At 67.0% G+C, this 56530-nt stretch carries 50 protein-coding genes and 3 pseudogenes (1 of these 53 cut by a window edge); 28 read left to right on the top strand and 25 right to left on the bottom strand.

Annotation, left to right across the window (positions count from 1 at the left end; all coding sequences use genetic code 11):
- Both F622_RS0112605 and F622_RS0112600 read left to right on the top strand, forming a co-directional pair.
- A protein-coding gene (locus tag F622_RS0112605) for a 7-cyano-7-deazaguanine synthase (protein ID WP_018176310.1) crosses the window boundary here: on the top strand, positions 1-276 show its 3' end. It extends 366 nt beyond the left edge of the window; only the last 276 of its 642 coding nucleotides appear in the window; the start codon falls outside the window, past its left edge; its stop codon occupies positions 274-276.
- Positions 273-512, top strand: coding sequence for a hypothetical protein (locus F622_RS0112600; protein ID WP_018144741.1), 240 nt, complete (start codon positions 273-275; stop codon positions 510-512). Before F622_RS0112605 ends, F622_RS0112600 begins: the two co-directional genes overlap by 4 nt.
- On the opposite strand, the gene F622_RS0112595 is transcribed toward F622_RS0112600, so the two are convergent.
- Complete coding sequence (locus tag F622_RS0112595) at positions 505-1239, bottom strand: HAD family hydrolase (protein WP_018176309.1); 735 nt, start codon at positions 1237-1239, stop codon at positions 505-507. The two genes, F622_RS0112600 and F622_RS0112595, sit on opposite strands and share 8 nt — an antisense overlap.
- Before the next feature lie 41 nt (positions 1240-1280).
- Here F622_RS0112595 and F622_RS0112590 point away from each other — a divergent pair, with 41 nt between their 5' ends.
- The 3 genes from F622_RS0112590 to cysQ all read left to right on the top strand — a co-directional run bounded on the left by F622_RS0112590 (position 1281) and on the right by cysQ (position 3606).
- Positions 1281-1985 (top strand): hypothetical protein, encoded by a 705-nt coding sequence (locus F622_RS0112590; protein ID WP_019572082.1) that lies wholly within the window; start codon positions 1281-1283, stop codon positions 1983-1985.
- Positions 1986-2175: 190 nt separating this feature from the next.
- Entirely contained in the window at positions 2176-2721 is a 546-nt protein-coding gene (gene nudE / locus F622_RS0112585) for an ADP compounds hydrolase NudE (protein ID WP_018144738.1), read from the top strand.
- A gap of 51 nt (positions 2722-2772) precedes the next feature.
- Entirely contained in the window at positions 2773-3606 is an 834-nt protein-coding gene (gene cysQ, locus F622_RS0112580) for a 3'(2'),5'-bisphosphate nucleotidase CysQ (protein WP_019572081.1), read from the top strand.
- 15 nt (positions 3607-3621) lie between these two features.
- On the opposite strand, the gene F622_RS0112575 is transcribed toward cysQ, so the two are convergent.
- From F622_RS0112575 to purH, 3 genes are read right to left on the bottom strand one after another with little or no spacing between them, the layout of a single operon-like run.
- Positions 3622-6108 (bottom strand): glycogen/starch/alpha-glucan phosphorylase, encoded by a 2487-nt coding sequence (locus F622_RS0112575; protein ID WP_018176307.1) that lies wholly within the window; start codon positions 6106-6108, stop codon positions 3622-3624.
- Between the two features lie 43 nt (positions 6109-6151).
- The gene (purD, locus tag F622_RS0112570; RefSeq protein ID WP_018176306.1) at positions 6152-7441 is read right to left on the bottom strand and encodes a phosphoribosylamine--glycine ligase; all 1290 of its coding nucleotides are present in this window, start codon (positions 7439-7441) and stop codon (positions 6152-6154) included.
- A 13-nt stretch (positions 7442-7454) separates the two neighbouring features.
- Positions 7455-9020: a bifunctional phosphoribosylaminoimidazolecarboxamide formyltransferase/IMP cyclohydrolase gene (gene purH / locus F622_RS0112565; RefSeq protein WP_018176305.1), complete on the bottom strand. Its 1566-nt coding sequence runs from the start codon at positions 9018-9020 to the stop codon at positions 7455-7457.
- Positions 9021-9512: 492 nt separating this feature from the next.
- Here purH and F622_RS0112560 point away from each other — a divergent pair, with 492 nt between their 5' ends.
- Positions 9513-10331, top strand: coding sequence for a class I SAM-dependent methyltransferase (locus tag F622_RS0112560; RefSeq protein ID WP_018169217.1), 819 nt, complete (start codon positions 9513-9515; stop codon positions 10329-10331).
- On the top strand, positions 10328-11176 hold the full coding sequence (locus F622_RS0112555; RefSeq protein ID WP_018169216.1) for a methyltransferase domain-containing protein: 849 nt from the start codon (positions 10328-10330) through the stop codon (positions 11174-11176). The genes F622_RS0112560 and F622_RS0112555 overlap by 4 nt, the downstream gene beginning before the upstream one ends.
- Positions 11177-11205: 29 nt before the next feature.
- On the opposite strand, the gene F622_RS0112550 is transcribed toward F622_RS0112555, so the two are convergent.
- Positions 11206-11940, bottom strand: a complete 735-nt coding sequence (locus F622_RS0112550; protein WP_018176303.1) for an arginyltransferase — start codon at positions 11938-11940, stop codon at positions 11206-11208.
- A gap of 155 nt (positions 11941-12095) precedes the next feature.
- Between F622_RS0112550 and metH the strand changes: the two genes are divergently transcribed.
- The 5 genes from metH (at position 12096) to F622_RS0112525 (ending at position 19953) form a co-directional block, all read left to right on the top strand.
- On the top strand, positions 12096-15887 hold the full coding sequence (gene metH / locus F622_RS0112545; protein ID WP_018650601.1) for a methionine synthase: 3792 nt from the start codon (positions 12096-12098) through the stop codon (positions 15885-15887).
- 155 nt (positions 15888-16042) lie between these two features.
- Complete coding sequence (locus tag F622_RS0112540) at positions 16043-16435, top strand: PH domain-containing protein (RefSeq protein WP_018176301.1); 393 nt, start codon at positions 16043-16045, stop codon at positions 16433-16435.
- Positions 16432-16755, top strand: a complete 324-nt coding sequence (locus tag F622_RS0112535) for a hypothetical protein (protein ID WP_018176300.1) — start codon at positions 16432-16434, stop codon at positions 16753-16755. The genes F622_RS0112540 and F622_RS0112535 overlap by 4 nt, the downstream gene beginning before the upstream one ends.
- 57 nt (positions 16756-16812) lie before the next feature.
- On the top strand, positions 16813-18366 hold the full coding sequence (locus F622_RS0112530; protein WP_018650600.1) for a bifunctional GNAT family N-acetyltransferase/carbon-nitrogen hydrolase family protein: 1554 nt from the start codon (positions 16813-16815) through the stop codon (positions 18364-18366).
- Between the two features lie 213 nt (positions 18367-18579).
- A complete protein-coding gene (locus F622_RS0112525) occupies positions 18580-19953 on the top strand; it encodes a response regulator (RefSeq protein WP_018650599.1) in 1374 nt (457 codons plus the stop codon).
- Positions 19954-20004: 51 nt separating this feature from the next.
- Here F622_RS0112525 and F622_RS0112520 read toward each other — a convergent pair whose 3' ends face one another.
- On the bottom strand, positions 20005-20799 hold the full coding sequence (locus F622_RS0112520; RefSeq protein WP_018176297.1) for a dienelactone hydrolase family protein: 795 nt from the start codon (positions 20797-20799) through the stop codon (positions 20005-20007).
- A 194-nt stretch (positions 20800-20993) separates the two neighbouring features.
- Here F622_RS0112520 and F622_RS0112515 point away from each other — a divergent pair, with 194 nt between their 5' ends.
- From F622_RS0112515 to F622_RS0112500, 4 genes are read left to right on the top strand one after another with little or no spacing between them, the layout of a single operon-like run.
- Entirely contained in the window at positions 20994-21890 is an 897-nt protein-coding gene (locus tag F622_RS0112515) for an HDOD domain-containing protein (protein WP_019572080.1), read from the top strand.
- Between the two features lie 44 nt (positions 21891-21934).
- Positions 21935-22519, top strand: a complete 585-nt coding sequence (locus F622_RS0112510) for a Slp family lipoprotein (protein WP_051080597.1) — start codon at positions 21935-21937, stop codon at positions 22517-22519.
- A gap of 2 nt (positions 22520-22521) precedes the next feature.
- Positions 22522-23013, top strand: coding sequence for a Slp family lipoprotein (locus F622_RS0112505; RefSeq protein ID WP_019572078.1), 492 nt, complete (start codon positions 22522-22524; stop codon positions 23011-23013).
- 59 nt (positions 23014-23072) lie between these two features.
- A complete protein-coding gene (locus tag F622_RS0112500) occupies positions 23073-24071 on the top strand; it encodes a zinc-binding dehydrogenase (RefSeq protein ID WP_018169205.1) in 999 nt (332 codons plus the stop codon).
- A gap of 37 nt (positions 24072-24108) precedes the next feature.
- Here the strand turns inward: F622_RS0112500 and F622_RS0112495 are convergent, their stop codons facing one another.
- From F622_RS0112495 to F622_RS0112480, 4 genes are all read right to left on the bottom strand, one after another.
- Positions 24109-25323, bottom strand: a complete 1215-nt coding sequence (locus F622_RS0112495) for a TraB/GumN family protein (RefSeq protein ID WP_018144720.1) — start codon at positions 25321-25323, stop codon at positions 24109-24111.
- 84 nt (positions 25324-25407) lie between these two features.
- The gene (locus F622_RS0112490) at positions 25408-26529 is read right to left on the bottom strand and encodes a tetratricopeptide repeat protein (RefSeq protein ID WP_018169204.1); all 1122 of its coding nucleotides are present in this window, start codon (positions 26527-26529) and stop codon (positions 25408-25410) included.
- A complete protein-coding gene (locus F622_RS0112485) occupies positions 26526-27929 on the bottom strand; it encodes an adenylate/guanylate cyclase domain-containing protein (RefSeq protein ID WP_018176290.1) in 1404 nt (467 codons plus the stop codon). Before F622_RS0112485 ends, F622_RS0112490 begins: the two co-directional genes overlap by 4 nt.
- Positions 27926-28756, bottom strand: a complete 831-nt coding sequence (locus F622_RS0112480) for an inositol monophosphatase family protein (RefSeq protein ID WP_018176289.1) — start codon at positions 28754-28756, stop codon at positions 27926-27928. The genes F622_RS0112485 and F622_RS0112480 overlap by 4 nt, the downstream gene beginning before the upstream one ends.
- A 96-nt stretch (positions 28757-28852) precedes the next feature.
- On the opposite strand from F622_RS0112480, the gene F622_RS0112475 reads away from it, so the two are divergent.
- On the top strand, positions 28853-29209 hold the full coding sequence (locus F622_RS0112475) for a DUF3301 domain-containing protein (protein ID WP_026289493.1): 357 nt from the start codon (positions 28853-28855) through the stop codon (positions 29207-29209).
- A complete protein-coding gene (locus F622_RS0112470) occupies positions 29206-30144 on the top strand; it encodes a hydrogen peroxide-inducible genes activator (protein WP_018169200.1) in 939 nt (312 codons plus the stop codon). The genes F622_RS0112475 and F622_RS0112470 overlap by 4 nt, the downstream gene beginning before the upstream one ends.
- A gap of 46 nt (positions 30145-30190) precedes the next feature.
- Here the strand turns inward: F622_RS0112470 and F622_RS0112465 are convergent, their stop codons facing one another.
- A complete protein-coding gene (locus F622_RS0112465; protein ID WP_018176287.1) occupies positions 30191-31114 on the bottom strand; it encodes a GGDEF domain-containing protein in 924 nt (307 codons plus the stop codon).
- 265 nt (positions 31115-31379) lie between these two features.
- Between F622_RS0112465 and F622_RS0112460 the strand changes: the two genes are divergently transcribed.
- The gene (locus F622_RS0112460) at positions 31380-33293 is read left to right on the top strand and encodes an ABC-F family ATP-binding cassette domain-containing protein (protein WP_018176286.1); all 1914 of its coding nucleotides are present in this window, start codon (positions 31380-31382) and stop codon (positions 33291-33293) included.
- An 86-nt stretch (positions 33294-33379) separates the two neighbouring features.
- Positions 33380-33676 (top strand): hypothetical protein, encoded by a 297-nt coding sequence (locus tag F622_RS0112455; RefSeq protein WP_018144712.1) that lies wholly within the window; start codon positions 33380-33382, stop codon positions 33674-33676.
- Between the two features lie 133 nt (positions 33677-33809).
- Here F622_RS0112455 and fliL read toward each other — a convergent pair whose 3' ends face one another.
- Together fliL and F622_RS0112445 are read right to left on the bottom strand one after the other, a co-directional pair.
- Entirely contained in the window at positions 33810-34217 is a 408-nt protein-coding gene (gene fliL, locus F622_RS0112450) for a flagellar basal body-associated protein FliL (protein ID WP_018650591.1), read from the bottom strand.
- Complete coding sequence (locus F622_RS0112445; RefSeq protein WP_019572077.1) at positions 34214-35050, bottom strand: zinc-dependent peptidase; 837 nt, start codon at positions 35048-35050, stop codon at positions 34214-34216. Before F622_RS0112445 ends, fliL begins: the two co-directional genes overlap by 4 nt.
- Before the next feature lie 197 nt (positions 35051-35247).
- On the opposite strand from F622_RS0112445, the gene F622_RS0112440 reads away from it, so the two are divergent.
- On the top strand, positions 35248-36345 hold the full coding sequence (locus F622_RS0112440; protein WP_369773005.1) for an efflux RND transporter periplasmic adaptor subunit: 1098 nt from the start codon (positions 35248-35250) through the stop codon (positions 36343-36345).
- A 3-nt stretch (positions 36346-36348) separates the two neighbouring features.
- A complete protein-coding gene (locus F622_RS0112435) occupies positions 36349-39525 on the top strand; it encodes an efflux RND transporter permease subunit (RefSeq protein WP_019572076.1) in 3177 nt (1058 codons plus the stop codon).
- A gap of 41 nt (positions 39526-39566) precedes the next feature.
- Here F622_RS0112435 and F622_RS0112430 read toward each other — a convergent pair whose 3' ends face one another.
- Positions 39567-40211 carry an outer membrane protein gene (locus tag F622_RS0112430; protein WP_018169193.1) on the bottom strand — a complete coding sequence of 215 codons (645 nt, stop codon included), beginning with the start codon at positions 40209-40211 and terminating at the stop codon, positions 39567-39569.
- 250 nt (positions 40212-40461) lie between these two features.
- Between F622_RS0112430 and F622_RS0112425 the strand changes: the two genes are divergently transcribed.
- Positions 40462-40824: a hypothetical protein gene (locus tag F622_RS0112425; RefSeq protein ID WP_018169192.1), complete on the top strand. Its 363-nt coding sequence runs from the start codon at positions 40462-40464 to the stop codon at positions 40822-40824.
- Between the two features lie 94 nt (positions 40825-40918).
- Complete coding sequence (locus tag F622_RS0112420; RefSeq protein WP_018176281.1) at positions 40919-41335, top strand: ABZJ_00895 family protein; 417 nt, start codon at positions 40919-40921, stop codon at positions 41333-41335.
- A 12-nt stretch (positions 41336-41347) separates the two neighbouring features.
- On the opposite strand, the gene F622_RS0112415 is transcribed toward F622_RS0112420, so the two are convergent.
- From F622_RS0112415 to F622_RS0112380, 10 genes and pseudogenes are all read right to left on the bottom strand, one after another.
- A complete protein-coding gene (locus tag F622_RS0112415; RefSeq protein WP_018176280.1) occupies positions 41348-43033 on the bottom strand; it encodes an alpha/beta-hydrolase family protein in 1686 nt (561 codons plus the stop codon).
- A 251-nt stretch (positions 43034-43284) separates the two neighbouring features.
- Positions 43285-43686, bottom strand: coding sequence for a hypothetical protein (locus F622_RS0112410; RefSeq protein ID WP_018169189.1), 402 nt, complete (start codon positions 43684-43686; stop codon positions 43285-43287).
- A 49-nt stretch (positions 43687-43735) separates the two neighbouring features.
- Positions 43736-43897 (bottom strand): annotated as a pseudogene (locus F622_RS14325) (UDP-2,3-diacylglucosamine diphosphatase); the annotation flags it as partial.
- A 58-nt stretch (positions 43898-43955) separates the two neighbouring features.
- Positions 43956-44354 (bottom strand): hypothetical protein, encoded by a 399-nt coding sequence (locus F622_RS0112405; protein ID WP_019572075.1) that lies wholly within the window; start codon positions 44352-44354, stop codon positions 43956-43958.
- A gap of 126 nt (positions 44355-44480) precedes the next feature.
- Complete coding sequence (locus tag F622_RS0112400) at positions 44481-45002, bottom strand: TlpA disulfide reductase family protein (RefSeq protein WP_019572074.1); 522 nt, start codon at positions 45000-45002, stop codon at positions 44481-44483.
- Positions 45002-45616, bottom strand: coding sequence for a hypothetical protein (locus tag F622_RS0112395; protein WP_019572073.1), 615 nt, complete (start codon positions 45614-45616; stop codon positions 45002-45004). Before F622_RS0112395 ends, F622_RS0112400 begins: the two co-directional genes overlap by 1 nt.
- A 45-nt stretch (positions 45617-45661) precedes the next feature.
- The gene (locus tag F622_RS0112390; RefSeq protein ID WP_018144698.1) at positions 45662-46114 is read right to left on the bottom strand and encodes a DUF302 domain-containing protein; all 453 of its coding nucleotides are present in this window, start codon (positions 46112-46114) and stop codon (positions 45662-45664) included.
- Positions 46115-46148: 34 nt separating this feature from the next.
- Positions 46149-46464, bottom strand: a pseudogene (locus F622_RS14230) (hypothetical protein).
- Positions 46465-46488: 24 nt separating this feature from the next.
- Positions 46489-47577 carry a class I SAM-dependent methyltransferase gene (locus tag F622_RS0112385; protein ID WP_019572072.1) on the bottom strand — a complete coding sequence of 363 codons (1089 nt, stop codon included), beginning with the start codon at positions 47575-47577 and terminating at the stop codon, positions 46489-46491.
- Positions 47578-47717: 140 nt separating this feature from the next.
- The gene (locus F622_RS0112380) at positions 47718-48575 is read right to left on the bottom strand and encodes a helix-turn-helix domain-containing protein (RefSeq protein WP_018169183.1); all 858 of its coding nucleotides are present in this window, start codon (positions 48573-48575) and stop codon (positions 47718-47720) included.
- Positions 48576-48751: 176 nt separating this feature from the next.
- Between F622_RS0112380 and gshA the strand changes: the two genes are divergently transcribed.
- The 4 genes from gshA to F622_RS0112360 all read left to right on the top strand — a co-directional run bounded on the left by gshA (position 48752) and on the right by F622_RS0112360 (position 55830).
- Positions 48752-50338: a glutamate--cysteine ligase gene (gene gshA, locus F622_RS0112375; protein ID WP_018176275.1), complete on the top strand. Its 1587-nt coding sequence runs from the start codon at positions 48752-48754 to the stop codon at positions 50336-50338.
- A 149-nt stretch (positions 50339-50487) separates the two neighbouring features.
- A complete protein-coding gene (locus F622_RS0112370) occupies positions 50488-51504 on the top strand; it encodes a glutathione S-transferase family protein (protein ID WP_019572071.1) in 1017 nt (338 codons plus the stop codon).
- 76 nt (positions 51505-51580) lie between these two features.
- Positions 51581-52693: an efflux RND transporter periplasmic adaptor subunit gene (locus F622_RS0112365; protein WP_018169180.1), complete on the top strand. Its 1113-nt coding sequence runs from the start codon at positions 51581-51583 to the stop codon at positions 52691-52693.
- A complete protein-coding gene (locus tag F622_RS0112360) occupies positions 52690-55830 on the top strand; it encodes an efflux RND transporter permease subunit (RefSeq protein WP_019572070.1) in 3141 nt (1046 codons plus the stop codon). The genes F622_RS0112365 and F622_RS0112360 overlap by 4 nt, the downstream gene beginning before the upstream one ends.
- 248 nt (positions 55831-56078) lie before the next feature.
- On the opposite strand, the pseudogene F622_RS14320 reads toward F622_RS0112360, so the two are convergent.
- Positions 56079-56352, bottom strand: a pseudogene (locus F622_RS14320) (hypothetical protein).
- Positions 56353-56530 lie beyond the last annotated feature (178 nt).

Genomic DNA, 56530 nt, shown 5'->3' with positions numbered 1-56530 from the left:
GGTCCGGGTTCGCAACCGGGGTTTGTGCAGCAGGTCTCGGAGCTGGCCGCAGGTCTGGTGCCCGGCCTGCAGGTCGAGGCCCCGCTGATCGACCGGAGCAAAGCCGAGATCATTGCCGCCACCGACCCGCTGGGGATCGATTGGCGTCACACCTGGAGCTGCCTTCTGGCACAATCGCGCCAGTGCGGGCGTTGCCCGCAGTGTCAGGCCCGGCGTGCCGCGTTCGCCGCGGCCGGCATCCCCGACCCGACCGACTACCGCGAAGCCCCCCGATGACCGATCCCGCCATTCCCCGTCATGTCTCCGAGCGTCTGGAGATCGCCATCCTTACCGGTGAGACCCTGCAGCTGAACTGGGTCGAGCCCAATTCCAGCCAGGCCTGGTGGGGCAAGGTGACCCCGCGCGAGGTGCGCGAGGCGGACGGGTGCCATTGGCTCGACGGGGAATGCGAGGGCCGTACGGTGCAGATCCGACTGGACTTGATCCGCAACCTGCCGACACCGGTCAAGTAGCCGCCACGCCTCCCGGGTCGCTCAGGCCGGGCAACAGGTCCGCGAGCGATTCCAGCAGTTCGAAGTCCTCCGAGTGCATGGGCTCGCCGCGCTCGTCCGGGTAGCGCATCCCCCGCAGTTCGGCGATCCCTGCTCCGGCGGCGCTGGCCAGCGCCAGCAGGTTGTCGTCCACCAGCAGCGTCCGTTCCGGAGCGTACGGTGCGACCCGCTGCAGGCGTTCCCAGAAGCTGCCGTCTTCCTTGGCGCAATCGAGGTCGTGGGCGGAGACAATGGTATCCAGGCGGTCGCCAATGCGGGTGAGCCGGTGCTTGAAGGCGTAGACCTGCGGGTGGGCGTTGGTGACCAGCACCCGCCGCCGCCCGGCCCTTTGCAGGGCACCCAGGACTTGATCGGCATGCGGTTTCAGGGCGATGTGGTGGGCCAGTTCGCGTTTCAGGCCGAGGATGTCGAGACCGGTAAAGCGGGTCCAGTGATCCACGCAGTACCACTCCAGCTTGCCGCGCACCCGCTGCATCTCGTCCTCCAGGCGGCGGCGCGCGCATTCCGGGTCATCCGGTTGGCAGCGGATGTATTCCTGCGGGATCAGTTCACGCCAGAAGCGATTGTCGAAGTGCAGATCCAGTAGCGTCCCGTCCATGTCGAACAGCACAGTGTCGATGCGATCCCAGGCGATCGCCGCGCGGGCCGCGGGCGGGCGCGGATTTTTTTCGGGGTTTTGCAGGTCCACAGCTAACGGCTACACGAAAGAGGGTGACGACGATGGCCCCCATGGTACCCCAATCGCGGTTCCTTCCCGCGCCCCTGCTTCTTGCGCTGATGGCGCTGCCGTTGGCGGTGCAGGGGATGGACCCCGGCGACCCGGACTACGACCCGCTGGAGGACGACAGCCTGTGGGGCGAGACGGTCTCCCCGGACCAGACCCAGACCACCAGTCCGGAGCTGACCTTCCTGCTGGAGGAGCCGGACCGGACTCCGCATCACCACCAGAACCAGATCCGCATCACGCAGTCCTCGCTGGAGGACGGCTGGGCCGATCTGCGCCAGTGTCACAATGATGTGGCGGCCATTCGGCGCATGGTCATTGTGTACAATGAAGCCAGAATCGACGAGCTCCAGGTCGAGTCCACCCGCAATATCGAATCCGCGCGTGCCGAGGGCGATCGCGTGGACCTGCGCGGGGTGCAGCGGGACGCCGAGGTCTGCGTGACCGCGCGCATGAAGATCGTCGAGGACGAGGGGGACGGCGTCTATCGCCTGGAGAACGGCCCGTTCGTGCGCCGCTTCCTGGATGGCTACTTCCCGATGCGCGTCACCATGGCCGTGAGCTGGGGCGATCTTGACCTGCGTCTGGCGGAGACCGATCCGGCCGACCAGGACGGGTTCGAGGTGGTCACCTCCGATCACGGCTTCATGTTCGACACCTTGTTCGAGGGCGAACTGCGTACCCTGGTGCGGCTACGCAACAGCCATTAGGGAAACGCTGACGCATTTACCGCTCGCGCTTGACGTGTTTGCGTGCGAACAAGGTGCGGCGCTGCCGTGCAGTCCCTGTGCGGCAGGTGAGCCGCAGCGCCGTGCGCGCGAAAAGGCGGCGGAGCCCGTAGGGTGCCAACGCGAGCGTGTACATTAAGCAGCGTTTTCCTACATGTATCCCGGAGGGCGCATGAGCCGAGACAAGCCGGATGTCCAGGGGCGGCGTACGGTCGCCAGCAGCCGCCTGTTCGAGGTGGAGGAGCTGGATCTCGAATTCAGCAATGGCGCGCGCACCTGTTTCGAGCGTCTGGTCAGTCGCGGCCACGGGGCGGTGATCATCGCCCCGGTGCAGACCGACCGGACCGTCCTGTTGATCCGCGAGTACGCCGCCGGCACCCACCGCTACGAGCTGGGTCTGCCCAAGGGGCGGATGGAGGCGGGCGAGGACATCCTGACTGCCGCCAACCGCGAGATCATGGAGGAGGTCGGCCACGCCGGGCATCGCCTGACCCACCTGGGCGCGCTGACCGTGGCACCCGGCTACATGGCCCACCAGACCCATCTGGTGCTGGCCGAGGACCTGTACCCGCAGGCCGCGGAAGGCGACGAGCCGGAGGCGCTCGAGGTAGTCCCCTGGTCGCTGGACCGGCTGACCGAGCTGGTCGCCCGGGAAGACCTGACCGAGGCGCGCTCCATCGCCGCGCTGTACATGGTGCGCGATTACCTCGACGCCTGAGCGCAACCCTGCCAAGCTAGGCGGAACGTTTCGGGAAAACGGGAGTTCCCCATGCATGCTCCGCCGAAGGATTCGGCTCTTACTGCCCTGATGCACGAGGTGGCTGCGCTGGCCGACCAGGCCGGCCACGCGATCCTCGAACTCTACGAGACGCGCTTTGCGGTCACCGAAAAGGCCGATCATTCGCCGCTCACCGAGGCCGATCTGGCTGCCCACCGGATCCTTGCCCATGGGCTGGCCGACATCGACCCCGACTGGCCCGTGTTGTCGGAGGAGGGGCAGGACGTGCCTTTCGAGCGCCGTCGCCAGTGGCAGACCTACTGGTTGATCGATCCCCTCGACGGCACCCGCGAGTTCGTCAAGCGCAGCGGCGAATTTACCGTGAACGTTGCCCTGATCCACGACCACGAGCCGGTGCTGGGCGTCGTCTGGTGCCCGGTGCTCAAGCGCCTGTACGCCGGTCATCGCGATGGCGTGGCCATTCGCCGTGACGAGGATCAGCCCCCGCGGGAAATCGCAGTGGCGCGCGACCGTATTGGCACCGATCACCCATTGGTGGCGGGCAGCCGTTCGCACGGGGCGGAGCGACTCAAGGTCGCGCTGGACCGTCTGGGTCCCCACGACCTGGTCAGCATGGGCAGCTCGATGAAGCTGTGCCTGGTGGCCGAGGGAGCCGCCGACATCTATCCGCGTCTGGGGCCCACCAGCGAGTGGGATACCGGCGCGGCGCACGCCGTGGTCCGGGCCGCAGGCGGACGGGTGACGGATCTCCACGGGCAGGAGCTGCGTTACAACATGCGCGAAAGCCTGCTGAACCCCGAATTCCTGGTGTGCGCGGGCAACCCCGACGGCTGGTTGCGCCGCCTGGGGCTTCCCGACGCCTGAGTCCCCCGCTCCGTGTCAGGCGGCGCCGTTGGTCCGCGACGGGGCCACCGGCTCCGGCGTGATATCCCAGATCTGGTCGGCGTAGTCGCGCACCGTGCGGTCGATGGAGAAGTACCCCATGCGCGCGACATTCAGGATGGCTGCCTCGGCCCATGCGGTACGGTCGGCGTACAGGGCATCCGCCCGGTCGCAGGCCGCGGCGTAGGCCGGATAGTCGGCGATCACGAAGAACGGGTCCTCGTGGCGCAGGTAGCGCCCAAGGTCGCCATGGGTCCCCGGGTCGTCGCAGGTAAAGAACCCCGATTCGATCATCTCCACCGCGGCGGCCAGGTTGGGCTGCTGCGCCAGGATGGCCTCGGGGCTCGGGCCGTTGCGGCGATGCTCGACCACCTCGTCGGCAGTCATGCCGAAGATGAAGATGGACTCCTCGCCCACCGCGTCGCGGATCTCGATGTTGGCGCCGTCCAGCGTGCCGATGGTCAGGGCCCCATTCAGCGCCAGCTTCATGTTGCCGGTGCCGGAGGCCTCGAAACCGGCGGTGGAAATCTGCTCGGAGACATCGGCCGCCGGGATGATGATGCTGGCGGAACTGACCTCGTAGTTGGGGAAGAACACGCACTTCAGGCGGTCGCCCACGACCGGATCGCGGTTCACGATGTCGGCCACCTCGTTGATCACCTGGATGATGCCCTTGGCGCGGGCATAGCCGGGTGCTGCCTTGCCGCCGAACAGGACCACGCGCGGCGGGACGTCCTCGCCGGCGCGAATGCGCTGGTAGAGATCCACCACGTGCAGGAGTTTCAGCAGCTGGCGCTTGTATTCGTGGATGCGCTTGATCTGCACGTCGAACATCACGTCCGGGTTCAACTCCACGCCGGTGCGCTCGCGGACCAGGTCGGTCAGGCGCTGCTTGTTGGCGCGCTTCACGTCCATGAACGCCTTTTGCAGGTCGGGATCCTGGGCGTAGGGCTCCAGCGCGCGCAGACGGTCAAGGTTGTACTGCCAGTCGTTGCCGATGCGCTGGCCCAGCAGTTCGGTGAGCGCGGGGTTGGACTGGATCATCCACAGGCGCGGGGTCACGCCGTTGGTGACATTGACGAAGCGCTCCGGCCACAGGGCGTAGAAGTCCTCGAAGAGGGTCTCCTGCAACAGCTGGGTATGCAGCGCGGCCACGCCGTTGACGTGGTGCGAGCCGACCACGGCCAGGTGGGCCATGCGCACGCGGCGGCCATGGTCCTCGTCGATGATGGACAGCCGGGTCAGTCGGTCGTTGTCCCCGGGATAGCGGTGACGGACCTCTTCCAGGAAATCCTGGTTGATACGGTAGATGATCCCCATATGGCGTGGCAGAACGCGCTCCATCAACTCCACCTGCCAGGTCTCCAGGGCCTCGGGCATCAGGGTGTGGTTGGTGTAGGCGAAGGTGCGCCGGCTCAGGTCCCAGGCGTGGTCCCAGGGCTGTTCATGGTGGTCCACCAGCAGGCGCATCAGTTCCGCCACGGCGATCGCCGGGTGGGTATCGTTGAGCTGGATCGCAATCTTGTCGGGCACTTCATCGAGGCTGTAGCCGAGCGCCAGATGGCGCTCCAGGATGTCCTGCAGCGAAGCGGAGACGAAGAAATACTCCTGTTTCAGCCGCAGTTCCTTGCCGATCGCGGTGGCATCGTTCGGGTACAGGACCATCGAGATGGTCTCCGACTCGGCCTTGTCCGAGACGGCGCGGATGTAATCGCCCTCGTTGAAGTAGCGCAGGTCGAAGTCGCGGGTGGCCTTGGCCGCCCACAGCCGCAGATTGTTCACGTTGCGCCGGCCGTAGCCCGCCGTCGGGTAGTCGTAGGCCATGGCCAGGACTTCCTCGCCGTCCTCCCAGGTGTAACGGGTGGAGCCGTCGGGGTCATGATGCTCGACCACGTAGCCGTAGAAGTGGATCGGGAATTTGCGATCCGAGCGCGGGAATTCCCAGGGGTTGCCGTAGCGCAGCCAGTTGTCCGGGTGCTCGACCTGTTGGTAGGGCTCGAACTCCTGCCGGAACATTCCGAATTCATAGCGGATGCCGTAGCCGTAGCCGGGGTAGCCCTGGGTCGCCAGCGACTCGAGGATGCAGGCGGCCAGGCGCCCGAGGCCGCCATTGCCGAGGGCGGCGTCGTCTTCCAGGTCGAGGATGGTATCCAGGTTCACGCCGAGGTCCGCCATCGCCTGGCGTGCCGGCTCGAGGATGCCCATGTTGCGCAGGTTGGCCTCGAGCATGCGCCCGATCAGGTATTCCAGCGACAGGTAGTAGACGCGCTTGACGTCCTCGTCGGCGAATTGCCGGCGGGTCAGCAGGCGCCGCTCCACCATGCGTTCACGGATGGCGAAGGTGAGTGCTTCCATCCAGTCGCGTTCGGTGGCTTCGCGCGGGTCTTCCCCCACCACGCGGACCACGGCATCGCGGATCGATTGCCGCAGGCCCTCCGCGTCGTTGGGGAGGTTGGGCAGGTGCGTGACTTCGGGGGCGGCCATCGGGTGGTTCTCCAGGAGGGGGTAGACGCGCTGTTGCCCGGGGTTATCCCTCCCGGGCGACGGCGCGATAGCCGATATCTGTTCGGCAGTATATATCGTCGAAATGAATCTGTTGTACGGCCGCGTAGGCCTTTTTCTGCGCGGCCTTCACGTCCTCGCCGAGGCCGACCACGCACAGCACGCGGCCCCCGGCGGTGACGATCGTTCCGTCTTCGCCCTGTGCGGTCCCGGCGTGGAACACGTGGGCATCGGGATCGCGTTCCACGGCCTCCAGGCCGGTGATGGCATCGCCCTTGCGGTAGGTTCCGGGGTAGCCGCCGGCGGCGAGGACCACGCCCAGTGCCACGCGCGTATCCCATTCGGCCCGGACTTGGTCCAGGCGGCCTTCCAGCGCGGCCTCGACCAGTTCGCCGAGGTCGGAGTCCAGGCGGCTCAGGATCGGCTGGGTCTCGGGGTCGCCGAAGCGGCAGTTGAACTCCAGCACCTTCGGGTTGCCCGCGGCGTCGACCATCACGCCGGCATAGAGAAAGCCGGTGTAGCGTTCGCCATCGGCGGCCATGCCCTGCACGGTCGGCTCGATAACCTCGCGCAGGATGCGCGCGTGCAGGGCATTTGTCACCACCGGGGCGGGCGAGTAGGCCCCCATCCCGCCGGTGTTCGGGCCCCGGTCGCCGTTGTCGCGCGCCTTGTGGTCCTGCGAGGAGGCCAGCGGCAAGACATGCTCGCCATCCACCATGCAGATAAAGCTGGCCTCCTCGCCGCGCAGGAATTCCTCGATGACCACCCGGTTCCCGGCCTCGCCAAAGGCATTGCCGGCCAGCATGTCGTGAACCGCGGCGCGCGCCTCGTCTTCGGTCTGCGCCAGGATGACGCCCTTGCCGGCGGCCAGGCCGTCGGCCTTGACCACGATGGGTGCGCCGTGGGTAGCGATGAACTCAAGCGCTGCGGTCTCGTCCTCGAAGCTGCCGTAGGCGGCGGTCGGGATGCCGTGGCGTTGCATGAAGTCCTTGGCGAAGCTCTTCGAGCCCTCTAGCTGCGCCGCCTTCGCGGTGGGGCCGAAGCAGCGTCGTCCGGCGGCGCGGAACGCATCCACTACACCGGCGACCAGCGGGGCCTCCGGGCCGACGACCGTAAAGGCCACTGCCTCGCGCTCGGCCAGGGCCAGCAGCGCGTCGATGTCGGTGACGCCGATGTCGACGTTCTCGCACTTCGCTTCGCGCGCGGTCCCGGCGTTGCCGGGGGCCACCAGGACGCGTTCGATTCGCGGGGACTGCGCCAATTTCCACGCCAGGGCGTGTTCGCGGCCGCCGTTGCCGATTACCAGTACGTTCATGGGAGGCCCCGGATCAGTGACGGAAGTGGCGCATGCCGGTGAACAGCATGGCGATGTCGTGCTCGTTGGCGGCGTCGATCACCTCCTGGTCGCGCATCGAACCGCCGGGCTGGATCACCGCGGTGATGCCGGCCTCGGCGGCGGCGTCGATGCCGTCGCGGAACGGGAAGAAGGCGTCCGAAGCCATCACCGAGCCGGCCACCTGCAGGCCCTCGTCGGCGGCCTTGATGCCGGCGATGCGCGCGGAATACACCCGGCTCATCTGCCCGGCACCGACCCCGATGGTCTGTTCGTCGCGGGCGTAGACGATCGCGTTGGACTTTACGTACTTGCCCACCTGCCAGGCGAAGCAGAGGTCCTTCATTTCCTGTTCCGAGGGCGCGCGCGCGGTCACGGTCTTCAGCTCCACATCGGCCAGGCTGCCGCGATCGGCATCCTGTACCAGCAGCCCGCCGCCGATGCGCTTGTAGTCGAGGCCGGGACCGACACCCGCCGGCGGGATCTCCAGCACGCGAACATTCTTTTTGGTGGCCAGGGCGCGCAGTGCGCCCGGGGTGATCTCGGGGGCGATGACCACCTCGACGAACTGGCGGCTGACGATCGCGTGGGCGGTGTCGCCGTCCAGCGGCCGGTTGAAGGCGATGATGCCGCCGAAGGCCGAGGTCGGGTCGGTCTGGAAGGCGCGTTCGTAGCCCATCAGCTGGGTCGGGGCGACGGCCACGCCGCAGGGGTTGGCGTGCTTGACGATCACGCAGGCCCCGGCCTCGAACTGGCGCACGCATTCCCAGGCGGCATCGGCGTCGGCGAGGTTGTTGTAAGACAGTGCCTTGCCCTGGTGCTGGCGGTAGCTGGCCAGGGTGCCGGGTGCAGGCTGTGGGTCACGATAGAACGCGGCGCGCTGGTGCGGATTTTCGCCATAGCGCAGGGTCTCGACGCGTTCGAAGGTGGCGTTCAGCTGTCCTGGGAAGGGGGCCATCTCCCCATCCTCGTCGAGGGCCGAGAGGTAGTTGCTGATTGCGGCATCGTAGCGCGCTACGTGATCGAAGGCCGCGACCGCCAGGCGGAAGCGCAGCGACTGCGGCACCTCGCCATGGTCGCCGATGGCCGCGGCGATCTCGCTGTACTGGTCGGGGCTGGTGGCCACGGCCACGTCGCGGTAGTTCTTGGCCGCGGCGCGCAGCATCGCCGGGCCGCCGATGTCGATGTTCTCGATGGCGTCTTCCAAGCTGCAGCCGGGGCGGGCCACGGTCGCCTCGAAGGGATAGAGGTTCACCACCAGCAGGTCGATCGGCGGGATGTCCTGCTCGGCCATCACCGCGGAGTCGATGTCGCGCCGGCCGAGCAGTCCGCCGTGGATGCGCGGGTGCAGGGTCTTGACTCGGCCATCCATGATCTCGGGGAAGCCCGTGTGCGCGGAAACCTCGATTACCGGAAGGTTGTTTTCGGCCAGCAGGCGGGCGGTCCCGCCGGTGGACAGAAGCGCCACGCCGCGTTCATGCAGGGCGCGGGCGAGCTCCACGACGCCGGTCTTCTCGGAGACCGACAAAAGGGCGCGCTGGATAGGGCGGCTGGGGGTCATGCGGGGCCTCGGGATCGCTGCAAAACGACCATTATATCGAACGCGCGGCCCGGATGGATCGGCATTCGGCGTCGCGAAGCCAGGGTCGCCAGACGGGCCCTCAGCTTGTAATTTTTGCGCAAAACCTTCAGGGTATAAAAACGATTTCGGACACAACGCCCGCGTTCAGACGCATCGCGCGGCGCCGTAAACGATCCCCGAGCCAGGCGGGATGGGCCCGCCAGACCACGGCTCGGCATCCGGGTACCGATTGCCCTCCGGATGTGCAGGAAGAACCGGCCAGGCCGGTGTCGGGTGCTGCGAACAACGCACCTGGCGCATTGATACCCGAACACCGGGCGGCACCCGCCTGGCTCGATCGGGCTGCTGGCGAGACCGCCGTGTGATGCGGAGGTCGCGGTTTACTGCGTTTGCGGGGTGTTGTGCCGACGGATCGGCCCAGAGGCCGGTCCAGTCACGCTTACAACAGCAGCAAAGCCAAGAGGAACCAGCATGGCAGCGAATATCAAGAATGATCAGGACTTCGGCGAGAAGCCGACCGAACGTCGCGATACCGAGAACTATCTCAACGAGTACACCACCGGCTTCGTCGACAAGTGGGATGACCTGATCGACTGGGACAACCGCGCCAAGAGCGAAGGCACCTTCTTCATCGAAGAACTGAAGAAGCGCGGCGCCAAGCGCGTGCTCGACGTCGCCGCCGGCACCGGCTTCCATTCCGTACAGTTGCGCGAAGCGGGCTTTGACGTGGTGACCGCCGACGGCGCCCCCGAGATGCTCGTCAAGGCCTTCGAGAACGGTCGCAAGCGGGGTCACATCCTGCGCACCGTGCAGGCCGACTGGCGCATGCTGAACCGCGATATCTACGGCCGCTACGACGCCGTCGTCTGCCTGGGCAACTCGTTTACCCACCTGTTCAATGAACACGACCGCCGCAAGGCCCTGGCCGAGTTCTACTCCGCCCTGAACCACGATGGCGTGCTGATCCTCGACCAGCGCAACTACGACACCATCATGGACCATGGTTACTCGTCCAAGCACACCTACTACTACTGCGGCGACAACGTCCAGGTGCAGCCGGCCCACGTTGACGAAGGCCTGGCGCGCTTCCAGTACAAGTTCCCGGATGGTTCCGAGTACTTCCTGAACATGTTCCCGCTGCGCAAGGCCTATGTCCGCCGCCTGATGCGCGAGGTCGGTTTCCAGAAGATCGAGACCTACGGGGATTTCCAGGAGACCTATCGCGAGAGTGATCCGGACTTCTTCATCCACGTGGCCGACAAGCGTTATATCGAGGGCGAGGAACGATGAGCGAGAACTACTCCGACGTAGTCGAAACCGCTCGCGACTACTACAACAGCGAGGACGCCGACACCTTCTACAAGATGGTGTGGGGCGGTGAAGACCTCCATATCGGGCTGTACGAGTACAAGGACGAGCCGATCGGCGACGCCAGCCGTCGCACGGTCGCGCACATGTCCGACCTCCTGGGCGAGCCGCAGCCGGAATGGCGCGTGCTCGACATGGGCGCCGGCTACGGCGGTGTCGCCCGCTACCTGGTGGAAAACTACGGTTGCGACGTTACCGCGCTGAACCTGTCCGAGAAGGAAAACGAGCGCGATCGCGAGATCAACAAGGCGCGCCACCTCGACGACAAGATCACCGTGGTCGATGGCTCCTTCGAGAAAGTCGACGAGCCGGACGAGTCCTATGATGTCGTGTGGTCCGAGGACTCCTTCCTGCACAGCCAGAACGAGGCAAAGAAAAAGGTGATCCAGGAGGCCGCGCGCGTCCTGAAGCCGGGTGGCTGGCTGATCTTCACCGATCCGATGCAGACCGACGATTGCCCGGATGGCGTGCTGGACCCGATTCTGGCCCGTATCCACCTGGATTCGCTGGCGAGCCCGGCGCTGTACCGCGAGGCGGCCAAGGCGGCCGGCCTGGAAGAGGTCAGCTTCGAGGAGCACTCCGGTCAGATCTCGACCCATTACGGTCGCGTGAAGCAGGAGCTCGAGTCCCGCGAGGACGAGTTGAAGAACTACATCTCGCAGGACTACATCGACCGCATGAAGCAGGGCCTGCAGCACTGGGTCGATGGCGGCAACTCGGGCTACCTGACCTGGGGCATCTTCCGCTTCCGCAAGCCGGCCCGCTAGGCCGCGCGCGAGGAGGCTGCTGGCCGCCGTCAGGCGGGCAGCAGCCTCCAGACCCCGTCCACGCGGCCTTCGAGCGGCTGGAACCGGGTCTTGTATTCCATCTTCGGCGCCTGGTCGATCCAGTAGCCGAGGTAAACATGGGGCAGACCCAGGCGGTGCGCATGCGCCACCTGGGTCAGGATTGCGAGGGTGCCCAGGCCGCGGCGCGGCTGATCCGGATCGAAGAAGCTGTACATCGCCGACAACCCCTGTGGGGTGCGATCGGTGACGGCCACCGCGACCAGCGTGTCGGCCTGGCGGAATTCGATCAGATCCACTGGGCCGTTGCGGTGGGCGAGCATTCCCGCGTATTCCTCGCGTCCCATCTGTTCCATGCCACCGCCCGTGTGACGGGCGGTCTGGTAGCGCGAGAACAGCGGCATGTGCTCGTCGAGATCGGCGGCGGGCGATGTTCCGGGCTGTTCCGGCGGCCGGCGGATCGTCACCGCGAGATCGCGATTGCGATCCAGGCAGCGGCGCTGGCTCCGGTTCGGGCGGAAGGCCGCAACCGGGATGCGTACGGGCACGCAGGCCGCGCACTCGGGGCAGTGATGCCGATAGACAAACTGACCGCTGCGGCGAAAGCCCTCGGCCAGTAGCTGGCCGAAGCGCGCGCCGCCCAGGCTGACCGCGGGGTCGACCAGCAAACTCTGCATCTCGCGGTCGTCCAGATAGGGGCAGGCCTGCGGGGCAGTAATGAACCAGCGGATCGGATGTTCCTGCATGGCGCTATCGTGACAGCTCTGCTCACGGGCGCAACCAGGCCGCATCCGGGGCTGCGACGCAATTTGAAAGAGCCTGCCACCAGGGTGGGCTCCACGCACGGGATGGAACCCCGGCGTGTACACTTATCCCATTCGAAACCAATGGTGTACGGCACATGACGGCAACACGAAACGATATCGAGAAAGCGCTGAAAGAGCGCATCCTGATCCTGGACGGCGGTATGGGTACCACCATCCAGCTGTACAAGCTGGACGAGGCCGATTACCGCGGCGAGCGCTTCAAGGACTGGAAGAGCGACCTCAAGGGCAACAACGATCTGCTGTCGCTGACCCGCCCGGATATCATCGAGCAGATCCACAACGACTATCTCGAGGCCGGTGCCGACATCATCGAGGCCAACACCTTCAACGGTACCCGCATCGCGATGGCGGACTACCACATGGAGGACCTGGTCCCCGAGCTGAACCGCGAATCGGCGAAGCTCGCGCGCAAGGCGGCTGACGCCTGGACCGAGAAGACCCCGGACAAGCCGCGCTACGTCGCCGGCATCCTCGGCCCGACCAACCGCACCGCGTCGATCTCCCCGGATGTGAATGACCCGGGTGCGCGTAACGTGGACTTCGACACCCTGGTCGCGTCCTACAAGGAGGCCGCCGAGGCCCTGGTCGAGGGGGGCGTCGATCTGCTGCTGATCGAGACGGTGTTCGACACCCTGAACGCCAAGGCCGCGATCTTCGCGGTGAAGACGCTGGAAGACGAGCTCGGGAAGGACCTCCCGATCATGATCTCCGGCACGATCACTGACGCCTCCGGCCGTACCCTGTCCGGCCAGACCACCGAGGCCTTCTGGAACTCCGTGCGTCACGCCAATCCGGTCTCGATCGGCCTGAACTGCGCGCTGGGTGCCAAGGAAATGCGCCAGTACGTGGAAGAGCTTTCGCGCATCGCCGATACCTTTGTCTCCGCGCACCCGAACGCCGGCCTGCCGAACGAGTTCGGCGACTATGACGAGAGCCCGGAGCAGATGGCCGCGGATGTCGGCCCGTGGGCCGAACAGGGCCTGCTGAACATCATCGGCGGCTGCTGTGGCACGCTGCCGGAGCACATTCGCGCCATGCGCGAGGCGGTCGAGAAGCACGCGCCGCGCAAGCTGCCGGAGATCGCCCCGGCCTGCCGCCTGTCGGGTCTCGAGCCGTGCAACATCACCGACGACTCGCTGTTCGTGAACGTCGGCGAGCGCACCAACGTGACCGGGTCGCGCAAGTTCCTGCGCCTGATCCAGAACGAGGAATTCGACGTCGCGCTGGAAGTCGCGCTGAACCAGGTCGAGGGCGGCGCCCAGATCATCGACATCAACATGGACGAGGGCATGCTGGAGTCGCAGGAGGCAATGGTCCGCTTCCTGAATCTGCTGGCCGGCGAGCCCGATATCGCCCGCGTCCCGGTGATGATCGACTCCTCCAAGTTCGAGATCATCGAGGCCGGTCTGAAGTGCGTGCAGGGCAAGCCGGTGGTCAACTCGATCTCCATGAAGGAGGGCGAGGAAAACTTCATCAAGCAGGCCCAGCTGTGCCGCCGCTATGGCGCCGCGATCGTGGTCATGGCCTTCGACGAGGACGGCCAGGCGGATAACGAGCAGCGTCGCGTCGAGATCTGCACCCGGGCCTACAAGCTGCTGACCGAGAAGGTTGGCTTCCCGGCCGAGGACATTATCTTCGACCCGAACATCTTCGCGGTCGCGACCGGCATCGAAGAGCACAACAACTACGGCGTGGACTTCATCGAGGCCACTCGCCGTATCAAGAACGACCTGCCGCACGCGCTGATCTCCGGTGGCGTGTCCAACGTATCGTTCTCCTTCCGCGGCAACGAGCCGGTGCGCGAGGCGATCCACGCCGTCTTCCTGTATCACGCCATCAAGGCGGGCATGGACATGGGTATCGTCAACGCCGGCCAGCTGGCGGTCTACGACGATATCGACGCGAAGCTGAAGGAAGCGGTCGAGGACGTGGTCCTGAACCGCCGCGACGACGCCACTGACCGTTTGCTCGAACTGTCCGAGGAGTACAAGGGCCAGGGCGGCGGCAAGAAGGAAGAGAACCTCGAGTGGCGCGAATGGGAAGTCTCCAAGCGTCTCGAGCACTCCCTGGTCAAGGGTATCGACACCTACGTGGTCGACGACACCGAAGAGGCACGCCAGGCGTATGACCGCCCGATCCAGGTGATCGAAGGCCCCCTGATGGACGGCATGAACGTGGTCGGCGACCTGTTCGGCGAGGGCAAGATGTTCCTGCCGCAGGTGGTCAAGTCCGCCCGCGTGATGAAGAAGGCCGTGGCCCACCTGATCCCGTACATCGAGGCCGAGAAGACCGGCACCGAGAACAACGGCCGGATCCTGATGGCCACGGTGAAGGGCGACGTCCACGACATCGGCAAGAACATCGTGGGCGTGGTGCTGCAGTGCAACAACTTCGAGGTCATCGACATTGGCGTGATGCAGCCGGGGGCCTCGATCCTGAAGGCCGCCAAGGAACACAACGTCGACGTCATCGGCCTGTCCGGCCTGATTACCCCCTCGCTGGAGGAGATGGCCAACTTCGCCGCCGACCTCGAGCGTGAAGGCATGAAGACCCCGCTGATGATCGGCGGCGCGACGACCTCGCGCGCCCACACCGCGGTGAAGATCGAGCCGAACTATTCCGGTCCGGTGGTCTGGGTGAAGGACGCCTCGCGTGCCGTGGGCGTGGCCCAGAGCCTGATCAGCCCCGAGCTGCGCGAGAAATACGCCGCGGACATCCGCGAGGAGTACGAGAAGCTGCGCGTGCAGAACGCCGGGCGCAAGAAGAAGGTCCAGTGGGTCACGCTCGACAAGGCGCGCGCCAACAAGCCGAAGATCGACTGGTCCGACTACACGCCGCCGAAGCCGAACGCGCTGGAGACCGACAACCTCCCGGGGCAGCCGAAGGTGTTGCACCCGCATGGCGATGGCTCCGTGCTCCTGCGCTTCGACGACTACGATCTGAACGAGGTCGCCAAGTTCATCGACTGGACGCCGTTCTTCCACTCCTGGCAGCTGCATGCCGCCTACCCGCGCATCCTGGACGACGAGAAGGTCGGCGAAGAGGCGCGCAAGCTGTTCAAGGATGGCAAGGACATGCTGAAGCGGATGATCGACGAGAAGTGGGTCACCCTGCGCGGCGTGGTCGGCTTCTTCCCGGCGAACACCGTTGATGACGACGACATCGAGGTGTACACCGACGACAGCCGCTCCAAGGTGCTGAAGAAGCTGCACCATCTGCGCCAGCAGACCGAGAAGCGTCGCGGCCAGCCGAGCCACTCCCTGGCGGATTTCGTGATGCCCAAGGAAGCGGGTGGTCCGGACTACATCGGCGCCTTCGCGGTCAGCGCCGGCGGTGATGTCGACGCCAAGGCCAAGGAATACGAAAAGGCCAACGACGATTATCACGCCATCCTCGTGAAGAGCCTGGCGGACCGTCTGGCCGAGGCCTTTGCCGAGTGCATGCACTACCATGTGCGTCGCGAATACTGGGGCTATGTCCCCGACGAGTCGCTGGAGAACGAGGACCTGATCGAGGAGAAGTACCAGGGTATTCGCCCGGCGCCCGGCTACCCGGCCTGCCCGGAGCACACCGAGAAGGGGGCCCTGTGGGAGCTGCTGCAGCCGGAAGAGCACGCCGACATGACTCTCACCGAGAGCTTCGCCATGCTGCCGGTCTCGGCCGTCTCCGGCTGGTACTTCGCCCATCCGGAGTCGCGCTACTTCGGGCTCGGCAAGGTCAACCGCGACCAGGTCGAGGACTACGCCAAGCGCAAGGGCATGTCGTTCGAGGAGGCCGAGCGTTGGCTCGCGCCAAACCTCGGCTACGACGACAGCGACGAGGCCAAGGCGGAAGCCAAGGCCGAGCGCGACGCCCGGACCGCGTAACTTCGCGATCCTGCCCCGGGCGGGCCGGCTGACCGGCCCTTACCCGGCAAACTGCGAGCCCCGCCCCGTGCGGGGCTCGCTTTGTTTGGGACGGCGCGCCAAACTGGATGGGTCCGTGCTGTGCGGACGCGTCCGTCCCCAACCGGAGTCTGCGCATGTCTGCCCGTGAACCTGCGATCGACGCCCGACCGGCGATGTTCCGCAATCACCCGGTCGGTTTCATACTCAGCCTGGTGCTGATCCCGGCCTTCGGCCTCGGCTTGCTGATCCTGTTGTGGTGGTACTTCCAGACGCGCTCGGTACGGTTGCGCATCGATGCCGATCAGGTGCATCTGGAGCGGGGTCTGTTGTCGAAGTCGCATGTGGACCTCGATATCGGCCAGATCCGCACGGTGAAGGTGGACCAGAGTTTCTTCGACCGCATCTTCCGTGTCGGCCAGATCGCGGTGTACACCACCGGGGACAACCCGGAATTCCGGGTTAGCGGCATCCCGGACCCCAACCGGGTGCGCGAGTACGTTCGGGAGCGCCGCGAGGCCGTGGCATGAGCCGCTCGGACCGCCGCGACAGCCGCCTGGCGCTGCGTATTCTGCTCGGTACCTCGACGCTCGTGGCCCTGCTCGTCGCCCTGCTGGTGCTGGCGGCAGCGGTGTCCCTGCCGGGGCTGTCGGACTGGGTCGCGCTCACCTTCGATGATGGTATGGGCCTGCAGAACGCGGCCCTGGTCGCGGCCATCGTCTCGGTGCTGGTGTCGATCGTGTTCGCCCTGGCCGCCGGCGAGGGTCTGATCGGGGAATTGCAGTTCATGATCCCCGGTTTCTTCCTGTTCTTTGTGTTCTTCTGGTTGATGCTGGCCTGGATCTTTTGATCCACGCCCATTCCCCGTGCATCCTGCCCCTCTGTCTCAATCCCGGAGCCCCCAAGCGTGACCACTGACGCGGACAACGAGTCGAACCCCCAGCACCACCTGACCCTGCGTCCGACGCGGGTCGAGGACTACGAGGACATCCGCGAGATCATGGAGCGGGTCTATCACGACCTCGACGGTGCCTGGAGCGAGGCGCAGTTCCGGTCCCAGGTGATGCGCTTCCCCGAGGGCCAGATCTGCATCGAGGACAACGGCAAGGTGGTCGCCGCGGCCATCAGCCTGATCGTCGAATACAAGCGCTTCGGTGATCAGCACAATTACTGGCAGATCACCGGGAATGGCTTCCTGACCACTCACGACCCGGACGGCGACACGCTGTACGGCGTGGACATCTTCGTGCATCCGGACTATCGCGGGCTGCGCCTGGGCCGGCGCCTGTACGACGCGCGCAAGGAGCTGTGCGAGAAGCTGAACCTGCGGGCCATCGTCGCCGGTGGGCGCATCCCCGGCTACGAGCAGTACCGCGACGAGCTGACGCCGCAGCAGTACGTACGCAAGGTCAAGAACCACGAGATCATCGACCCGATCCTGACATTCCAGCTGGCGAACGACTTCCACGTCCGCAAGATCATCACCAACTACCTGCCGGACGACGAGAAGTCCGGGGCCTACGCGACCCTGATCGAGTGGCTGAACATCTACTACGAGGAGAAGGAAAAGCTGATCGGCGGCAGCCGTTCGGACGTGCGCATCGGCGTCGTCCAGTGGCAGATGCGCCCGACGGTGGACCTGGACTCCCTGTTCCAGCAGGTGGAGTATTTCGTCGATGCGGTTTCCGGCTATCGCTCGGACTGCGTGCTGTTCCCGGAATTCTTCAACGGCCCGTTGATGGGGGCCTTCAACCAAGACTACCCGGCCGAGGCCGTGCGCCGGCTGGCCGAGTACACCGAGGCGGTCCGCGAGGAGATGGTGCGCCTGGCGCTGGCCTACAATATCAACATCGTGGCCGGCTCGATGCCCGAGTACACGGACGATGTCCTGCGCAATGTCTCCTATCTGTGTCGTCGAGATGGCACCTGGGACCGCCAGTACAAGATCCACGTGACCCCGGACGAGGTCTCCTACTGGGGCCTGCAGGGCGGCGACGAGGTGCATGTCTTCGACACCGACTTCGGCAAGATCGGGATCCTGATCTGCTACGACGTGGAGTTCCCCGAACTGCCGCGAGTGATGGCGGACCACGGTCTGCAGATCCTGTTCGTGCCCTACTGGACCGACACCAAGAATGCCTATCTCCGGGTACGGCGTTGCGCCCAGGCCCGCGCGATCGAGAACGAGTGCTACGTGGTGATGTCCGGCTCGGTGGGCAACCTGCCCAAGGTCGAGAACATGGACATGCAATACTCCCAGGCGGCTGTGTTCACCCCGTCCGACTTTGCCTTCCCGCACGACGCGGTGGCCGCGGAGGCCACCCCGAACACCGAGATGACCCTGATCGTGGATCTCGACCTCGACAACCTGAAGGAGCTGCGCAATCACGGTTCGGTGCGCAACCTGCGTGATCGTCGGCGCGACCTCTATTCGGTCAAGTGGAAGTCGAAGCCCGTGTAGCAAACACGGAGCGGTGGTCGCGCACGACGCTCCGCGGGCCGATCGCCCGGAGCGAGAAAGTGTGAACCGGTTCCGGTTGCCCCGGCGACCCCACTGGCATCCGGACGCGGGGGCCCGTAGTCTTGCGAGTCTAGGGATGTTCGGCCACCGGGGGTACAGCGTGGTCGGCGGCCGTGCCGCTGTCAGGCGGCCGGATGTCAGTCAGGGGGAAGCATGAGCGATCAGATACCGGACCCAAAACGCGCCGCGATCCTCGTGGTGGATGACTCCAAGGTCATCCGGGTTGCGTTGCAACGTATTCTGCAGGGTCAGAACACCGTCTACGAGGCGGCCGACGGCGAACAGGCCCTGGAACTGCTGCAGCAGTATCCCGATATCGGGCTGGTGCTGACCGATCTCTCGATGCCGGGCATCGACGGGCAGGATCTCCTGCTGCGTATTCGTGATGGCGTCGATGACCTCCCCACGGACCTCCCGGTGGTGATCGTGACCGGTCAGGAGAGCGACGAGGCGGCCAGCGACGAATGGCGTTCACTGGGGGCCAATGCCGTCCTGATGAAGCCGTTTGTTCCCACCCGCGTGCGCGAGGTCGTGGCCGAACTCCTGCCACCGCCGCCGGTCCCCGAGCCGCCCCCCTCCGGAGCGGCCCCCGACTCCGCCGAGAACCAGGCGCTGCGCGACGAGGTCGAGCGCCTGCGCCGCGAGTTGATGCTGCGGCAGCAATCCTCCAATGAGCGCGAGGCGCAGAAAGAGCTGGAGCGTCTGCGCAACGCCCTGGGCGAGGCCCGCGACGAGTCCACGGCGGCGTTCCAGCGCGCGGAAGAGCGGGATCGCGAGATCGAGGCCCTGCAGGGTCGTCTGGAGGAGGCGGAGACGGCGCTGGCCGAGGCGCGGGCGCGGGACGAAGAGGTCGCGGCAGCAGCCGAACAGGCCGCGGCCCGCGAGGAGGAGCTTGCGGCCTTGCGTGTGCGTGTGGAAGAACTCGAGGCTGAGGGCGCCCCGGAGTCGACCGAGCCCGACCGCGAGACCGAACAACTGCGTAGCCGGGTGCGCGAGCTCGAGAGCGAGAATGTCCGTCTGGACCACGAGCTCGTCGACCTGGAGCGCCAGCGCGAGGAGGAGCAGACGGAGCTGAAGGTGGCGCGGGGCGAGGCCGAACGCCTGCGCCGCGAGCGCAACCAGCAGTGCGAGCGCGCCGCGGCGGCCGAGAAGGCCCAGGCCGAGGCCGAGCAGCGCTGTACGGATAGCCAGGATTCGGCTTCGGATCTGGGTGACCGCCTGGTGGCCCGCGAGCAGGAGCTGGCGGAGGCCCAGCAGCGCAACCAGGACCTGCGTGGCCGCATCCGTGATCTGGAACATGCCCTGACCGGCCACAGCACCACCGCTGCGGCGGAGCCGGCGAGCGAGCCGAGTCGGGGCGAACCGGTCAAGGCGGAGCCGGAGGACAGCCTGCGAGCGTCCCTGTTCGATGCGCAACACGCGCGACCCGCGCGCCTGGGGCGTCGCCGCTGGTTCCGGCTGGCGTTTGTCGGGGTGCTGGCGGTGATCGTGGTCCTGGGGGTGGCAATCTACCTGCGCGGGATCTGAGGCGCCGCGTGAAAGGGGCGGGCACCTGGCAGTGCCCGCCGTACATCGGGTTTAGTGCCGATCGCGGAGGACACCCAGCAGGTGGTTCCAGGAGTCGTGGTCGGCGCGGGCGTCATAGCCGACCGGCATGCCGAACTCCTCGGCAATCGCATCGGCCCCCGGATTGGTGAAGCTGTGCTTCACGCCGGAGAATTCCACCACGGTGTAGCGTACTTCGGCCTCCTGCATCTCCTTCTGGAAACCGGCGACCTGCTCCGGCGGGATCATCGGGTCTGCGGTACCGGTGAAGGACAGCAGTTCGGCCGACACCTTGCCGACCTCGGCCGGGTGCTCGGTTGCCAGGCCGCCGTGGAAGCTCGCCGCCACGTTCAGGTCCATCCCTGCGCGCGCGGCCTCGAGGGCCACGGTGCCGCCGAAGCAGTAGCCGACCGCGGAGGGCGCCGCATCCGCGCTGGCATCATGCGCGCGCAGCCAGTCGTAGGCGGCCTGGAAGCGGCCCAGCATCAGGTCGCGATTCTCGCGGATTTCTCCGGCGAACTCGCCGGCGGTAGACGGGTGATCGGCCAGCTTGCCGCTGCCGTACATATCCAGGGCGAAGGCGGTGTAGCCCTCGCGGGCCAGCTGCTCGGCACGGTCGCGGGCGTAGTCGTTGTGGCCCCACCATTCGTGAATGACCAGGACCGCCGGGTGTGGCCCGTCGCCTTCGGGATGGGCCAGATAGCCGGTCATCTCGTCGCCGTCATGGTCGTAGGCGATCTCTTCGGTCTGGATACCGGCCAGGGCCATGCCGGGGAGCAGGCCGGCGAGCAAAATGGCCAGCGGCGCAAATGCGGACTTGCTAAACATATGGGCACCTCCTTGGTGGTCGAAGCGTCGTGTTTTCGACCCGGGCCTCCGAGTATGGTTCGGGCCCGGCCGGGTTACAACGAAGGGGACAGCGGCTACAGTAGAGAGGTCGGGGCCACGTGCGCGAGGTGGCCTCGAAACAGGACGAGTGAGGCGCAGCGATCCCCGTTCCGCCTCGGCAAGAGGATCCACCCATGTCCGACCGATCCGCCAACGATTCCCTTGAGGCCCGCGTCCAGTCGGCTGACAAGCTTCTGGCCATGCCACAGGTGGTGTTCGAGGTTGCGCGCCTGCTGGAGGACGACGACGCCACGGCTGCCAGGATCGCCAGCAGCCTGGGACGCGATCCCGGCCTGGTGGCCCTGGTCCTGCGCATCGCCAACAGCCCTGCCTATGCCCCGGCGCGTCCGGTTGACTCGGTAGACCGCGCGATTGCCCTGCTGGGTCGCGATGCCCTGCAGCGTCTGGTGGTGGCGAGCGCGATCACCCGCGCCACGGCCAGCATCCCCGATCAGGAACGCCTGCCGCTGGAGGTGTTCTGGCGCCATTCGGCCTACTGTGCGGTGATCGCGCGGCAACTGGCGATGCGCGTGTCGCCGCGCCAGGCCAGCGGGATCTTCCTGGCTGGCCTGCTGCATGATCTTGGCAAGCTGTTGTTGTTCTCGCAGTCGCCGGAATCGGCCCACCGGGCCTTCCTCTCCAGTCTGGATGTTGGCGACGGCCTGAGCCCGCAGGGCGCGGAGCGCGCGCAACTGGGCTTCGATCATGCGGAACTGGGTGGGGCCCTGGCCGCGCACTGGGGTCTGCCGGAACTCCTGGTCGACTGCCTCGCCGGTCACCATCAGCCGCTGCAGGCGCCGGAGCGCAATCGTACCTCCGTGATGCTGGTGCACCTGGCCAACACCGGTGCCCATCTCGCCGAGATCGATTCGCGCGACTGGGCGGATGCACCCCCGGTAGACCCGGCGGTGTGGGACGCCCTGCACCTGGCCCCCGAGGTCCTGCTCGCCGCGGTGGAGGAGGCCCAGCACGAGGTGCTGGCGGTGCAGGATCTTTGCGATCCGGCGCACGATGGGGAGCCGCGGCCATGAGGGCGCGCCGTGAACTTGAGGGTGGCGCTCGAATCTCATCGACTATGCAGAGTCGGGCATTGCCACTGGTACGATTGCGCGCGCTGGTCCTGACGGGGCTGCTGCTCCTGCTGACAGGGTGTGCCGGGGTTCCGGCGGCCCTTTCCCCGTTGCCTGCTGCCGCCCCCGATCGCGATCAGGTGCTGGCGGATCCCGAGGCCGTGAAGGGCGAGACCGTGGTCTGGGGTGGGGTGATTGCGGACATCGAGAACACCTCGGGCGGTACCCGGCTGGAGGTGGTGGCCCGCGAGCTTGATCGCCAGGGGCGACCGCAGGAGGCGGATCGCTCACCCGGGCGCTTCCGCGTGGTCAGCAGCGGTTTCCTCGACCCGCAGATCTACAAGGCAGGCCGCGAGGTGACCGTGCGGGGTGTCATCCACGGGATCGAGGAGGGCCGCATCGGCGACTACGCCTATACCTTCGTTACGCTGCAGGCGGATGCGGTCTACCTGTGGCCGCGGCGCCCGCCACCGACGGAGCGCGGCTACCGCGATCCGTTCTACGACCCGTTTTATGACCCGTTCTATAGCCCCTGGGGCCCGCGTTACGGCCTCTATGGGCGCTATCACCCGCATCCCTGGTACTGGTGAGCATGACCCGATTCCTGCGTCCTTTTCTGGCATTGCTGCTGCCCGTGTTCCTGGCCGCCTGCGCCTCCGGCCCGCTGGAGGCCCCGGATGACCCGGCCGTGCAGGTCGAACCGCGTGCAGTCACCGCCGATAGCCTGCCGCCCGACGAGCAGGTATGGGGCGGGGTGATCGCGCGCGTGGACAATCGCGCCGAGGCGACCTTCATCGAGGTGGTCGGTTACCCGCTCAGTCGTCAGGAGCCACAGACGCGGCAGTCCACCACCGGGCGTTTCCGCCTGCGTGTGGAGGGCTTCGCCGACCCGGTGGACTATCGTGCCGGGCGCCGGATTACCGGTGTCGGGACGGTGACCGGGGTCGAGGACGGCCGGATCGGCGAGCTGGACTACGTATTCCCGGTGCTGGAGGCCCACTCGGTGCACCTGTGGCCGGAGCCCGAGCCGCCACGATCTTCCGGCGGTGTGCGCTTTGGCATAGGCATCGGAATCGGCCTGTAGGCCGCACTCGGGGCGGCCGGCGCGCGTTTCCACGAATCCCCATGCAACGAGGAGTAGTCATGCGAGCAGTCGTGTTCGACCAACCCGGAGCCGCCGAGGCCCTGCGTCTGGACGAAGTGGCGGAGCCGGCGCTCACGGCCCCCGATCAGGTCCGCATCCGGATGCTGGCGGCCGGTGTCAATCCGGTGGATACCAAGGTGCGCGCCGGGGGCATGATCGTCCCCGGTGCGCCGCGCAACACGCCGGGCTGCGATGGGGTAGGCATCATCGAGGAATGTGGCAGCGCCGTGCATCACGCGCGGCCGGGGCAGCGGGTTGCCTTCTGTTTTGGTGGGGTCGGGGCCGATCCGGGGACCTACGCCGAACAGGTCGTGGTGCCCGAGGCCGCGGTGGTCCCGGTGCCGGCGGCGGTATCCGATGCCCAGGCCGCCGCCCTGCCGCTTACCTGGCTGACCGCCTGGGAGGCCCTGTTCGAGCGGGCCGACCTGCAGCGCGGCCAGAGCGTGCTGGTCCACGCGGCGGCCGGCGGGGTCGGGCAGATGGCCGTACAGATCGCACGCGCCGCCGGCGGCCGGGTACTGGGGTTGGTGCGGCGCGACGAGGCGGGCACGATTGTCACCGCACTTGGGGGCGATGTCGTCGACCTGCGCAAGCCGGATGCCGCGGACGCGATCATGCAGTACACCGATGGGCGTGGCTTCGACATCGTGCTGGACACCGTTGGTGGCGAGGTCTTCCGCGAGGGACTGACGCAGGTGGCCTATGGCGGGGATCTGGTGACCCTTCTGGCCCCCCCGGAGGATACCGACTGGAACCCGGCGCGGCTGCGCAACCCGAGCATCAGCCTGGAGCTGATGCTGACCCCGATGCTGGAGAATGATCGCCGCCGTCTGAAGCACCAGGCCACCCTGGTGGCCGAGGGTCTGGCCCGGCTGGCCAGCGGTCGCTTGCAGGTCAACGTCGAGGATACCCTCCCGCTGGCCGAGGCCGCCGAGGCCCACCGGCGCATCGAAGCCGGCGGCCGCCGCGGCAAGCTCGTGCTGCGCATCCCCGAATAAGCGGGTCTTGCAACCACGAAGCGCGTGGGGGAGGAGATTAGCTGCCGAAGAGGTGGCTGAAGACGCGGGCGCCGCCGATGTAGGTGCCGGCGGCCGAGCCCAGGGTGGTCAGCAGGAATACCAGCAACACGCGCGAGACGCGGTTGCGCCACCAGCCGCGTGGCGTGGTGGTGTCCTGACGCAGACTGGCAAAGTCGGAGACCCGCGGCTTGCGCAGGAACAGCTCGGCCGCGGCCGCCACAAAGCCGACCCCGATGGTGGGATTCAGCGAGGTCAGCGGGGCCGCCAGGGCAGCGGTGAGCACGGTCAGTGGATGGGCCAGGGCGATGATCGCGCCGAGGGCCGCCAGCCCGCCGTTGATCAGTACCCAGTCGATCACCATCTGCAGGCCGATATCCGGGTTGCGCGAGAACCCGATGGCAAAGCCGGCGAGGATGATCCCGATCACCACCCACGGGACGACCTTGGGCCAGCGCGCCTTGGGCGGGGCCTGGTCCAGGGCGTCGAGGATCGCGTCCGGCGGGGTCAGGTGATCCTCGGCCTGTTCGGCAATCCCGGGCAGGTGGCCAGCCCCCACCACCGCCAGGATGCAGCGCGTCTCCGGGTTGGCCGCGAGGCGGCGCAGGTGGGCGGCCATGTAGTGGTCGCGCTCTTCGATCAGGGTGCGGTAGAGGTCCTCGGACTGCTCGGCGAACTCGCTGAAGGTGGACTCCAGCATGTCGCCTTCCTTCAGGCGCTCGATCTCGGATTCGTCGATCTTCTCGCGCGAGAGTACGGAGCTGAACAGTCCGCCGATCAGCCCCATGCGTTCCCACCAGCGCACTGCGCGGTAGGTGCGGCGCAGGGTCAGGCCGATATCCCGGTCGATCAGGGCCAGGGGGAGGCCATTGTCCAGGGCGCCGTCCATGGCCGCGCGCATCTCGGCGCCGGGTTCGATGCCGTACTGGTCGGCCAGGCGTTGCTGGTAGGCCCCGAGCGCCAGACTGGCGGCGATCATCGGGGCCTGGCCCTTGCGCATCACGCTGAACAGATCCATGCGCCCGACTGCGTCGGGGTCCAGCATCGCGCGCTGACGGCTTTCGCACAGCTCGACCGCCACGCTGTCAAAGGCCCCCGTGTCGATCAGGGCACGGACCTTGTCGGCGCTGGCGCGCGACACGTGCGCGGTGCCCAGCACCACGACTTCGGTGTCGCCCAGTTGCAGGACGCGGTGGGGTTCGTCGGCGATCAGTTCCTGGACGGCGGGATTCATGCGTGGCGGGCTCTTGCTCCGGTGGGCGGGCCGTATTCTACGGCGAATGCGCGCGGCCCGCAGCGCCGGGCGCCGGCTTGCGCGCTACGGGGCATCGGGCTCGGCCTGTGGCACGTCGTCGGGCGGGCTGTCTGCCTCCGCTTCAGGGAGCGGTTCCGGCACGCGAAGGCTCTCCAGGCGTTCGACCACGCGCAGCGCGCGCTCGTGGGCCGAGAGGAGTCCGGCATGGTCGGGCGCCAGTTCGAGCCCCTCTTCCCAGTGTCTCAGGGCCTCTTCGATGTCACCGGCGGAGTAATGGCTGCGGCCCTCCTCCAGCAGCGTCTCGGCGCGCGCGTCTCGGCGCTCGCGCCATTCCTCGCACAGCGCGCGATGGGCTCGCTGGGCGGCCTGGTCCGGGCCGGAGGCGTCGGTGTCGGGGGTGATCTCGTTGCGACACCAGCGCGCCGCCGTGGCCAATTCGCCGGCCTCCAGGGCCTGACGCAGGCGTGCATTGATGGTGGAACGCGGGACCTCTTCCTCGATCTCGGGGGCTTCGGCCTGGCGCAGTTCCCGCTCCAGGCGCGCGATGCGTTCTGCGCGTTCGGAGTCGGAGGCCAGGCCCTGGGCCAGGTGCAGTAGCTCCAGGCGTTCCTCGCCATCGGTGTCGGCGGCGTAGCCATCCAGCGCCCGCGCCAGGGGCTCGCGACGATTGGCAAGGCGGTCGGGATCGTCCGGCAGTCGTTCGCTGTGGCGCACCAACGGACGCATCACCTCGAGCAGGCGCAGCCGCTGGACCAGGGCGCGCGCCTCGAGGATGTCGTGGCGTTGCTGCAGGGTCTGCAATCCAACCTGTCGCTGGCGCTCCAGTTGGCTGATGAATTCCCGACGTTCGCTGTCCGGCGGCAGTTGTGCCTCGGCCGTCTCGAGGATCTCCAGGGCCTGAGCGACCGCGCCTTCGGCCGAGGCGGCGCGCGCCTCGTGCATCGCCTCGGCCGCGGCGGTCGCGGCCTCGTCCTCGATGGCTGCCCGGCGCTCGGCCCATCGGGCTCGCGGTTCCGGGTCGTGCTCGTCGATCAGCTCGAGGGCATGCTGGTAGTTACCCGTCTCCAGTGCGCGTTCGATGCGCTGCTCGGGCGGGGCGAAGGGGTCCAGAGCGGCGCAGCCCTGGACCAGCAGAAGGGCCAGCAGGATGCTCGCGAGCGGGAACAGGCCGCGGGCTGCAGTCATGTGCGATCCGTAGCGTTCAGTACCCGGGTGGTGGGCACGGCTTCGCTGACCCCGTGCAGCTCGTGGGTGCCCCAGTCTTCGGTGCGGAACTGTCCCTTCACCTGCTCGTGCTCCATGAATGCGGCAGTCGTGACCAGCCCGCCGGCGGGCGCGACCGTGACCAGGCGGGCCGCGAGGTTGACGGTGTCGCCGACTACGGTGAACTGCATGCGGTCTTCGGCCCCCATGTTGCCGGCCAGCATCTCGCCGGCATTCAGGCCGATACGGAACTCCACCCGGGTATCGCCGCGGCGTTCACGCTCGGCGTTGATCGAGGCGACGGTGTCCAGCAGGGCCAGGCCGGTCTGCACAGCGGTCAGGCGATGGTTTCCGGCATCCGCCGCGAGGCCGAAGACCGCCATGGTACAGTCGCCCATGTACTTGTCCACCGTGCCGCCGTGACGGGCAATGCATTCCGACATCGGCCCGAAGAATTCGTTGAGCATGCGGCCCAGGGCCTCCGGGCTGCAGCGCTCCGAAAGCGCGGTGTAGCCCTGGATGTCGGCAAACAGTACCGATCCCTCCAGCGCGCGACCGCCCAGCTCCACCCGGTCCAGATTCTCCAGGATGTCCTGGGCGATGGCGTCCGACACATAGCGGCGCAGGGCGGCCTCGACCTGGTCCTTGCGCAGCAGGTCGCGCGCCATATCGTTGAAGGCGTCGGTCAGCTGGGCGATCTCGTCCTGGCGCACCATCGGCAGCGTGTTGCCCTGGTCATCCATGGGGCGGGCGCGCGAACGCATGCTCTCGGCCAGGCGTTCCAGTGGGCGCACCAGGCGCTTGCTGATGTCGATTGCCAGGATCAGGCTCAGCAGAAACACCCCGACGGCCGTGGCGATCCCGGCGTTCAGGGTGTTGCGTATTAGCTCCTGCATTGGCGAGGTGTCGATGTAGGCCTCGATGTAGCCCACCTGTACGTCCTGAAAGCGCACGTTGCGTCGGTAGGGTTCCATCGTCGGTGCCAGCGGCCACACCCCGTCGGTGAGGGATTGCTCCGGGGGGGTCCCGGCGCGGGCAACCTGACCGCGGTCGATCGCGTAGGCGGCGATGGACTCGACGCGCCCCTCCTCCACCAGTGAGTTCAGCAGGGTTTCCAGGGTCAGGTAGTCCTCGGCCAGCATCAGTTCCGCCGAGGTCCGCGCGACCGGCGCCACGGTGCTCTCGGCCTGGGCGCGAATCTGGTTGTCCAGCACGTTGCTGACCTGGTTCAGCACCACAGCCGACAGGGTCACGATCCCGGCCAGTGTCAGCCCGGCGATCGCCGCGACGATCTTCCATGCGATCGGCAGGTAGCGTGGGGTGAAGTCGGCGCTGCCGACGCCCAGGCGTGCGCCACCGCCGGACTTGCGGCGGCGGATCACGAGGGGGTCTCCGGGGCGGCAAGCCAAGGGGCCAGCCACGCCCGCCAGTCGGCGAGCAGGGTGTCGGAGCGCGCCGCCACCGCGGAGCGCTTGGTCAGCGATCGTCCGAATACGGGCTCGCCCGCGAGGTTGCACATGGCACCGCCGGCGCGGGCGAGCATCAGCCCGCCAGCCGCGCTGTCCCATGGGGCCTGGCCACCGTGCAGGTACAGATCGGCGCGGCCGGCGGCCAGCCAGGCCCACTCCAGGGCGCAGGCGCCGAGGTTGCGTTGCGAGCGAAACGGCGCGTTGCAGGCCAGTTCACCCGCCAGGGGGGCATCCAGGCGCTTGTAGTCCACCAGGGCGATGGCGCGGCCCAGCTCCGTGACGGGAGGGCGAGTGGTCGCCGGCGGGGTGACCCCGTTGAGCTCCAGCGCGCTGTCTTCGGTGGCGGTAAAGAGTTCTTCGCGTACCGGATCGTAGGTCGCGCCATGGGTGACCCGGTCACCCTCGATGCGGGCGATGGAGATGGCGAAGAAGGGCATGCCACCGGCGAAATTGGAGGTGCCGTCCAGCGGGTCCACCAGCCAGAAGGCGGGGGCGGTCTCCAGTACGCGTGCCTGTTCGCCGCGTGCCTGTTCCTCGCTCAGTACCGGCGTGTCCTGTCCGTATGCGCCCAGCAGGGTGCGTACACGCGCATCCACCGCGTGGTCGGCCTCGGTGATTACGCTGCCGTCTGCCTTGTAATCAACGGCGATATCGGCCTCGAAGCGGGGCAGCAGTTCTTGCTGCCCGATCTCGCGCAGGCCCTGCGCGAGATCGGAGAAGGGGATGGCAGTGGTAGTCATGCAGACCCGGAAACGCTGGTGGCAAGGTAAACGAACCGGAGACGGCCGGGCATGCCCGGAAAAACTCGGGTTCGATTGCGCTTATCATACCGGTCCATGACCGGCTTGATCATAATCATATCCATTGCCTTGATAGGGTTTTACGTTAATGACACCTGGCGTGCCAACGAGCGTGCCCGTCGGGTGGGGCGGCAGGCCTGCGAGCGGGCAGGGGTGCAGTTGCTCGATGCCACCGTCGTGCGTACCGGCCAGCGCCTGGTCTGGGGCGACCGCGGCCTGGCCCTGCAACGCCGCTACCGCTTCGAGTTTTCCGCCGATGGGGCGGGGCGACATCCCGGCGAGATCTCGCTGGAAGGCCGACAGTTGAAGCGCGTGACCCTGGACTGGCCGGACGGCGGCCGCGAGTTTCAGGGGCTGGACAGCGATGACAACAGCGGAGGGGCGCCCCGGTGACCCTGAGCGAGCTGCGGTATGTGGTCGCCGTCGCCGATGCCCGTCACTTTGGACGGGCGGCCGCGGCCAGCCACGTCAGTCAGCCATCGCTGTCGGTGGCGGTGCGCAAGTTCGAGGAAGAACTGGGCGTGACCCTGTTCGAGCGCGGCCGCGGCGAGGTCAACGTGACGCCGGCAGGTGAGCAGATTATCGCGCAGGCGCGGCGCGTGCTGGCCGAGGTCGAACAGCTGCGCTCGGTTGCCGTGCAGAGTCAGGATCAACTCTCCGGCCCGCTGCGCCTGGGTGCGATCTACACCATCGGTCCGTACCTGCTGCCGGAGCTGATCCCCGCGCTGCACGAGCGCGCGCCGAACATGCCGCTGGTGATCGATGAGAACTACACCGGGCGGTTGCGCGAGCGGCTCAAGCAGGGTGAGCTCGACGCGATCCTCATTTCGTTGCCGTTCGAGGAGCCGGGCGTGGTCACGCTTCCCTTGTACGACGAACCGTTCATGGCCGTGCTGCCGGCGGCGCACCCGCTGAAGGACAAGGAACCCCTGCGCCTGGAAGACATGGCCGATGCGACCCTGCTGATGCTGGGCGCCGGACACTGTTTTCGCGACCAGGTGCTGGAGCGCTGCCCGGACTGTCAGCGTACGGTGACTGCGGATGGCAGTACGCCGCGCAATCTGGAGGGGTCGTCGCTGGAGACAATCCGCCACATGGTGGCCTCGGGGATGGGGGTAACGATCCTCCCGTGCACGGCGGTGGGGGCGGATCGTTATGCCCAGCGACTGCTGGCCGTGCGGCGGTTTCAGGATCCGGCGCCCAGCCGCCGTGTGGCCCTGGCATGGCGCACCAGCTTCCCGCGTCCGGAGGCCATCGAGGCGCTGCGGCGCGCGGTGCTCTCGACCCCGCTGACCTGCGTCGATTTTATCCAGCCCGGCGCGGGGTAGGCGGCTTCAAGGCAATGCGGATTCGCGCGGGATGGGCTGCCGCGGCTCAGTTGCCGGCAAGGACGCGGTTGCGCCCGGCCTGCTTGGCCGCATACAGGGCCTCGTCCGCCGCCTGGTAGGCGGACTGCAGGGTGGCGCCGCGCCCGACGCCGGCCACACCAACGCTCGCGGTCACCTTGACCGCGCCGGCGCTCTCCAGCGCGGACTGGTCGGTGGCGGTGGCGCAGGCGCGCAGGGCGGCAATAGCCAGGCGGATGCGCTCGCCGCATTCCATGGCACGGCTGAGATCCGCGCCGGGCAGCACCGCCAGGAACTCCTCGCCGCCCATGCGCACACACAGGTCGGACTCGCGGGTGGTGCTGCGCAGGGTCTTCGCCACCAGGCGCAGGATGTCGTCGCCCACGCTGTGGCCGTATTCATCGTTGATCTGCTTGAAGTGATCGAGATCGATGGCCAGCACCGACATCGGGCGATCCTGGCGGCGGCAGTCGGCCAGCCACTGGGCGCCCTGTTTCTCGAAGGCGCGGCGGTTGCCGAGACCGGTCAGTTCATCGGTCTCCAGGCTTTCGTTCAGGCGCTGGAACCGCAGGGCGTTGGCCAGTGCCGGGGCGGCCAGCCCCAGCAAAGCCTCGATCAACTGCTGTTCGTCGTCGCTGAAGCGGCGTCCGCGCATCAGGATCAGCGAACCCATGGTCTCGTTGTTGAAGCTCATGCCGTACTCGATGCGATGGCGATCCTCGTCGCCGCCGGACCAGGTCTCGTCACTCTCCTGCAGGATGAAGAACCAGCCGCTGTGGTGGACCTGGGCGTGCAGGTGTTCCTGCAGGCGGGCGAGGACGGTCCCGAGCTCGAGACTGGAGGACAGGGCCTGCACGAAGGCAAGGGCATCAAAGGGCGTCCCGGCATCGCCAGTCGTCTTGCCCTTGGCGGATACCAGTCGCAGGTTGTGGGCGTTCCCGTCGCGGTTCATGGCCGTCTCGCTCGCATCGATCGTTGGGTCGAGAGTAAAGCCAGATCCATGCCACTTATCGTATATTTAGTTAAAACAGTGACTTGCATCACGGATAACGGAGGTCTTGACGGAAATTCGGCGATTTTTCGCCGCCCCCGGCAGGTCCTCACCGCCGCAGGCGGCAAGGTGCGGCAGGATTCTGACACCCTGCACCGGGGCGGCGTTTCCCGAGGATCGGCCGGCCTACATGAGCCGGGCGCGCGCTTGCCCTACACTGCGCCGCATGATTCGAATACAAGATATCGAGCTGCGTCGCGGCCGCCAGATCCTGCTGCAGCACGCCAGCCTCACCGTGCATGCGGGCTGGCGCGTCGGCCTGACCGGCGCCAACGGGTCCGGCAAGTCCAGCCTGCTGGCGGCGTTGCAGGGCGAATTGAGCCTGGATGCCGGCGAGATCGACCAGCCCGCGGAATGGGTGGTGGCGCACCTTCCGCAGGAGGTCCCGGGGAGCGAGCGCTCGGCCGTGGACTACGTGCTGGATGGGGATACCGAACTGCGCGACCTGCAGCAGCGCCTGGAGCAGGTGTCCGATGGCGCCGAGCAGGCCCGCCTGTTCGGCGCGCTGGAGGCGATTGACGGCTGGACGGCCGATGCCCGTGCGCGCCGACTGCTGGCAGGCCTCGGATTCGCTGCGGCGGATGCGGATCGGCCCATGAGCGATTTCTCCGGCGGCTGGCGCATGCGCCTGGGCCTGGCGCGCACGCTGATGACGCGCTCGGATCTCTTGTTGCTGGACGAGCCCACCAACCACCTGGATGTCGAGACCATCCTGTGGCTGGAGGACTGGCTGGCGCGTTATCCGGGGACGGTGATCGTGATTGCGCATGACCGGCGGTTTCTTGATTCGGTCTGCACCCATATCGCGCACATCGAGCGCGGTGGTATCGCGTTGTACGCCGGCAGCTACACCCACGCCGAGGCCAAGCGCGCCGAGGCCATGGCCCAGAGCGAGGCGTCGGCCGCAAAGGTGGCGGCCGAGCGCGCCCACCTGGAGGACTTTGTGCGCCGCTTCCGTGCCAAGGCGAGCAAGGCACGCCAGGCCCAGAGCCGACTGAAGCGTCTGGAGAAGCTCGACGAGGTTGCGGTGATCCGCGCGGCCCGGGCGATTCACCTGGAGATCCCGACCCCGGAGCGCCTGCCCGACCCCCTGCTGGCGCTGGATCATGCCGAGGTCCGATCCGGGGACCGCGTCCGCCTGCATCCGACGACTTTACGTCTGCGCCCCGAGGACCGGATCGGCGTGCTGGGCCCGAACGGTGCCGGGAAATCGACACTCTTGACGCTGCTGGCCGGCGAGCTGGCCCCGACCGCGGGCGAGCGCCGCGTGGAGCCCAACCTGAAGGTCGGCTATTTTGCCCAGCACCAGAGCGAGCAGCTGGACCTGAAGGCCTCGCCCCTGGTGCACCTGCAACGTCAGGACCCGCGCGCCGAGGAGCAGCGCCTGCGCAACTTTCTCGGTGGCATGGGTTTTCCCGGCGAGAAAGCGGACGCTCCGGTGGGTCAGTGTTCCGGCGGGGAGCGGGTGCGCCTGGTACTGGCGCTGCTGATCTGGCAGGCGCCCTCGTTACTGTTGCTGGATGAACCCACCAACCACCTGGATCTGGACATGCGCGAGGCGCTGGCCGAGGCGCTGGAGAACTATGCCGGTGGCCTGGTGGTGGTGGCGCATGACCGTGAACTGCTGGCTCGCGTCTGCGACCGTTTCTGGAAGGTGGAAGGCGGCCACCTGAGCGACTTTGACGGGGACCTGGATGACTACGCCCGCGAGCTGAAGGCCCGCGAGCGGGAAAGTGTCGCCGCGAAAGCCCCCGGAACGCCCGCCACGACGTCCCCGAGTGGTCCGGCACTGTCACAGAAGGAACGGCGGCAGCAGGCGGCGCAGGCGCGTGCCGCACTCAAGCCACTGAAAAAGAGTGCGGACCGAGCCGAGCAGGAATGTGTCCGTGTTCAGGAACGACTGGATGCGCTGGAGACCGAGCTGGCCGATCCGGCGCTGTACGCCGATGAGGCGGCGGATCGTCTGGCCCAATTGACCCGCGAACAGGGCGATTTGCGCAGTCGGCTGGAGACGGCGGAGGCCGAGTGGATGGAGGCGCTGGAGGCGCTGGAATCCGCCCAGGGTGAGACTGCGGAGTGAGGCCCTCTTCAAAGACCAACCCTTGAACTCGGGTATTGCGGGGTCTATACATAAGGGTGAATGCATTGGAGCGAGGAGTGATCCCCATGAATGCACAGGAACTGAATCGTCGCTGTGTCGAGCTCTTTCACAACCCGGATGCGAAACTGCATTGCTGGCACCCGCGCATGTTCTGGAAAACCAACATGCTGGAGAACCCGAAGCCGGAAGACCTGCAGGAACCCAAGGTCGACCTGCGCGAGCTGGAGGTCATGCTATCGGAGGCCGCGCACGAGCCTTCGCAGTGCGCCGACGAGCTGGAGCAGGAAGAGCCCGGTCGGGCTGCATTGATCCGGCACATGATGGAGCGTGGCGAGATGCCGCTGCTGCATCGGCCGCACTGATCGTTCCATCAAGGAGCGATGATCGATTATGGAGTGAGCCCCCAGCGGGGCTCGATCCCGTCATGTGCTGGCGGGAGCATCGGCCCCCGGTAGCCTGTGCTGCCGGGGGCTTTTCCTTGCCGGCGAGTGAGGATTACTGGCGGATGAAATCCGAGAAGTAGAGGGCTGCGATCCGGGGTGCCCCGGTAATCTCCTCGAGCAACTCGTTCAGCTCCTCCGTGGCCTCGTTGCGCAGGTCCTCGCGCGCGCCACCGCCGGTCAGGCTGTCCGGACTGCGCCCGCCAAGGATGCGGATCAGTCGGTCGCGCACTGCGGGAATATGCTCGCGGATCGCGCGGGCGTCTTCCAGATCGTTGCCTTCCAGCTGGATGGAGGCCTGCAGGTAGCGCCCGCGGTCGGAGGACGCCATGTTCACCACCACCGGCTCCAGGGTCACGTAATGGCTGTCCAGGTCGTCCACGGCGAGCGCGAGGGGCGCGGCCAGCATCAGGACAATCCCCAGAAGAGCAAGGTGCAGGGAACGAAAGGGGCTGCGGATCATGGTGTGTGCTCCGGGGCGGGTTGCGTGCTGGAGGCGATCAGGTCGCCGCGTCGATGGGGCTCCTGATCAAAGTATGCCACCAGATGCTCATAGATTTCGGGCATGGCCTCTCGCAGGCGCGCCGGCTCGAAGAAAAAGGACTCTGTCGCGACGGCCAGGAACTCCTCCGGGGCGGTGGCCGCATAGGGGTCCAGCGGCAGCTCGGCCTCGTCGATTTCGCCGGACTCCACGGCCTCCACGAAAGCCTCGAAGGCCCGCGAGAAATCCTCCGTCCAGGCACCGGCCGACTGCCCGCGGCGTAGTGGCGGAAACCCGTTCACCTCGCCGTTGCCGGCGTCCAGTACGTGGGTCATCTCGTGCACGACCACAGCGCCGTCGCGCTCGACATCGTTCCACGACAGGATGACCGGGCCGCGCTCCCAGGCCTCGCCGGACTGGGGTATCGCCCCCTGGTGGACGACGCCAGACTCGTCCACCCACTCGTGCTCGGGCACGAAGGTGTCGGGATACAGGATCAGCGTGCGCCAGTCGCGATAAGGCTCGAGGCCCAGTTCCAGCACCGGCAGCGCGGCGTAGGCGGCGATCACCTGGCACTGCCAGGGTTCCGGTTCCGCGGCAATCCCGATGAATTCCTTTTGCGCCAGGATTTGGCCGACCAGTTCGCGCAGCCGGGAGCGCTCTTCCGGTGTGAGGCGGGCGACGAACGGGACCCGCCGGCGCAGGGTCTCCCACTCGTCGTTGTCCAGCTGCACGGCCTCGGGCTCCAGGCCGGCAAACGGCCCCAGCAGGCGGCGGAACAGGCCACGCAGCGGAAAATGCGGTGTCGAGTGCATCGTCCAATCGTCGCATGTTTGCCCGCCGGGCGCCGTGCAGGACCGGAAAGCAGGGGGCACCCGCGCGAACCCCGAGCGCCTCCCTGGCCTGCGGGGCGTGGGCAGGAACCGCTACCATGGGGATCAATCCCAACGGTCGGTCGCCCGCGGGAGCACGATGGCACCGCGCGCCCCCCTCGCCAAACAGGTCGCTGCACATGCCGAACATCCAGGATGGTTTATTCGCGCGGTCCGCGCGCGCGACCCGCAGGGCTGGAGTCGCGCTCGCCTTTGCACTGGTGCTCTCGCTGACTGCCTGCGGGAATGGCAACGATGCCGGGGCCAATGATGAAGGCGGCGAGGCGGCCACCCCGGTCGCGGCGGTGGAGCTCCAGCCGCGGGATCTGTCGCGCGAGCTGATGGTGTCCGCGCGGGTCGAGCCGCGGGCGTGGGTGCGCCTGGCGGCGCGCACCGATGGTGTGGTCGAGGCGGTGCATGTCGAGGAAGGCGATCGCGTGGAGCAGGGCGAGACCCTGGTCGAGCTGGACGTGGCCGAGGAGCGCGCGGAGCTGGCGCGGGCCGAGGCGCATGTCGAGGAGGCCCGGCTGGAATACGCGCGCAGTGCCGAGTTGCGTGACGAGGGGATTGCCAGCCGAGCCAGCTACGAACGGGCACGTGCCGCGTTGCGCTCGGCCGAGAGCGAACAGGCGTTGTGGCAGGCACGGGTAGACTACGGCGCGCTCGCCGCCAGCCGTGACGGCGTGATCACCGAGCGCATGGTCGAGCCCGGCGAGGCGGTCGCCGCGCGCGATACGCTTCTGGAACTGGTCGATACCACTACGTTGGTCCTGCGCCCCGGGGTGTCCGAGCTGGACGTGCGCGATCTGGTGGTGGGCCAGGATGTACCCATTCGGCTGGATGCGTTTCCGGATGCCGATTATGTCGCGAAGATCCGGCGCATCTTTCCGGCGGCCTCGCCGGACTCGCAGCAGGTGACGGTGGAGATTGCCCTGCCGGCCGGGGCGGCCGACAACGGCGTGCGTCCCGGCAATCTCGGGCGCATCCGCATGACGGTCGACGAACGCCCGGATGTGCTGGCGGTTCCGGCCGCCGCCATCGGCGAGGACGGCGACCAACGCTATGTCTACGTGGTGGTGGACGAGCAGCTGGAGCGCCGCACGGTCGAGACCGGCGTGACCCGCGGCCCATGGACCGAGATCACGGACGGCCTGGAGGAAGGCGACATCGTGCTGGCCACCAACCCGATCGACATGCGCGAGGGCCAGCGCGTGCGCATCGTTGGCTGGCGGGGCTAAAAGATGGCGGCCGAACCGGAGGACCGTCCGCGCGGGCGGGTGACCAGCTTCTCCATCCGCCGACCGGTGGCGATCATGGCGCTGGCCTCGGTGGTGATCGTGCTCGGCATGTTCTTTGTTGATCGCCTGCCGGTGGACCTGCTGCCGCACGTCGAGTATCCGCATATCCGCGTGACCGTGAACCATCCCGGCACCTCGCCGGAGGTGATGGAGGAACAGGTTACCCGCGTGCTGGAACGCAACCTCGCGGCCACGGAGAACCTGACCCGCATCTACAGCCGTGCCTCCGAGGGCCGTACCAACGTCAATCTGCTATTCGAGTACGGGACCAACCTGGACCTGGCGTTGCAGGATGCGGCGCGCCACCTGGAGCTCGCGCGCACCCAGCTGCCGGACGATTTCGACTCCCTGCGCCTGTACAAGTACGACCCCTCGCAGGACCCGATCTGGGAGGCGGGGTTTTCCTCCACCGTGCGCACCGAGACCGCGGTGCGCGACTGGGTGGAACACCAGCTGGCGCCGCAGCTGATCGCGATCCACGGCATCTCCTCGGTGGAGGCCTCCGGCGGGCAGGAACGCGAGCTGGAGGTGATCCTCGACCAGGAGCGGGTGCGCGGCTATGGCCTTTCGCTGGCGGCGATCAGCGTGACGCTGGAGGACGAGAACCGCGAGGTGGCCGGGGGCTGGGTGACCTCCGATACCTTTGACGTGATGGCCAAGACCGAGGGGTTGTTTACCTCCGCGGCGGACGTGCGCAATGTGCTGATCCCGTTGCCGGGGCCGCAGTCCGCGCATGTGCGCCTCGGCGAGCTGGCCGAGGTGCGCGATGGCCACCGCGAGCAGCGCCTGTTCATCCGCCTGGACGGCACGCCGGCCGCGCGCGTGTCCGTGTTCAAGCTGCCGGACGCCAATACCGTTGAATCGGTGGACTCGGTACGCGCCACGCTCGAACGACTCGAGCGCTCGGGCTTCATCCCCGAGGACATCCAGTGGGAGGTCGTCAGCGACTCCGCCCCGTTCATCCGTGGCGCGGTCAGTTCGGTGGGTACCGCCGCGATCCTGGGCGGCGTGCTGGCGATGCTGGCGGTGTTCCTGTTTCTCGGCAGTCTGCGCAAGAGCTTCATTATCGGGTTGTCGATCCCGATCGCGTTGATGGCGACCTTCGCCATGATGGGCCTGGGCGGGCTCACCCTGAACATCATCAGCCTCGGCGGGCTCGCGCTGGGGGTGGGGCTGTTGCTCGACAACGCCATCGTGATGCTGGAGAACATCGTCCGCCATCGCGACAAGCTCGGAAAGTCGCCGGAGCAGGCGGCCCATGACGGGGCCGGCGAGGTGGTCTCGGCGGTCATCGCGGGCACTCTCACCAATCTGGCCGCGGTGCTCCCGTTCCTGCTGATTACCGGGATCGGGGCACTGATCTTCCGCGAGCTGATCCTGACGCTTTCGTTTGCGATCATCGCGACCCTGGCCGCGGCCATCACCCTGGTGCCGATGCTCGCGGCCCTGCTGACACGCATCCGCTGGGAGAGCGGACTGGACCAGACCTGGCTGCTGCGCGGCTTCGATCGCGGGGTGCAGGGACTACGCCGACGTTACCGGCGCCTGTTGCCGAAGGTGCTGCGCCTGCGCTGGGCGGTGCTGGCGGCGGCCGTCGTTTTGCTGATCGGCGCGGTGCAGGTGGGCGGTGAGCTGGGCACCGAGTTCCTGCCGCAGGTCGACGATGGCCAGGTCAGCGTGCGCATGGTCCTGCCGCCGGGCACGCCCCTGCACGAGACGGATGCGGCCGCACGCGATATCGAGGCCGCGCTGGAGGCGTTGCCGCATGTGGAGAGCGTGTTCGCGATGGTCGGCGGGCATCTCGGTGGCGGCGTGGTCAACGAGCGCCCCGGCACCTCCAATATCACCGTCCAGCTGACCCCGGCCGGACAGCGCGAGATGAGCGCGGGACAATGGGTGGCCGAGGCGCAGGAGGCAATGGATGCGCTGGAACTCCCCGGGGCACGGATTACCGTGCGACCGCCAAGCATCCAGGGGCTGCAGTTCAGTATCACCGGGGATGACCTCTCGATTGCGGTGGTCGGGGCGGATCTGACCGAGATGCGCCGCATTGCCCGCGAGATCGCCGGGCGCCTCGAAGGCATCCGGGGCCTGGAGGGCGTCGAGGTCGGGCGCGAGGACCAGAGCCCGATTTTGCGCGTCCATGTGGATCGCGAGCGGGCAGCTGCGCTGGGCCTGCAGGTGGGCCCGGTGGGACAGGCGATCCGCGACGCGGTGGAGGGATCAGTGCCGACGCAGTACGTCCGTGACGATCGCGAGTACGACCTGCGCGTGCGCCTGCCGCGCGAGGATGTGCAGGATACGGCCACCCTGGGGCGGATGATCCTGTTCCGCGACAACGGGGATCCCGTGCGCCTGGCGGACGTGGCCGAGTTCGAGACCGGCGAGGGGCCCGCGCATATCGAGCGCGAGAACCAGAGCCGGGTGGTGCGGGTGAACGGCGACATCAATACCGAGGTGAACGATGTCGGCTCGGTGATGACCGCGGTCGAGCAGCGCCTGGCCGAGGTGGATGTGCCCGAGCACTACAGTCTGCTGATCGGTGGCGAGTGGGAGACCATCCAGGAGACCCAGCGCGAGATGGCCACGGTGGTGGCGCTCGCGATCTTCCTGGTGCTGGTGGTGCTGGCGGTGCAGTACGAGCGCCTGGCGAATCCGCTGGTGATCGTGGCGGCCGCGCCGTTGTCGCTGACCGGGGTAGTCGCGATCCTGTGGGCGACCGGCACACCGGTCTCCGCCCCGGTGATGATTGGCGCCATCCTGCTGATCGGGGTGGTGGTGAACAACGCAATCCTGCTGGTGGAGTACATCGAGCAGGGGCGTCGACTCCGTGGCCTGAGCCCGGCGCGGGCGGTCGTGGAGGCCGGGGCATTGCGCCTGCGCCCGATCCTGATGACCACGCTGACGACGGTGCTGGGCATGTTGCCGCTGGCGATCGGCCTCGGCGAAGGGGCGGAGATCATGCGCCCTCTGGCGCTGACCGTGGTCGGCGGCCTGATCGCGGGGATGATCCTGACGCTGCTGGTGGTGCCCTGCCTGTACCTGGTGGTGAACCGCGCTGCGGAGGGACTGAAGCGGCGCCTGACCGGAGGCATGCGGGACGCTGCCCGCGCAGCCTGAAAAGGCCCGCTGCCGAATGGCGGACGGGCCGTGAAGGAATGCTAGAAGCGGTAGCCGAGACCGACCATGAAGCGCGAGGCATCGGGATCGAAGTGCAGGGTTTCGCCCTCGATGCGATAGCGCTCGCTTTCGAAGAGCGTGTACGAGTACTCGGCACGCATGAAAAGGCGGTTGTCCATCTGGTATTCGACGCCTACACCGAGCCGGGCACCGTTGATACTGTCCTTGAAGCGAATGGATATGTCCTCTTCTGTATCGGTAAGGCGGTAGTCCAGGCGCGAGCGCTGGTAGCCGGCCAGGCCGTAGAACAGGACGTTGTCGTTTACCGTGGTGCCGAGCCGGCCGGTGATGCCGTAGCTGTACTTGCTATCCACCCCCAGTTCGCTCTCATCAAGGGTGACCGTCAGGTCGGCGTCCTCGTTCTGCGCATTCAGTTCCAAGCCCAGGTACAGGCCGTTGTCCAGGACGGTACCCCAGCCCGTCATGACACCCCCGGTGAAGCCGGAGGCGCTAAGCCCGGAGATGCCGCCGTCACTGTCTTCGCGGTAGTCGATGTCATAACCGACCCAGCCGAGTTGGCCGCCGACGTAGGAACCGTGGAACGGGCTTGCCTGAACTGCTCCGGCCGAGCCCAGGAGGATGCAGGCGCCGGCCACGGCGGTGGCGAGGCGATAAGGGCTGGACATGGTGGTTTCCTTTGCGGTGTGGTTGCGGCAGTGAACGGGTGCCCCGTCCGGGCGCATAGTGGCACAGGCGGTCAGACAGGGCGCCGGTCCTTGTGTGCCAGAATGGGACCGACCGGGCTTCCGGGCGCACGGCGACCCCTGCATCAATCGATGGCATGGGTTTGTGCGACCGCGGGATGATTCGCCCAGGGAGATGTTGTTCAGCGTTTCCCCAACGCCAACAAGCAAACAAGAGAACAGGAGTCGAGCAATGCGCGGACAAGCGGGAATTCTGGCGGGACTATTGGTGGGGTTGCTCGGGTGGGGCGTGGCGAGCGCCGAACCGATGCATACGGTGGAGGAGCTGAATCAGGCCCCGGCCGAGCTGGATGGGGAAGAGGTCCGGCTCGAAGGCATTGTGGGCCGGGTGAACGAGGACATCATGGGGCGCAATTTCATCCACTTCGTCGACGGTACCGGCAGCGAGGGTGACTACATCACCGTCACCTCCACCGAGTTGCCCGAGGTGGGCGACCGCGTCTCGGTGACCGGAACGCTGATCCTGGATCGCGACTTCGGGGCGGGTTACAGCTATCCGGTGATCCTCGAAGGTGCCAAGTTCACCGAGCAGTAGCCGCATGTCATGATCGTGCATGTCGGGGTACTCCGACATGCATCCAGGTCGCACAGGGTGGTGCGGCTTTCAGATATCCCAGGGAGGGGAGACGATGTCCATCAAGGGTCTGCTGTTTCGGTTTGTACTGCTTTATTTCTCGCTGTTGATCGCTGCCATGGTAGCGGGCGCCTATGTCGATCTGGATCAAGCCGGTACGGCGATCGGGATGGGCATTCTGGCGCTGGCGGTGGTGTGGCCCTGCGAGTCCTTCGGGCGCAGGAACGGGCGCTATCTGTCGCGCGCCGAGAAGTGGCGCGTGATCGCCGCCATGATCGCGGTGCTCCTCGGTACACAGATTCCGCTCACCCTGCTGGTGATGTGGGCCGAGGGGATTGCACTGGACGCCGTGATGCTCGGGATCGTGGGGGGCGTCGCGTTGTTGTATGCCGGGACCGTGGTGGCAATGGTGAACTTCACGGGCCGCAACCTGCGCAAGCGAGGCCTGGTCGCCGGGGAAAGCGCGGGGTAGGCACCCTGTCGGTCAGTCGGCCAGGTGGCGTTTGAGCCACTCGATCTCGTCCGCGGACCGGTCTGCGTTGGTCACTGCCTGCCAGGCATCGATGTAGTGCTCGGTGGCGTAGACGTGGCCGTAGCCGCGCGGGGCGGCATCGCCGATCGCTACGTCCACCGCCAGTTGCAGCATGGTGATGACCGGGTACCAGGTCAGGTCCGGAGAGACGTCCGGGCCGCGCGGTGCCTGCATCCATTCTGGCTGGCGGTACAGCGCCTGGGGCTCGAAGAAGGTGACCGGGTCGCTCGCGTACTGCAGGTAGACGATGCGCATCGGGCCCCATTCGGCGCCGGGGATGTCCAGGTGGTTTCCCTGGTTCGTGAAGCGCACCACCGAACTGTCGCGAAAGCGCGGCAGCCAGGCGGGCGAGTCGGGTTGGCGCTGGCGTTTGATGTCGCGCCAGGTCTCGCTACGAAATGGCGGGCCCGCCCACAGCGCGCCGGAGAACGGGTCGCCGATCACGTCGTACAGGTCCGCGGCCCGCTCGGAGTTGAGCGCGCCCAGGCTGAGGCCGTAGAGGTACAGGTCCGGGCGGGCGTCCGGTGGTAGCTGTTTCCAGTAGCCGTAGATCTCCGCGAACACCGCCTGGGCGGTCTCATGGCCGTACTGCGATTCCGCCATGAGCGACAGCCAGCTCGGCAGGTAGGAGTACTGCACGGCCACCGTGGCCACATCGCCACCGTGCAGGTACTCGACCGGCTGGATTGCGCGATTGTCCACCCAGCCGCGTCCGGTGGGCGTGGCCAGCACCAGCACCGAGCGGTCGAAGGCATTGACCCGCAGCATCTCCTGCAGGGCCAGCCGGGCGCGTTCCGCGATGGTCTCGGCGGCGTTCAGCCCCACGTAGACCCGGATGGGATCCAGTGCGGTCTCGCCGGAGAAGTCGCTAATGGCGGCGGCGTCCGGGGCCTGGTGGATGAAGCGCTGGCCCTGGCGGCCCAGGCCCTCGTCCCAGCTGATCAGCGAGGCGGGGCTGCCGGTGCGGAAGGTCGCGCTCGGCTGCTGCGCCCCGGGGTGTTCGCGCACGTCGAACTGCTGGAAGCTGCGATCGGCGGCGCGCAGGCTGTATTCCAGGATCACCCCGTCGATCACCGCCCAGAATACCCCGGCCGCCACCAGTACGCCGATTACGTTGGACAGCCGCCGCGGGATAAAGCGGCGCAGATGCCGCGCGAGGAAGCGCACCAGCAACTGGAACAGCCGCGCCACGGCCAGCGTGGCGACGAACACCGCCGCCGCGATCAGCCCCAGGCGGATGGGGAAGCCGCCATCCACCGGCTCCTGCTCCATCAGCGCGCGGATGCTGTTCTGCCACTCGGTGGCCTGCCACAGGAAGATCAGCACGATCAGCATGGCCCCGCCGCCGGCGATCACGACCAGGGTGTTGTGGGTGCGCTCGCCGAGCTCCGGCAGTTCCAGGTATGACCACAGCCAGTGGAAGAACACGCCCAGGCCGTAGCCGGCCGCCAGCGATACCCCGGACAGGATGCCCTGGACGTCGTCGGTGCGCGGGATCAGGCTGGGGGTCAGCGAGGCGGCAAAGAACAGCGTGGCCAGGATCAGCCCCGGGATCGACAGCGTCCCGAGGATGCGGGTGGCCCAGGCCGGCCAGATGAAGGCTCGCAGGCGGGTTTGCAGGCGGCCGACGACGGACATCGCGTTCGCGCTTCCTTGGCGGGGTATGGAGGCGCTCATCCTGTCCGCCCCGCCGGCTGGGTTCAAGTTTCCGCGCCCGCGGGCGGCCTGCCTAGCCGTCCCTGGGGGGTGCGTTCTGCTACTGGCGCGTCATTGCGTGGAGCGCGGCGACGAAGCGGTCGCTGTCCGGAGCCACCCGCGCTGGTTGGATCGTCTCAGCGCTTATTTGACGCGTCTCGTGCTTCGCTGCGGTGTCTCGCTGGCAGCACGGGCTACTCGGCGGTGACGGGGCGGCGGAAGCGGAAGGTGCCCTCGACCATGCGCAGGGCGACACCGAACAGCGCGACTTGCAGCAGGATTCCGCCGGTTGCCGCGCCCACCGCGAGGCCGGTGGCGAGCCCCAGTGCCATCAGCAGCATCAGCAGTGTGGCGGCGACCCGGCTGCGCAGCCAGCCGCCCACCAGTGCCAGCAGGGCGACCAGCGTGCCCTCGAGCATGGTGGGCGTGTGCTGCACCAGGACACCCAGCATCACCACCACAACCCCGGCGAACACCAGCACCCAGCCGGCCACGCGCGCCAGGCGCTGGGCCTGTTCGTGATTAGTGATGGATTGCAGCAGCAGGAGCAGGTCGGCGCCGGCTCCCGCCCAGTGACGCGATCGCGATTCGTTCATTGTGGCCACGGTACTACAGGGCCATGACAGCCCGGTGACAGGCGCCCACCTATCGTTTGGCGAGGAGCGAATCAAGATCGAGTGTATTGACTGCGGGGGTGCCCGTCTGCGCGTGTTGCACAGTGCCATGATCGGGCCAGTGCAGCAGGCGGAGGTTGCCGGCGCGGTCCTCCACCAATGCGGTGCAGTGCTCGACCCAGTCTTTAGCATTCGCCGATGTCGCCCCGGTGCTGGCAGGCACCTGAACACCTAGCCGGGGTGGTGTGTCCTTAGCGGTAGACCCGGACTTCCTGTTCCCAGCCTTCCACGCCGCGGTTGGCGCAGAACTCCTGTACCTGCCCGTCGGCGTAGCGGATTTCCATGTTGAAGCCGGCTGCGGGGATATGGTTCAGCGCCACCCGCCGGTGTTCCCCGGGCTGGAGCTGGCCCTCGCGGATGCTCGATTCCGACAGGTCGTGGCCGAAGTCGAAGTGGATCGCCTGGATCAGCACGTCGCTGTCATTGTGCACCGTGACCATCAACGCCCCCTCGGCCGGTGGGCGCTCGACGCCCCAGTGCACGGCGGCGGCACCGAGCACGAGCCCCAGCACGAACAGCCAGGTCGCGGGCGCGCGTAGCGCATCCACGATCCGGTCCTCCCAGCTACGGTGTTCTCCGGACGACTCCACGTCTCATCCCTTGATTATTAGGGATTGCTAATCTACAAGATCGGCCGGCATCGGGATACCGGGCGGCCGCGATATCCGGGAAGGCCGCCGCCCCGCAGAAAGCGCCATGGGCGCTGCAGCGGGCTGTCAGTCGAGCCCGAGCGCGCGCAGGCGCTCGAGGAGGCGCGGATGATCGAAGTCGCGGGCGCCGATGGCGCGGTAGGCGATGCGGCCCTCGGGATCGATGATGAACGTGGTGGGGATGCCGCGAACCGGCCAGCGGTCGATGGTGGCGGAATCCTGGTCCAGCAGCAGAGGGAAATCGACCGGGTAGTCGGCGGTAAAGAAGAAGATGCGATCGGCGTCTTCGCCCACGTTCACGCCCAGCACCACCAGGCCCGCATCGCGCAACTGCTCCCAGAGCCGTTGCAACGACGGCAGCTCGTCGCGACAGGGTGGGCACCAGGTGGCCCAGAAGTTCACCACCACCACACGTCCGCGATAGTCCTCCAGTCGATGGTGCTGCCCATCGATGTCCTCCAGTGCCAGGGGCGGGCCCTTGGGGCGTGGCTCCAGCGCGGTCAGGTGCGTGGCTTCCGCCCACACGGGCCGCAGCGAAAGGCCGAGCAGGCCACCGGGGATTGCAGTCAGGAAGCGGCGCCGGTTCATCATGGTTCGGCCTCGTCCCGTTCCGGTTCCCCGGCGCAGCGTAGATCGGGCAGGGTGGACTGCCGCAGGGTCGTCTGCTGCCGCCAGTGCACGGTCAGATCAAATGTCGTGCTGGGCGGGTGCTTGAAGACGATCATGCCCATCAGCCAGTCGCCGGGCTGGAACCGGTGTTCGCCAGGGAACAAGGCCCAGCGAAAGGCGATACGGGCTACTTCCGGAACCTCCCGGCTCGTCCACTCGTCCTGCCAGTCGCGGTTGGGGAGCGGTCGCGCGGCCCCGTTTGGCGTTTGGCTGCGCCATTGGCGCAGGTCCACGGTGGCCGATGCGCTGCGGTCGGTATTGCGCAGGACGCCCTGAAACACGCAGTGGCCGGCGATGAACGTCGCATCCTCGGTGTCGAACCCGCGGCCCAGGAAGAACGCGCGGGTCTGGTCCGGGAGCCGCTGTGCGAGTTCCAGCGAAAGCCCCTCGCCCTGCCAGTGCCAAGTGATCAGCCCACTGTCGGGGTCGGTATGCACCTGCATCTCCTCCGCCGTCCCGGCGCCGCCCGGAAGGGCCGGCCCCGCCAGAGCCAGAAGCGTCCATGCGACGACCGTCAACCCTGGGCCGGGCATTGGGCGCCTCGTGGCAAACCGGCGGGGTGGCTTGGCGCGGCGTCCCTACGACCCACCAAGGACATGATCCAGCAGCGCCTCGAAGGCGGGCTCGGCGTTTTCCACGGCACGTTCAAGGCTCGGGTGCGGCTGCAGCGTCGTCATGAACTTCGGGTGCAGCATGGACAGTTTCGTGCCCCCGTCCTCCTCGTACAGGCCGATGTGGCCGCAGGGCATCATCGCCCCGACATGCAGCCCGGCATCCAGGATGTCCGGTCCCAGCGGCAGGTAGCAGACCTTGAGCGCGGTGATGTCACCGCCCGCCAGGTCGAACTCGGCCAGAAAGATCCAGTCCTCCTCGTTTTCGGCGTATTCGCGAATCGCCCCCGCCAGGTCCGCGCGCGACTGTTCGCAGTCGCGGATGATGAAGTGGTCGTCTGGCTCGGTGGCTGCCAGCGGGGCGGACAGCGCCAGTGCAGTGGCCAGCGTGAAGGCGGCGATGGGTGTGAGTGTTTTCATGATTGTGTCCTCCAGGTGGGTGGGTGAAGGCGCGTCAGACGCGAACGATCTCCGGTTTCAGAGACCCGGCGATCATCGGCAGCGCTTCCTTTTCGCGCTGCCCAATTCAGAGTTCTTCCAGGGTCTCGGCGAGGTCGTCGACCACGGCGACGAATGCCTCCTCGCGGATGTTCATGCCGCGATGGATGGTCAGCCTGTCGCGGTCCCTGCAGGCCTGCAGGCCTGCAGGCCTGCGGGCCGCCGGTGCCGTTGCAGATGCATCCGTGTTCCCCTCGTCGAAGATGCTGCCTGGCGAGCCCGCGGATCCGTGCCTTGCTGCCCAGGCGTTGGTAGAGATTGGCTTCGGTCATGGATGAGTCCTCCTCGCGCCGTCGTTAACGGGTGGCCACGTACCAGTTGTTCTGAGGGTCGTGGACCAGCTGGTGGACCCGGATGTCGTGAAAGCCGGCGCGCTCCAGGTAGTCACGTGCCATGGGCTCGCCCCACATCGCGCCCAGGCCGGGTCCGCCCCGGGCGAGCGATACCGGCATGCAGTGCATGCAGGAGATGGTGTAGAGAAAGGGTCCGAGCGGATGCTCGAGATCGCCATGAATCTGTCCGGAGCCGCGGATGTCCTGCATCAGGTAGATGCCTTCGGACTCGAGCGCGCGGTGAATGCCCGTCAGTACGCCCAGCGGGTCGGCCTGGTCGTGGATGGCATCGAAGGTGGTGATCAGCGCGAACTGTTGCGCGGCGACATGCCGATCCAGTTCGGCCGCGTCGGCCTGGATGAATTCGACGTTCCCCAGCCCGGTGGCTTGTGTCTCGGCGCGGGCGCGCTCGATAGCCTCTGTGGACAGGTCCAGGCCGGTGAACCGGCTGTGCGGGTAGAGCGTGGCCAACTGGTTGAGGATGCGCCCGCTGCCGCAGCCGATATCCAGGACCTGAATGCCGCGCTCGAGGTGGTCGGTCAGGCCCGGAACCAAGGGCAGGATGTCGCTTTCCAGTGACGACAGTACGGACTGGCCGCTGTCCTCGGCCATCACCTCGTGGAAGCGCGTGTAGTGCTCGTACCCCACGCCACCGCCGGTCCGGAATTTCGCAACGATCGTGTCCTCCACCCCACCCAGCAGGCCCATGTACTGCGCAAACACGGCCAGGTTGTCGGCCGCTGCCGCGCGCGTCAGGCAGGCGGCGTGTTCCGCGGGCAGGGCAAATCGTGGGCCATCCGCATCCACCGTGACGATGCCGCTGGTCGCCATGACCCCGAGCCATTCCCGTACGTAGCGCTCGTTCAGGCCCGCGGCGGCGGCGATCTCGCCGGAGGTGGCAGGCGGCCGGTCGCGCATGTGGTCGAACAGCCCGGTGCGGTGCCCGATCGACAGGGTCAGGCACAGCGCGCCGTGGTTGAGCACGCTGACCAGATGCTCGCCGAAGTCCTCGGCGGCAGATGGGGGTGACAGGCATTCCGGGGCTGACGACATGCAGTGGACCTCCGCCAGGACAAACCGGGCCGGGTGTCGGCGTTACTTCGAGCCTAGGCCGGGAAGCCCTTGCGGGCGGTCACGATCTTGCGGGGGTGGGGCGAATCTTGCGGTGATTTCCAGGGGCGCATGGATCCGTTTTAATGCTGGCGCCGGTATGCCGCGGGGGCCACACCCAGGGCCTGGCGGAAATGGCGGACCAGCTGTTGCGGGGAGTACCCGGTCGCGGCAGCGATCTCGGTGATGCTCAGTGATGTTCGGGTCAGCAGGTCGCGGGCGTGCTCCACGCGCAGGCGGGTGAGATAGCGATGCGGTGGCAGGCCGTGCGTATCGCGAAAGGCGCGCGCGAAGTGCCAGGGCGAGAGTCCGGTCAGGGCCGCCAGATCGCGCAGGGTGATGCGCTGATCCAGATGGCATTGCATGTAGTCAATCACCCGTGCCGACTGGTGCGGTGCCAGGCCGCCCCGGCGCCTGTCCAGGTCCCGGTCGTGTTCGGCCATGCGGGCCAGGCGCACAACCAGAACAGCGAGCATGCTCTCGACGAACAGTTGCGCGGCCGGGTCGTCACGGTCCATCTCCTGCCACAGGGCATCCAGGGCCTGGGTGATCAGGGGGTCCCGGTGGTGTCGGGTATGCAGGTGGCCAAAGTCCAGCGGATCGCCGGGGTCGCGCTCCAGGCAGTCCCGGGCCAGCTCGGGCGGGATGCCGAAAAACCGCATGCGTGCCGGGTCCCGCATATGGCAGCGTCCCGCGACCTGCGGGGCGATCACCACGAATTCGCGCGGGCCGGCGCAACCGGAGAACGGACCGGCCCCGATGTCACAGTGGTAGCGAAAGGGGGCGCCCACGGACTGGCTCAGCATCAGTTCGCGGACTGGCGGGGTGCTCAGGTGGCCGGCCGGGTGCGCGTTCTCGATCATCGGCACCGGGAGATCGGGGCGCGCACGGGCCTCCTCCAGGAACGGCGCGTCACGTCCCCGGGCGAAGAAGTCGAGCATGCTGGATGAACGTTGCAGCATTCCGTGTACCCCGCAACTTTAGTTATAGGCCATTTGGGAACGGCTTGCGGTGCAGGCGTCGCACGAACCTCGCGGACCGCGTCGGGTCGTATGTGACCGTGGCGCTGCATTCGGGTATGTTCGCCGGGTTTCGATGACCGCAGGGTTACCATCACGTGAGTACGGACGAGCGCAAGCTGCAGGATCTGACGCACCAGCTGGCCGAGGCGCTGGCGGGTGTCGGGTTGCACGGGCAGATCGGGCTGGAAAAGGAGACCCTGAGGGTCGGGCCGGAAGGCTCGCCGGCGCTTACGCCGCACCCGGCCGCGCTGGGATCCGCGCTGACGCATCCATACATCACCACGGATTACTCCGAGGCGCTGCTGGAACTGGTGACGCCGCCGTTCGAGGATGTACGCGAGACCCTCGGCTTCCTGCACGACCTGCAGGCCTTCGCCGCCGCCAACGTCGGCGACGAGACCCTGTGGTCGACCTCCATGCCCTGTGTGACGGCTGATGACAATGCGATTCCGGTCGCGCAGTACGGTGCCTCCAACGCCGGGCGCATGAAGACCGTCTACCGCATCGGTCTCGGGCATCGCTACGGACGCAAGATGCAGGTGATCGCCGGGGTCCACTTCAATTACTCCCCGCGCCCGGAATTCTGGCCGGCCCTGGCGGAGGTGCTCGGTGCGCCCGACGGCCGCGCCTTCCGCGACGAGCGCATGATGGGGATGATCCGCAACCTGCTGCGCTTTGGCTGGCTGGTGCCCTATCTGTTCGGGGCGTCGCCGGCCGTCTGCAACTCCTTTCTCGAAGGCCACGGCGCGGTGCTGGAGGACTTCGACGACGACACCTCCTATCTGCCGCATGCCACCAGCCTGCGCATGGGCGATATCGGCTATACCAACCGCAAGGAGGCGGACACCGGCATCAAGGCGGACTACAACTCGCTGGCCGGCTATGTCGACTCCCTGCGCTGTGCGATCAATACCCCCAGCCCCGAGTGGGAGAACATCGGGGTGAAGGTTGATGGCGAGTATCGCCAGCTGAATGCCAACATCCTGCAGATCGAGAACGAGTACTACTCCACCGTGCGGCCCAAGCAGCCGCTGGAACGTTTCGAGAAGCCGACCGACGCCCTGGAGGCGCGGGGCATCGAATACGTCGAACTGCGCTCGGTGGACATCAACGCCCAGCACCCGCTGGGGGTGGACGAGACCCAGCTGCGTTTTCTCGAGGTGTTCGCGCTGGCCTGTCTGCTGCAGCCGAGCCCGCTGCTGGCCGACGGCGAGCTGGACGCGATCGACCGCAATCTGCTGGACGTCGCGCATTACGGGCGTCGCCCCGGCCTCGAGCTGCGTCGGGGGGGCGAGAGCGTTGCGCTCCAGGCCTGGGCGCGCGAGCTGCTGGCGCTGATGCGACCGGTGGCGGCCGTTCTGGATCAGGAACTGCCGGGTGACCCCTACCGCCGGGCGCTCAGTGAGCAGTGGGGCAAGGTCGAGCAGGCGGATCTGACCCCGTCCGCGCGCATGCTGGAAGACATGATGGCGCGCGAGGAGGGGTTCTACTCCTACGCGCGCCGCCTGTCGGCCCAGCACCGCGAGGCCTTTCGCTTCAACGGGCCGTTGCCGCGCGCCGAGACGCTGGAGGCCCTGGCCCGCGAGAGCCTGGCCGATCAGGCGGCCATCGAGCAGGCGGACGAGCTGGACTTCGATACCTTCCTGACGCGCTATTTCGACGGCACCCTGCGGGCCTCCTGAACCGGATTCGTTCGATTTTGTAGAACGGTCGACCGCATTTAACGCGATTTATCTTCGATAAAATCGATGGGATGATCGGGCTATCACATACATTCAGCCATTGAGGCGTGCGCGCATTCGGTGCCGGGCACAGACGGCAGGAGCATGGCATGAGTCTTTTGATCAACGGTGAATTGCGTGAGGGCTGGCTGGAAGAAGAGTCGGACGAGAGCGGCGAGTTCGTGCGCCAGGACCAGCAGTATCGTAACTACGTCACCAGGGATGGTTCGCCGGGCCCGATGGGTGACGGCGGCTATCCGGCCGAGTCAGGGCGCTATCACCTGTATGTCTCCTACGCCTGCCCCTGGGCACACCGCACGCTGATCCTGCGCAAACTGAAGGGTCTGGAGCCGCATATCGGGGTTTCGGTGGTGCACCACTACATGGGTGACGCCGGCTGGTCGTTTGATGACTGCGACGGTTGCACCGGGGACCGGGTGCACGGGTCGCGCTACATGCACGAGCTCTACACCCGTACCGATCCGAATTACACCGGCATCATCACCGTGCCGGCGCTGTTCGACACCCAGACCGACCGCATCGTGAACAACGAGTCGCTGGACATGGTGCGCATGTTCAACAGCGCGTTCGACGGCATTACCGGCAACACCCTGGATTTCTATCCGGAAGATCTGCGCGAGGAGATCCACGCGGTCAACGAGCGGGTCTACGAGAACGTGAACAACGGGGTGTATCGCAGCGGCTTCGCGACCAGCCAGAAGGCCTACGAGGCGGCCTTCGACCGTCTGTTCGAGACCCTGGACTGGCTGGAGGAGCGCCTGGCACGCCAGCCGTTCCTGGTCGGCGAGCGACTGACCGAGGCCGACTGGCGGCTGTTCACCACGCTGCTGCGCTTCGATCCGGTGTACTACAGCCATTTCAAGTGCAATCGCCAGCGGCTGCTGGACTTCCCGAACCTCTCCGCCTATCTGCGCATGCTGTACCAGCGCCCGGGGGTGGCCGAGACCGTGCGCATGGATCACATCAAGGCGCATTACTACGGCAGTCACCCGATGCTGAATCCCAGCGGCATCGTGCCGAAGGGCCCAATGATTGACTACACCCGGCCGCATGGCCGCCCCCTGGGCGACCTGCCGGCCGCGTTGCGGAACGTCGACGAAACGTGACGGTCGTTACACTGTTGGGACGTTCAACCGTGGCCCGGCTAGATGCCGGGCCGCATTCGTGTCGGGGGAAAGGCAAGTGAAGGCGATAGGCGGGTTCCTGGGGCTGGTCCTGGTTGTGGCGATCGTGGCCGCGGCCTGGTTTGCGTTCGGCCCCGAGGATGGCGCCCGTGACGAGGGAGGCGATGCCCCCGCCGCGTCCCAACGCGACGAGCGCACGCCGGTGCGGGTCAGCGAGGTGGCTCCGCGCACCTTCGAGACCATGGTCGAATCCCTGGGCACGGTGGAGGCCAACGAGTCGGTCGTGGTGACCGCGAGCGTGACCGAGCGTGTGGTCGAAATCCTGTTCGATGATGGCGATGCGGTCGAGGCCGGAGACGTGCTGGTGCGCCTGGACGCCGACGAAGAACGCGCCGCCCTGCGCGAGATCCGCGTGCAGGTGGACGAGGCCCGGCGCGAACTGGACCGTGTGCGCGACCGGGTGGCCGATGGCGTGGTCACGCAGCAACAGGTGGATCAGCAGCGATCGCGACTGAACGAGGCCGAGGCCCGTCTGGCCGCCGCGGAGGCGCGGGTTGCGAACCGGGTGATCCGGGCCCCGTTCAGTGGCCGTTTGGGCTTGCGCCAGGTCAGCCCCGGTTCCCTGGTGAGTCCGGGTACCGCGATCGTGGAGCTGGATGACGTATCGGTGGTGAAAGTGGATTTCGCCGTGCCCGAGCGCCATGCCGCCGCCATCGGTCTGGGTATGGAAGTAGCGGGCCGCAGCGCGAGCGGAGAGTTCGCGGGGCAGGTGGCGGCGGTCAGCAATCGTCTGGACGTGGCTACCCGGACCCTGACCGTGCGCGCCCTGGTCGAGAATCCCGATCTATTGCTGCGCCCCGGGATGCTGGTAAACATCCGTCTGCCGCTGGACCCGGTCGAACGCCCGGGGGTGCCGGAGGGTGCCATCCAGCAGGTCGCCGATCAGCACTTCGTGTTCCGGCTGCGCGACGACGGCACGGTGGAGCGCGTGCGCATCCGTATTGGCCGCCGCGACCCGGGCTACGCCGAGGTGCTGGATGGCCTGGAGCCGGGGGATACCGTGGTCTCCGAAGGGGTCTCGCGGGTCCGTGACGGGCGGGAAGTGCGTGTGCTCCCGCCGCGCGTACCGGATTCCGATAACGGCAACGGCGAGGCCGGGGCCGACACATGATCATTTCGGACGTCGCCAATCGCCGGCCGGTGCTGGCGATTGTCTTCAACCTGCTGCTGATCACCTTCGGCCTGATCGCCTACGACAGCCTGCCGCTGCGCGAGTATCCGGATGTCGATCCGCCGGTGGTGACGGTGGACACCATCTATCCGGGCGCTAGTGGCGAGATCATCGAGCGCGAGGTGACCCAGCGGATCGAGGACCGCATCGCGGGGATCGAGGGGATCCGTTTCATGCAGTCCTCCAGCGAGGACGGGCGCTCGCGCATCACCATCGAGTTCAATCTGAGTCGCGACATCGACGCCGCCGCGAATGACGTGCGCGAGGCGGTCAGCCGGGTACTGGGCGATCTGCCCGACGAAGTCGACCCGCCCGAAGTGACCAAGGCGGATGCCGATTCCAACCCGATCCTGTGGCTGAACCTTGCCAGCACCACGATGGATGCGCTGGAGCTTGCGGACTACGCCGAGCGCAACCTGATCGACCGCCTCTCGGTAGTGGATGGCGTGGGGCTGGTGCGCCGGGGCGGCGCCCGCAGTTACGCGATGCGCATCTGGGTCGACCGCGAGGCCCTCGCCGCGCGCGAGCTGACCGTGACCGACATCGCTGACGCCTTGCAGCAGGAAAACGTGGAATTGCCGGCCGGGCGCCTGGATTCGCTGGAGCGCGAGTTCACCGTACGCGTGGAACGCCAGTACCGCACGCCCGAGGATTTCTCCGGTCTGGTGCTGAAGCGAGGCGAGGGCGGACAACTGGTGCGCCTGGGCGATGTCGCCGAGGTGAACGTGGGGGCGGATACCGAGCGCAGCGAGTTCCGCGGCAATGGCGAGGACATGATCGGGCTGGGGATCATCCGCCAGTCCAACGCCAACGTGCTGGAGGTGGCCAATGGGGTGAAGGCCATGGCGGCCAGCCTGCAGGGCTCCCTGCCGGAGGGCACCTCGCTGGTGACCACCTACGACGAATCGGTGTTCATCGAGGGCGCGATCCGCGAGGTCTACATCACCCTGGCGGTGGCGACCGCCGCCGTGGTGTTCGTGATCTACCTGTTCCTGGGCAGCTGGCGCGCCACGTTGATCCCTGCGGTGACTGTGCCGGTGGCGATCACCGCGGCCTTCATTGGCATCAGCCTGTTCGGATTCTCGGTCAACCTGCTCACCCTGCTGGCGTTGGTGCTGGCGGTCGGCCTGGTCGTGGATGACGCGATTGTGATGCTGGAGAACATCCACCGGCGTATCGAGCGCGGCGAGCCGGGACTGTTGGCGGCCTATCGCGGCGCCGGGCAGGTGGGCTTCGCGATCGTCGCGACGACCTCCGTGTTGATCGCGGTATTCGTGCCGCTGGCCTTCCTCGACGGCACGGTGGGCCAGCTGTTCACCGAGTTCGCCATCGCCATGGCCATTGCCGTGTTCTTCTCCAGCATCGTGGCACTGACCCTGGCCCCCGTGCTGGCCGGGCGCCTCATGCACAAGGGCGACGACGAGACCGGCGTGGCGCGTTATATCGGCCGCGGCTTTGCCGCGCTGGAGGCCGGCTATGGTCGGATACTGGCGAAGGGGCTCAAGGGCTCCTGGCTGGTCTTGCCGCTCCTCGCCGCCGTGTTGGCGGGCGGCTGGTACCTGTTCGCGGAACTGCCCGAAGAATTTGCCCCGCAGGAGGACCGCGGATCTTTCTTCGTGCTGGTGGATGGCCCCGAGGGTGCCAACTTCGAGTATATGAGCCGGCAGATGGCCGAGGTCGAGGCACGCATCCAGCCGTTGATCGAGGATGGCCCGATTCGCCGTGCACTGGTGCGCACGCCGCGCGGTTTTGGTGGTTCGGAGCTGATGAACAACGGCTTCGTGATCGCGATCCTGGAGCACTGGGATGACCGTGATGTCTCGGGTCAGGAGGTCATCAACCAGATCCGCGGCATCATCGACGAGATGCCGGGAGTCGAGGCGCGGGTGATCATGCGTCAGGGGCTCTCGAGTGGCCGTATCGGCCCGCCGGTGCAGTTTGTCATCTCCGGGCCGGACTACGATCAGCTCGAGGAATGGGGCGAGATCATGCGCGAGGCCGCCGAGGGCATCGACGGCCTGACCCGTGTAGACCTGGACTACGAACCCACCCAGCCGCAGCTCAACGTGCGTCTGGACCGCGACCGTGCGGGGGATCTGGGCGTGTCCATGCGCGATGTTGGGCGCACGCTGGATATCGTGCTGGGCGGCCGCGACGTGACCACCTTTGTCGACCGTGGCGAGGAATACGACGTCATCATCGAGGGTCTGGCCGACCAGCGCCGCACGCCCGGGGATATCGACAACCTCTACGTGCGCTCCAGCTCTGGCTCGATGGTGCCGTTGTCCAGCCTGGTGACCTACGAGGAGCAGGCCGGCCCATCGTCGCTGGAGCGCTACAACCGTTCGCGCGCGGTGACCCTGACCGCCGGGCTGCGTGACGGCATGACCCTGGGCGAGGCCCTGGACGCCCTGGACGCGAAGGCGGCCGAGCTGCTGCCGGCCGAGGCGGGGATCGACTACAAGGGCGAGTCGCTCGATTTGCGCAGTGGCTCCGAGGCCATCCTGTTCGTGTTCGCGCTGGCCCTGCTGGTGGTGTTCCTGGTCCTGGCGGCGCAGTTCGAGAGCTTCGTGCACCCGTTGGTGATTATGCTGACGGTGCCGCTGGCGGTGGTCGGGGCGCTGATCGGGCTGACGGTTACCGGTCAGACACTGAACATCTACAGCCAGATCGGCATGGTCATGCTGATCGGGCTGGCAGCGAAGAACGGCATCCTGATCGTGGAGTTTGCTAACCAGCTGCGCGATCGTGGGCGCGATTTCGATACCGCGATCCTCGAGGCCTCGCGCATGCGTCTGCGGCCGGTCCTGATGACCGCGCTGACCACTGTGGCCGGTTCGATCCCGCTGATCCTGGCTTCCGGTCCGGGCGAGGAGACGCGCTTCGTGATCGGGGTAGCGGTGTTCTCCGGCGTACTGTTCGCCACGCTGTTCACGCTGTTCGTGATCCCGGCGGCCTATCGCCTGGTCGCCCGCGGAACGACCTCGCCGCTGGCGACCACCCGCCGCCTGCACGACCTCGACGCCGAGGTCGAGGACGTCGATGGCGAGCGTAGGGGCGTCCGCGCCGTGCCCTGATCGCTCAGGATTTCGGTAGGCGGCTGCGGACTGCTGCCGTCGAGGATTGTGGCTAGGCCTGGTTCGTCATCTGGTGTTTACGGTGGTTTCGTCTGGCCGCCTGCCACGCGCTCTCTCGCGAGCGCGCCGCGAGGTACTTTCTTGCTTGCCCAAGAAAGTACCCTTCGAGGCGCACCCGGATTCCGCCCGGGAACCTCGCTCCGGACGCGCTGGGCCGGCGGCGCTGAACTCGCTACGCTGCGCTTCGCTCAGACATCCAGCGCCCCATGTCTATTGTTAACTGGCCGGCCCATCACGCCCTCCGCGAGGGGCTCCATACGGGAGGAGAAGGTCAAAACAGACGGTATCCCGTAGGGTGCGGTTGAGCGCAGCGAAACGCACCGTTCCCCACGCCGTGCGAAACTCGGATTCGATTCGCTACGCTTATCGGCATCCTACGCCCCCCGGCGCCCGCTTCGCGGGCGCGGCACGCAACGGCCAAAGGCCGAGCGTGCCGAAGATGTCCGAAGACCTAGCCATCATCCACTGGCAACAACGTCGGGAAAGCTGTTGTTTTGACCTACCTCCCCGTTGTCGTCGCGCCGAGTGGAGAGGCTTTTCGCGGGACGATTCTAAATAGACACGGGGCGCTGGATGTCTGAGCGGAGCCGAAGGCGTAGCGAGTTCAGCGCCGCCCGCGAAAAGCCTCGGAGCGAGGGAA

The sequence above is a fragment of the Thioalkalivibrio sp. ALMg3 genome (assembly GCF_000381225.1).
GTDB lineage: Bacteria > Pseudomonadota > Gammaproteobacteria > Ectothiorhodospirales > Ectothiorhodospiraceae > Thioalkalivibrio > Thioalkalivibrio versutus.
The sequence above is the reverse complement of the archived record's forward strand: the minus strand, read 5'-3'. Positions and strand labels throughout refer to the sequence as shown.

Coding starts and splice junctions, on each gene's coding strand:
- F622_RS0112600 (WP_018144741.1), top strand. CDS start 273: ATGACCGATCCCGCCATTCCCCGTCATGTCTCCGAGCGTCTGGAGATC.
- F622_RS0112590 (WP_019572082.1), top strand. CDS start 1,281: ATGGTACCCCAATCGCGGTTCCTTCCCGCGCCCCTGCTTCTTGCGCTG.
- nudE (WP_018144738.1), top strand. CDS start 2,176: ATGAGCCGAGACAAGCCGGATGTCCAGGGGCGGCGTACGGTCGCCAGC.
- cysQ (WP_019572081.1), top strand. CDS start 2,773: ATGCATGCTCCGCCGAAGGATTCGGCTCTTACTGCCCTGATGCACGAG.
- F622_RS0112575 (WP_018176307.1), bottom strand. CDS start 6,108: ATGGCCGCCCCCGAAGTCACGCACCTGCCCAACCTCCCCAACGACGCG.
- purD (WP_018176306.1), bottom strand. CDS start 7,441: ATGAACGTACTGGTAATCGGCAACGGCGGCCGCGAACACGCCCTGGCG.
- purH (WP_018176305.1), bottom strand. CDS start 9,020: ATGACCCCCAGCCGCCCTATCCAGCGCGCCCTTTTGTCGGTCTCCGAG.
- F622_RS0112560 (WP_018169217.1), top strand. CDS start 9,513: ATGGCAGCGAATATCAAGAATGATCAGGACTTCGGCGAGAAGCCGACC.
- F622_RS0112555 (WP_018169216.1), top strand. CDS start 10,328: ATGAGCGAGAACTACTCCGACGTAGTCGAAACCGCTCGCGACTACTAC.
- F622_RS0112550 (WP_018176303.1), bottom strand. CDS start 11,940: ATGCAGGAACATCCGATCCGCTGGTTCATTACTGCCCCGCAGGCCTGC.
- metH (WP_018650601.1), top strand. CDS start 12,096: ATGACGGCAACACGAAACGATATCGAGAAAGCGCTGAAAGAGCGCATC.
- F622_RS0112540 (WP_018176301.1), top strand. CDS start 16,043: ATGTCTGCCCGTGAACCTGCGATCGACGCCCGACCGGCGATGTTCCGC.
- F622_RS0112535 (WP_018176300.1), top strand. CDS start 16,432: ATGAGCCGCTCGGACCGCCGCGACAGCCGCCTGGCGCTGCGTATTCTG.
- F622_RS0112525 (WP_018650599.1), top strand. CDS start 18,580: ATGAGCGATCAGATACCGGACCCAAAACGCGCCGCGATCCTCGTGGTG.
- F622_RS0112520 (WP_018176297.1), bottom strand. CDS start 20,799: ATGTTTAGCAAGTCCGCATTTGCGCCGCTGGCCATTTTGCTCGCCGGC.
- F622_RS0112515 (WP_019572080.1), top strand. CDS start 20,994: ATGTCCGACCGATCCGCCAACGATTCCCTTGAGGCCCGCGTCCAGTCG.
- F622_RS0112510 (WP_051080597.1), top strand. CDS start 21,935: ATGCAGAGTCGGGCATTGCCACTGGTACGATTGCGCGCGCTGGTCCTG.
- F622_RS0112505 (WP_019572078.1), top strand. CDS start 22,522: ATGACCCGATTCCTGCGTCCTTTTCTGGCATTGCTGCTGCCCGTGTTC.
- F622_RS0112500 (WP_018169205.1), top strand. CDS start 23,073: ATGCGAGCAGTCGTGTTCGACCAACCCGGAGCCGCCGAGGCCCTGCGT.
- F622_RS0112495 (WP_018144720.1), bottom strand. CDS start 25,323: ATGAATCCCGCCGTCCAGGAACTGATCGCCGACGAACCCCACCGCGTC.
- F622_RS0112490 (WP_018169204.1), bottom strand. CDS start 26,529: ATGACTGCAGCCCGCGGCCTGTTCCCGCTCGCGAGCATCCTGCTGGCC.
- F622_RS0112480 (WP_018176289.1), bottom strand. CDS start 28,756: ATGACTACCACTGCCATCCCCTTCTCCGATCTCGCGCAGGGCCTGCGC.
- F622_RS0112475 (WP_026289493.1), top strand. CDS start 28,853: ATGACCGGCTTGATCATAATCATATCCATTGCCTTGATAGGGTTTTAC.
- F622_RS0112465 (WP_018176287.1), bottom strand. CDS start 31,114: ATGAACCGCGACGGGAACGCCCACAACCTGCGACTGGTATCCGCCAAG.
- F622_RS0112460 (WP_018176286.1), top strand. CDS start 31,380: ATGATTCGAATACAAGATATCGAGCTGCGTCGCGGCCGCCAGATCCTG.
- F622_RS0112455 (WP_018144712.1), top strand. CDS start 33,380: ATGAATGCACAGGAACTGAATCGTCGCTGTGTCGAGCTCTTTCACAAC.
- fliL (WP_018650591.1), bottom strand. CDS start 34,217: ATGATCCGCAGCCCCTTTCGTTCCCTGCACCTTGCTCTTCTGGGGATT.
- F622_RS0112445 (WP_019572077.1), bottom strand. CDS start 35,050: ATGCACTCGACACCGCATTTTCCGCTGCGTGGCCTGTTCCGCCGCCTG.
- F622_RS0112440 (WP_369773005.1), top strand. CDS start 35,248: ATGCCGAACATCCAGGATGGTTTATTCGCGCGGTCCGCGCGCGCGACC.
- F622_RS0112435 (WP_019572076.1), top strand. CDS start 36,349: ATGGCGGCCGAACCGGAGGACCGTCCGCGCGGGCGGGTGACCAGCTTC.
- F622_RS0112430 (WP_018169193.1), bottom strand. CDS start 40,211: ATGTCCAGCCCTTATCGCCTCGCCACCGCCGTGGCCGGCGCCTGCATC.
- F622_RS0112425 (WP_018169192.1), top strand. CDS start 40,462: ATGCGCGGACAAGCGGGAATTCTGGCGGGACTATTGGTGGGGTTGCTC.
- F622_RS0112420 (WP_018176281.1), top strand. CDS start 40,919: ATGTCCATCAAGGGTCTGCTGTTTCGGTTTGTACTGCTTTATTTCTCG.
- F622_RS0112415 (WP_018176280.1), bottom strand. CDS start 43,033: ATGTCCGTCGTCGGCCGCCTGCAAACCCGCCTGCGAGCCTTCATCTGG.
- F622_RS0112410 (WP_018169189.1), bottom strand. CDS start 43,686: ATGAACGAATCGCGATCGCGTCACTGGGCGGGAGCCGGCGCCGACCTG.
- F622_RS0112400 (WP_019572074.1), bottom strand. CDS start 45,002: ATGAACCGGCGCCGCTTCCTGACTGCAATCCCCGGTGGCCTGCTCGGC.
- F622_RS0112395 (WP_019572073.1), bottom strand. CDS start 45,616: ATGCCCGGCCCAGGGTTGACGGTCGTCGCATGGACGCTTCTGGCTCTG.
- F622_RS0112390 (WP_018144698.1), bottom strand. CDS start 46,114: ATGAAAACACTCACACCCATCGCCGCCTTCACGCTGGCCACTGCACTG.
- F622_RS0112385 (WP_019572072.1), bottom strand. CDS start 47,577: ATGTCGTCAGCCCCGGAATGCCTGTCACCCCCATCTGCCGCCGAGGAC.
- F622_RS0112380 (WP_018169183.1), bottom strand. CDS start 48,575: ATGCTCGACTTCTTCGCCCGGGGACGTGACGCGCCGTTCCTGGAGGAG.
- F622_RS0112370 (WP_019572071.1), top strand. CDS start 50,488: ATGAGTCTTTTGATCAACGGTGAATTGCGTGAGGGCTGGCTGGAAGAA.
- F622_RS0112360 (WP_019572070.1), top strand. CDS start 52,690: ATGATCATTTCGGACGTCGCCAATCGCCGGCCGGTGCTGGCGATTGTC.